Source organism: Actinomadura opuntiae (genome assembly GCF_030283205.1).
Taxonomy (GTDB): Bacteria; Actinomycetota; Actinomycetes; order Streptosporangiales; family Streptosporangiaceae; genus Spirillospora.
The window spans coordinates 281,319-337,919 of the sequence record NZ_JASNWF010000007.1 but is presented as its reverse complement, the minus strand read 5'-3'; the positions used below and the strand labels follow the sequence as shown (position 1 = coordinate 337,919).

General features: G+C 73.7%; 50 protein-coding genes and 1 pseudogene (2 of these 51 running past the window's edge). 21 read left to right on the top strand and 30 right to left on the bottom strand.

Translation table 11 applies throughout. The annotated features are described in order from the left end of the window. Positions 1-112, top strand: the 3' end of a protein-coding gene (locus QP089_RS17625; RefSeq protein WP_285912705.1) for a hypothetical protein. Its footprint begins 179 nt before the window's first position; only the last 112 of its 291 coding nucleotides appear in the window; its start codon lies off the left edge, out of view; its stop codon occupies positions 110-112. On the opposite strand, the gene QP089_RS17620 is transcribed toward QP089_RS17625, so the two are convergent. Further along, the gene (locus QP089_RS17620; protein WP_285912704.1) at positions 46-1,323 is read right to left on the bottom strand and encodes an MFS transporter; all 1,278 of its coding nucleotides are present in this window, start codon (positions 1,321-1,323) and stop codon (positions 46-48) included. The two genes, QP089_RS17625 and QP089_RS17620, sit on opposite strands and share 67 nt — an antisense overlap. Before the next feature lie 106 nt (positions 1,324-1,429). Here QP089_RS17620 and QP089_RS17615 point away from each other — a divergent pair, with 106 nt between their 5' ends. Then, positions 1,430-1,921 (top strand): Lrp/AsnC family transcriptional regulator, encoded by a 492-nt coding sequence (locus tag QP089_RS17615; protein WP_285912703.1) that lies wholly within the window; start codon positions 1,430-1,432, stop codon positions 1,919-1,921. Positions 1,922-1,936: 15 nt separating this feature from the next. Here the strand turns inward: QP089_RS17615 and QP089_RS17610 are convergent, their stop codons facing one another. Beyond that, a complete protein-coding gene (locus QP089_RS17610) occupies positions 1,937-2,770 on the bottom strand; it encodes an MBL fold metallo-hydrolase (RefSeq protein WP_285912702.1) in 834 nt (277 codons plus the stop codon). Between the two features lie 232 nt (positions 2,771-3,002). On the opposite strand from QP089_RS17610, the gene QP089_RS17605 reads away from it, so the two are divergent. The 3 genes from QP089_RS17605 to QP089_RS17595 all read left to right on the top strand — a co-directional run bounded on the left by QP089_RS17605 (position 3,003) and on the right by QP089_RS17595 (position 5,907). Then, positions 3,003-4,628: an AMP-binding protein gene (locus QP089_RS17605; RefSeq protein ID WP_285912701.1), complete on the top strand. Its 1,626-nt coding sequence runs from the start codon at positions 3,003-3,005 to the stop codon at positions 4,626-4,628. A 30-nt stretch (positions 4,629-4,658) separates the two neighbouring features. Beyond that, a complete protein-coding gene (locus QP089_RS17600) occupies positions 4,659-5,585 on the top strand; it encodes a phosphotransferase family protein (RefSeq protein WP_285912700.1) in 927 nt (308 codons plus the stop codon). Positions 5,586-5,652: 67 nt separating this feature from the next. Next, positions 5,653-5,907 (top strand): TFIIB-type zinc ribbon-containing protein, encoded by a 255-nt coding sequence (locus tag QP089_RS17595; protein ID WP_446474046.1) that lies wholly within the window; start codon positions 5,653-5,655, stop codon positions 5,905-5,907. A gap of 68 nt (positions 5,908-5,975) precedes the next feature. Here the strand turns inward: QP089_RS17595 and QP089_RS17590 are convergent, their stop codons facing one another. Genes QP089_RS17590 through QP089_RS17580 form a run of 3 tightly spaced genes read right to left on the bottom strand, consistent with a single transcriptional unit; the run spans position 5,976 to position 10,860 of the window. Then, complete coding sequence (locus tag QP089_RS17590) at positions 5,976-8,531, bottom strand: polynucleotide kinase-phosphatase (protein WP_285912698.1); 2,556 nt, start codon at positions 8,529-8,531, stop codon at positions 5,976-5,978. Further along, positions 8,528-9,955, bottom strand: coding sequence for a 3' terminal RNA ribose 2'-O-methyltransferase Hen1 (locus QP089_RS17585; RefSeq protein WP_285912697.1), 1,428 nt, complete (start codon positions 9,953-9,955; stop codon positions 8,528-8,530). Before QP089_RS17585 ends, QP089_RS17590 begins: the two co-directional genes overlap by 4 nt. 38 nt (positions 9,956-9,993) lie before the next feature. Then, positions 9,994-10,860 (bottom strand): DUF3152 domain-containing protein, encoded by an 867-nt coding sequence (locus QP089_RS17580; protein ID WP_285912696.1) that lies wholly within the window; start codon positions 10,858-10,860, stop codon positions 9,994-9,996. Between the two features lie 272 nt (positions 10,861-11,132). Between QP089_RS17580 and QP089_RS17575 the strand changes: the two genes are divergently transcribed. Further along, positions 11,133-11,981 (top strand): TIGR02452 family protein, encoded by an 849-nt coding sequence (locus tag QP089_RS17575; RefSeq protein ID WP_285912695.1) that lies wholly within the window; start codon positions 11,133-11,135, stop codon positions 11,979-11,981. A 26-nt stretch (positions 11,982-12,007) separates the two neighbouring features. Here the strand turns inward: QP089_RS17575 and QP089_RS17570 are convergent, their stop codons facing one another. Next, complete coding sequence (locus QP089_RS17570) at positions 12,008-12,748, bottom strand: TetR/AcrR family transcriptional regulator C-terminal domain-containing protein (RefSeq protein ID WP_285912694.1); 741 nt, start codon at positions 12,746-12,748, stop codon at positions 12,008-12,010. A gap of 169 nt (positions 12,749-12,917) precedes the next feature. Between QP089_RS17570 and QP089_RS17565 the strand changes: the two genes are divergently transcribed. Further along, positions 12,918-14,645, top strand: coding sequence for an MFS transporter (locus QP089_RS17565; protein ID WP_285912693.1), 1,728 nt, complete (start codon positions 12,918-12,920; stop codon positions 14,643-14,645). 209 nt (positions 14,646-14,854) lie between these two features. Here the strand turns inward: QP089_RS17565 and QP089_RS17560 are convergent, their stop codons facing one another. Then, positions 14,855-15,781 carry an LLM class F420-dependent oxidoreductase gene (locus tag QP089_RS17560; protein WP_285912692.1) on the bottom strand — a complete coding sequence of 309 codons (927 nt, stop codon included), beginning with the start codon at positions 15,779-15,781 and terminating at the stop codon, positions 14,855-14,857. A gap of 71 nt (positions 15,782-15,852) precedes the next feature. Next, entirely contained in the window at positions 15,853-16,923 is a 1,071-nt protein-coding gene (locus tag QP089_RS17555) for a hypothetical protein (protein WP_285912691.1), read from the bottom strand. Positions 16,924-17,149: 226 nt separating this feature from the next. Between QP089_RS17555 and QP089_RS17550 the strand changes: the two genes are divergently transcribed. Further along, positions 17,150-18,181: a glycoside hydrolase domain-containing protein gene (locus tag QP089_RS17550; RefSeq protein ID WP_285912690.1), complete on the top strand. Its 1,032-nt coding sequence runs from the start codon at positions 17,150-17,152 to the stop codon at positions 18,179-18,181. A gap of 46 nt (positions 18,182-18,227) precedes the next feature. Here the strand turns inward: QP089_RS17550 and QP089_RS17545 are convergent, their stop codons facing one another. The 4 genes from QP089_RS17545 to QP089_RS17530 all read right to left on the bottom strand — a co-directional run bounded on the left by QP089_RS17545 (position 18,228) and on the right by QP089_RS17530 (position 23,525). Next, positions 18,228-18,725: a DUF6221 family protein gene (locus tag QP089_RS17545; RefSeq protein WP_285912689.1), complete on the bottom strand. Its 498-nt coding sequence runs from the start codon at positions 18,723-18,725 to the stop codon at positions 18,228-18,230. A gap of 79 nt (positions 18,726-18,804) precedes the next feature. Then, positions 18,805-19,992, bottom strand: coding sequence for a GNAT family N-acetyltransferase (locus tag QP089_RS17540; RefSeq protein ID WP_285912688.1), 1,188 nt, complete (start codon positions 19,990-19,992; stop codon positions 18,805-18,807). 58 nt (positions 19,993-20,050) lie between these two features. Beyond that, a complete protein-coding gene (locus QP089_RS17535; RefSeq protein WP_285912821.1) occupies positions 20,051-21,382 on the bottom strand; it encodes a class I SAM-dependent RNA methyltransferase in 1,332 nt (443 codons plus the stop codon). A gap of 109 nt (positions 21,383-21,491) precedes the next feature. After that, positions 21,492-23,525, bottom strand: coding sequence for an APC family permease (locus QP089_RS17530; RefSeq protein WP_285912687.1), 2,034 nt, complete (start codon positions 23,523-23,525; stop codon positions 21,492-21,494). Between the two features lie 225 nt (positions 23,526-23,750). Between QP089_RS17530 and QP089_RS17525 the strand changes: the two genes are divergently transcribed. Together QP089_RS17525 and QP089_RS17520 are read left to right on the top strand one after the other, a co-directional pair. Next, positions 23,751-24,416 (top strand): potassium channel family protein, encoded by a 666-nt coding sequence (locus tag QP089_RS17525; protein WP_285912686.1) that lies wholly within the window; start codon positions 23,751-23,753, stop codon positions 24,414-24,416. Continuing rightward, a complete protein-coding gene (locus QP089_RS17520; RefSeq protein WP_285912685.1) occupies positions 24,416-25,075 on the top strand; it encodes a potassium channel family protein in 660 nt (219 codons plus the stop codon). Before QP089_RS17525 ends, QP089_RS17520 begins: the two co-directional genes overlap by 1 nt. Positions 25,076-25,158: 83 nt before the next feature. On the opposite strand, the gene QP089_RS17515 is transcribed toward QP089_RS17520, so the two are convergent. The 6 genes from QP089_RS17515 to QP089_RS17490 form a co-directional block, all read right to left on the bottom strand. Continuing rightward, complete coding sequence (locus tag QP089_RS17515) at positions 25,159-25,893, bottom strand: DUF3159 domain-containing protein (protein ID WP_446474045.1); 735 nt, start codon at positions 25,891-25,893, stop codon at positions 25,159-25,161. A gap of 61 nt (positions 25,894-25,954) precedes the next feature. Then, entirely contained in the window at positions 25,955-26,377 is a 423-nt protein-coding gene (locus QP089_RS17510; protein WP_446474044.1) for an OB-fold nucleic acid binding domain-containing protein, read from the bottom strand. Positions 26,378-26,443: 66 nt separating this feature from the next. Beyond that, entirely contained in the window at positions 26,444-27,250 is an 807-nt protein-coding gene (locus tag QP089_RS17505) for a hypothetical protein (RefSeq protein WP_285912684.1), read from the bottom strand. Positions 27,251-27,390: 140 nt separating this feature from the next. Further along, entirely contained in the window at positions 27,391-28,746 is a 1,356-nt protein-coding gene (locus tag QP089_RS17500) for an FtsX-like permease family protein (protein WP_285912683.1), read from the bottom strand. A gap of 1 nt (position 28,747) precedes the next feature. Next, a complete protein-coding gene (locus QP089_RS17495) occupies positions 28,748-29,560 on the bottom strand; it encodes an ABC transporter ATP-binding protein (RefSeq protein WP_285912682.1) in 813 nt (270 codons plus the stop codon). A 180-nt stretch (positions 29,561-29,740) separates the two neighbouring features. Continuing rightward, entirely contained in the window at positions 29,741-33,811 is a 4,071-nt protein-coding gene (locus tag QP089_RS17490; RefSeq protein WP_285912681.1) for a HEAT repeat domain-containing protein, read from the bottom strand. 55 nt (positions 33,812-33,866) lie between these two features. Between QP089_RS17490 and QP089_RS17485 the strand changes: the two genes are divergently transcribed. Continuing rightward, positions 33,867-34,568, top strand: coding sequence for a PIG-L deacetylase family protein (locus QP089_RS17485; protein ID WP_285912680.1), 702 nt, complete (start codon positions 33,867-33,869; stop codon positions 34,566-34,568). A gap of 274 nt (positions 34,569-34,842) precedes the next feature. On the opposite strand, the gene QP089_RS17480 is transcribed toward QP089_RS17485, so the two are convergent. Both QP089_RS17480 and dut read right to left on the bottom strand, forming a co-directional pair. Further along, a complete protein-coding gene (locus tag QP089_RS17480; RefSeq protein ID WP_285912679.1) occupies positions 34,843-35,676 on the bottom strand; it encodes a DUF3710 domain-containing protein in 834 nt (277 codons plus the stop codon). A 3-nt stretch (positions 35,677-35,679) separates the two neighbouring features. Next, positions 35,680-36,153 carry a dUTP diphosphatase gene (gene dut / locus QP089_RS17475; protein WP_285912678.1) on the bottom strand — a complete coding sequence of 158 codons (474 nt, stop codon included), beginning with the start codon at positions 36,151-36,153 and terminating at the stop codon, positions 35,680-35,682. Positions 36,154-36,338: 185 nt separating this feature from the next. Here dut and QP089_RS17470 point away from each other — a divergent pair, with 185 nt between their 5' ends. The 4 genes and pseudogenes from QP089_RS17470 (at position 36,339) to QP089_RS17455 (ending at position 38,778) form a co-directional block, all read left to right on the top strand. Further along, the gene (locus tag QP089_RS17470) at positions 36,339-36,638 is read left to right on the top strand and encodes a DUF6412 domain-containing protein (RefSeq protein ID WP_285912677.1); all 300 of its coding nucleotides are present in this window, start codon (positions 36,339-36,341) and stop codon (positions 36,636-36,638) included. 45 nt (positions 36,639-36,683) lie between these two features. Next, a pseudogene (locus QP089_RS17465) lies at positions 36,684-37,139 on the top strand (YidC/Oxa1 family membrane protein insertase); the annotation flags it as partial. A gap of 56 nt (positions 37,140-37,195) precedes the next feature. Next, positions 37,196-37,396, top strand: coding sequence for a hypothetical protein (locus QP089_RS17460; protein ID WP_285912676.1), 201 nt, complete (start codon positions 37,196-37,198; stop codon positions 37,394-37,396). A gap of 95 nt (positions 37,397-37,491) precedes the next feature. Then, on the top strand, positions 37,492-38,778 hold the full coding sequence (locus QP089_RS17455) for a cytochrome P450 (RefSeq protein ID WP_285912675.1): 1,287 nt from the start codon (positions 37,492-37,494) through the stop codon (positions 38,776-38,778). A gap of 76 nt (positions 38,779-38,854) precedes the next feature. Here QP089_RS17455 and QP089_RS17450 read toward each other — a convergent pair whose 3' ends face one another. Further along, a complete protein-coding gene (locus QP089_RS17450; protein ID WP_285912674.1) occupies positions 38,855-39,751 on the bottom strand; it encodes a metal-dependent hydrolase in 897 nt (298 codons plus the stop codon). 4 nt (positions 39,752-39,755) lie between these two features. After that, entirely contained in the window at positions 39,756-40,745 is a 990-nt protein-coding gene (locus QP089_RS17445) for an alpha/beta fold hydrolase (RefSeq protein WP_285912817.1), read from the bottom strand. A 70-nt stretch (positions 40,746-40,815) separates the two neighbouring features. Here QP089_RS17445 and QP089_RS17440 point away from each other — a divergent pair, with 70 nt between their 5' ends. After that, positions 40,816-41,460: a TetR/AcrR family transcriptional regulator gene (locus QP089_RS17440; RefSeq protein WP_285912673.1), complete on the top strand. Its 645-nt coding sequence runs from the start codon at positions 40,816-40,818 to the stop codon at positions 41,458-41,460. A gap of 22 nt (positions 41,461-41,482) precedes the next feature. Here QP089_RS17440 and valS read toward each other — a convergent pair whose 3' ends face one another. Beyond that, positions 41,483-44,008 carry a valine--tRNA ligase gene (valS, locus tag QP089_RS17435; protein ID WP_285912672.1) on the bottom strand — a complete coding sequence of 842 codons (2,526 nt, stop codon included), beginning with the start codon at positions 44,006-44,008 and terminating at the stop codon, positions 41,483-41,485. A gap of 125 nt (positions 44,009-44,133) precedes the next feature. On the opposite strand from valS, the gene QP089_RS17430 reads away from it, so the two are divergent. After that, positions 44,134-44,421: a DUF4235 domain-containing protein gene (locus tag QP089_RS17430; RefSeq protein ID WP_285912816.1), complete on the top strand. Its 288-nt coding sequence runs from the start codon at positions 44,134-44,136 to the stop codon at positions 44,419-44,421. Between the two features lie 170 nt (positions 44,422-44,591). On the opposite strand, the gene QP089_RS17425 is transcribed toward QP089_RS17430, so the two are convergent. Beyond that, complete coding sequence (locus QP089_RS17425; protein ID WP_285912671.1) at positions 44,592-45,398, bottom strand: hypothetical protein; 807 nt, start codon at positions 45,396-45,398, stop codon at positions 44,592-44,594. Between the two features lie 105 nt (positions 45,399-45,503). Then, on the bottom strand, positions 45,504-45,800 hold the full coding sequence (locus QP089_RS17420) for a DUF4193 domain-containing protein (RefSeq protein ID WP_117404125.1): 297 nt from the start codon (positions 45,798-45,800) through the stop codon (positions 45,504-45,506). Between the two features lie 520 nt (positions 45,801-46,320). Between QP089_RS17420 and QP089_RS17415 the strand changes: the two genes are divergently transcribed. Both QP089_RS17415 and QP089_RS17410 read left to right on the top strand, forming a co-directional pair. Beyond that, complete coding sequence (locus QP089_RS17415) at positions 46,321-48,069, top strand: serine/threonine-protein kinase (RefSeq protein WP_285912670.1); 1,749 nt, start codon at positions 46,321-46,323, stop codon at positions 48,067-48,069. A gap of 43 nt (positions 48,070-48,112) precedes the next feature. Continuing rightward, positions 48,113-50,911, top strand: a complete 2,799-nt coding sequence (locus QP089_RS17410; RefSeq protein WP_285912669.1) for an ABC transporter substrate-binding protein — start codon at positions 48,113-48,115, stop codon at positions 50,909-50,911. Between the two features lie 11 nt (positions 50,912-50,922). Here the strand turns inward: QP089_RS17410 and QP089_RS17405 are convergent, their stop codons facing one another. Together QP089_RS17405 and QP089_RS17400 are read right to left on the bottom strand one after the other, a co-directional pair. Beyond that, positions 50,923-52,203, bottom strand: coding sequence for a sensor histidine kinase (locus QP089_RS17405; protein ID WP_285912668.1), 1,281 nt, complete (start codon positions 52,201-52,203; stop codon positions 50,923-50,925). Beyond that, entirely contained in the window at positions 52,200-52,853 is a 654-nt protein-coding gene (locus QP089_RS17400) for a response regulator transcription factor (RefSeq protein ID WP_285912667.1), read from the bottom strand. Before QP089_RS17400 ends, QP089_RS17405 begins: the two co-directional genes overlap by 4 nt. Positions 52,854-53,061: 208 nt before the next feature. On the opposite strand from QP089_RS17400, the gene QP089_RS17395 reads away from it, so the two are divergent. Next, complete coding sequence (locus tag QP089_RS17395; RefSeq protein WP_173095336.1) at positions 53,062-53,238, top strand: hypothetical protein; 177 nt, start codon at positions 53,062-53,064, stop codon at positions 53,236-53,238. A gap of 69 nt (positions 53,239-53,307) precedes the next feature. Here the strand turns inward: QP089_RS17395 and QP089_RS17390 are convergent, their stop codons facing one another. The 3 genes from QP089_RS17390 to QP089_RS17380 form a co-directional block, all read right to left on the bottom strand. Beyond that, complete coding sequence (locus QP089_RS17390; RefSeq protein ID WP_285912666.1) at positions 53,308-54,129, bottom strand: inositol monophosphatase family protein; 822 nt, start codon at positions 54,127-54,129, stop codon at positions 53,308-53,310. Further along, on the bottom strand, positions 54,126-55,034 hold the full coding sequence (locus QP089_RS17385) for a ferrochelatase (RefSeq protein WP_285912665.1): 909 nt from the start codon (positions 55,032-55,034) through the stop codon (positions 54,126-54,128). Before QP089_RS17385 ends, QP089_RS17390 begins: the two co-directional genes overlap by 4 nt. Before the next feature lie 66 nt (positions 55,035-55,100). Continuing rightward, positions 55,101-56,378: a lytic transglycosylase domain-containing protein gene (locus QP089_RS17380; RefSeq protein WP_285912664.1), complete on the bottom strand. Its 1,278-nt coding sequence runs from the start codon at positions 56,376-56,378 to the stop codon at positions 55,101-55,103. Between the two features lie 137 nt (positions 56,379-56,515). On the opposite strand from QP089_RS17380, the gene QP089_RS17375 reads away from it, so the two are divergent. Beyond that, a protein-coding gene (locus tag QP089_RS17375; protein WP_285912663.1) for an MFS transporter crosses the window boundary here: on the top strand, positions 56,516-56,601 show its 5' end (the start). 1,129 nt of this gene lie beyond the right edge of the window; 86 of the gene's 1,215 nt are visible here — the first part of the coding sequence; its start codon is at positions 56,516-56,518; its stop codon lies beyond the right edge, outside the window.

Sequence of the window (56,601 nt, the reverse complement as noted above, 5' to 3'; positions counted from 1 at the left end):
CTTCCAGATCCTCTGCGTCAGCGGGACCGGCCGCCTCCCCATCAGCTACTTCCATCCGCGGCTGGTCCGGGGCCGCATCGAGGGCGCGCGGGACGCGGTCCCGAACCCCTGACCGGCCGCGCGCGCCGCCCGCGACGCCCGCGCCGGGCGGCGGAGAGCGGCGCCCGCCGCCACGGCCAGGCAGCAGAACGTCCCGGCGAGGACCCCGTACCCGGCCGCCGACATCAGCACGGTGGACAGCAGCCCGGCCGCTGCCGCGATCGTCCACACGGCCGCGTCGACCGTGCCCTCGATGTCGGTCCGCTCCGACTCGGGCAGCTCGCTGGCCAGCTGGCCGCTGCCGCCGACGAAGCACAGGTTCCAGGCGTAGCCGAGCAGGAACAGCGCCGAGGTGCGGATCCAGGCGCCGCCTCCGGCCGCCGCGAGTCCCGCCGAGACGGCCAGCGCCGCCACCCCGGCGACCATCACCGGCCGCGCCCCGCACCGGTCGACGAGCCGGCCCGTCACCGGGGACAGCGCGAACATGCCCAGCGTGTGCGCCGACAGCGTCATCCCCACCATGCCGAGCCCGTCGCCGTCCATCCGCATCGCCAGCGGCGCCGCCGTCATCACCGCGACCATGACGACCTGCGCCGTGACCATCACGACCAGCGCCGGCCGCGTCACCGGTCCCCGGAGCAGGCTCCGCACCGAGACGCGCGGCCCGTCCCGCGGCGGGTCGGTGACCGGCGGCGCGCCCGCGGTGGCGGTGGCCGCGACCGCGGCGGCGGCCGTGGCCAGGAACGCCAGCAGGAAGGGCCCGGCCAGGGGCGGGAGCGACAGGTCGCGGGCCGGTCCGCCGGACGCGTCGAGCAGCAGCGGCCCGCCGACGGCGCCGATGGCGGCGGCCCACACCACCAGGCCGATCGCCGAGCCCCGCCGGCCGGGCGGATACAGGTCGGCGGCGGCGTAGCGGGACAGCTGCGCGCCCGCATTGCCGAGGCCGAGCATCAGCATGCCGGCGCAGAGGGCGACCAGGTCGCCGCGCGCGATACCGGCGGCGGCGAGGCAGGCGCCGGCCGCGGCGGCGAGGTACCCGCCGGCCAGCACCCGGCGCCGGCCCAGGCGGCGCGCCGCGCGGGTCAGCGCGAGCGCACCGGCTCCCGTCCCGACGATCCCGGCGGTGGCCGGGACACCGCCCCAGCCGGCGCCCAGCCGGTCGGCCGCGGCGAGCGTGCCCGCCACGCTCGCCATCGCCATCGCCGCGTTCATCAGGGCGGTTCCCGTGCACAGCGCCGCCATCGGACGCGCCCGCACGGCACGCCCGTTCAGGGTCTGGTTCATGCCCTTGACGCTAGAAAGGTCCGGCTCCGCGATGAATGGACGATCGATGGCGTTCCCGGGGTATCGCTTCTAGGTTGGAAGCACCTTCCGGGAAGGGACCTTGCGAATGGATCGGGAGCTCGATCGGACGGACTGGCGCATCCTCACCGAACTCCAGCGGGACGGCCGGCTGTCGTTCAACCGGCTCGCGGCGCGCGTCAACCTGTCGCCGCCCGCGGTGGCCGAGCGGGTGCGGCGGCTGGAGGAGGCCGGGGTGATCACCGGCTACCAGGCGCGGATCGACCCGGCCCGGGTCGGGCGGCCGCTCACCGCGTTCGTGCAGATGCGCTGCGCCCTCGGCCGCTGCCTGCTGAAGACGACCGCCGCCGAGGACCTGCCGGAGGTCACCGAGGTGCACAAGCTCAGCGGGAGCTGGTGCTCGATGCTCAAGGTGCGGGTGGCGTCCATGCCGCATCTGGAGGGGCTCCTCGAACGGCTCGGCGAGCACGGCGAGATGAACTCCCACATCGTCCTGTCCACGGCGTACGAGGCCCGCGCCGTCGAGCCGCCGGCCCCCGAGACCCGCACGGTGACCGTCTCCGAGGGCTGGACCCGCTGACCAGCCCCGAGCACCTCACCGGTGGGGCGCCGGCGTCCGGTGCTCCGCGCGGCCGAGGGTGATGGTGCCGCCGCGCTCGACGTGGCGCAGCCGGGCGCCCATCCCGCGCCGGCCCACCTCCTTGTCGAAGTCCGAGAGCGGCGACTTCATCACCGTGTAGTCGTCGTAGTGGACCGGGACGGCGGTGGCGCAGCCGGTGGTCTCCAGCCATTGCGCGCCCTGCCGGCCGTCCATGGTGACGGTGAGCAGGCCGAGCAGCCGGGTGCCGCCGAGGTGAACGACGCCCGCGTCGATGTCGGGGTAGCGGTGGCGGATCTCGGCGATCTCGTCGTACATGAGCGTGTCGCCGCTGATGTACAGCCGGAAATGCGGTTCGCCCCGCGGCGGGCCGAACTCCAGCAGCGACCCCATGACGGGCGGCAGGACGTGGCGGAGCAGGCCGGGGGCGTGCCGGCCCGGCATCGCGGTGATCCGGATCCGGTGGTCGCCCTTGGTGATCTCCTCGGTCTGCCAGATGCGCAGCCCTTCGGCCTCGCGGAATCCGCGGTTGCGCAGCGCGCGGGCGGCGGCGCCGGTGGTGAGGATCGGCAGCCCGCGGTCCAGGTGCCGCTCCGCCACCGGGTCCCAGTGGTCGCCGTGCAGGTGGGACAGGACCACGCCGTCGAGCTCGGGGAGTTCGCCGACGCCGATCGCCGGGTCCTTCACCCGTTTGCTGGTGAGGCCGTAGCCGAGGTCGGCGCGCTCGCCGCGGCGCAGGAAGTTCGGGTCGGTCAGCAGCGTGACGCCGCCGTACCGGATGATCGTCGTCGCGTTCCCGACGAAGGTCAGGGCGGCCGTGTCCGCAGGCATCGTTCCCCCTCTCCGCTCCCGGTCGAGAGCCCCTACCCCCCGCCCGCCGGGCCATGCGGCGGGCGGGCGGCCGCGGCGGCGGAGGCGGCCGGGGCGCGGGACCGTCCCGGCGAGTTCCGGGATCGCGGTGGACATGGTTGAATTCTCGAATATGTGGCCCTCGTCACAAAGATCCCTCCCGTGGCGGCGGAGCTATCAGCCGGGGGTCCCCGGCGAGGTCGAGATCCCGGACGTGCCCGTCACCCGGCTGCTCGACGACGCCGCGGAACGGCACCCGCGGCGGACCGCGCTGGTCTTCTTCGGGCGGCGGACCGACTACCGGGAGCTGCGGGACGCGGCGGACCGGTTCGCCGACGGCCTGCACCGGCTCGGCGTGCAGCCCGGCGACCGGGTGGCGCTGATCCTGCCGAACTGCCCGCAGCTGGTGATCGCCTTCTACGGCGTGCTGCGCCGGGGCGCGATCGCCGTCCAGCACAACCCGCTGTACACCGAGGAGGAGATGCTGCACCAGCTAGCGGACTGCGACGCCCGCGTCGCGGTCGTCCTGGATCGTTCCTACGCGACGGTGCGGGCGGTGCGGAGCGGGCTGCGGCTGGAGCACATTGTCGTGACGTCGCTGGCCGACTACCTGCCGCCGTTCCGGCGCGCCCTGCTGCGGCTCCCGCTGGTGCAGGCGCAGCGGCAGCGCGCGGCCATGACCGCGGACGTGCCGGACGACCCCGGGATCGTCCCGTTCCGGGAGCTGCAGAAGCCTCCGCGGCGGCAGGTGCGGCAGCTTCCGGTCGACCCCTCGCGGGACCTCGCGGCGATCCAGTACACGGGCGGGACGGAGGGCCGGCCCAAGGGCGCGATGCTGACGCACCGCAACCTCATCGCCAACGCCTGCCAGCAGCACGCCTGGGACCTGGGCGGACGGGAGGGCCAGGACGTGACGCTCGGCGTCCTCCCGCTGTTCCATTCGTTCGGCCTGATGAGCTGCCTCATCGCGCCGGCGATGAAGGCGGGCGCGGTGGTGCTCCTGCCCCGCTTCGACCGCGACAGGGTGCTGCGGGCGATCCGCAAGTACCGTCCGACGGTCTTCCCTGGCGTGCCGACACTGTACGAGCAGGTGCTGGACAGCCCGCGGTTCCGCGCGTCGGACCTGCGCTCGCTGCGCGTGTACATCTGCGGCGCGATGGCGCTCGGGCGGCGGACCCTCGACCGCTTCGCCGAGTTGGGGGCGCACGGGCTGATCCAGTGCTACGGGCTCACCGAGGCGTCCCCGGCCGTCACGGCCAACCCGCTGGGCGGCGGCGCCCGGAACGCGACGGTCGGCCTGCCGCTGCCGATGACCGACGCCGTCATCGTGGACGTGGAGGAGCCGACGCGGGACCTGCCGCCCGGCGAGCCCGGCGAGCTGGTCGTGCGCGGCCCGCAGGTGTTCGCGGGCTACTGGAACGCGCCGCTCGCCACCGCGCAGACCCTGTCGAAGGGCTGGCTGCGCACCGGTGACATCGCGGTGATGGACGAGGACGGTTTCATCACCATCCTGGAACGCCAGCGGGACATGATCAAGGTGAGCGGTTTCAGCGTCTTCCCGTCGGAGGTGGAGAAGGTGCTGCGGCGCCACCCCGCCGTCTACGACTGCGCCGTGGTCGGCGGGCCCGACGAGCGGCGCGGCGAACGCGTCATCGCGCACGTGGTGGAGCATCCCGCCTACCCGTTCTCGGCGGACGAGCTGCGGCGGCACTGCGAGCGCTATCTGTCGCACTACAAGGTGCCGGCCGAATTCCGGCCGCGCACGGACCTGCCCCGCAACGTCCTGGGAAAGGTCATCCGCCGCAAGCTGCGCGACGAGTCGGTGAACTCTCCGGCGTAGGGGGCGCGCGCCGGGTGGTTGACTGTTCCCGTGGAGACCGAGACCGCCCCGTCGGAGCTCTTCGCCCGGCTCGTCGAGATCGGGCGCGACTCGTCCCGTGTCGCCGCGCGCGCTGCGGACGCGCCGCCGGAACCCGAGACGCTGTATGACCGTCACGACGTCCTGGTGGTGCGGGTGGGCGACGTCGTGGTGAAGGCGCACCAACCCGGCCGCGAGTACGGGGAGCCGTTCCTCGACCGCATCAAGGTGGCGGCGTCTCTACCGGACCTCCTGCTGGGGCCGCTCGGTCCGCCGTCGAACGTGGACGGCCGTACGGTGACGCTCTCCCTCTACGGGGATCCGGTGGATCCGCATAAGGAGCTTCCCTGGGAGGACGCCGCGCGGCTTCTGGCCGCGCTCCACTCCACGCCCATGCCGGCGGACGCACCGTCCTGGGGGCGCCCCACGCGAGTGGCCACGCAGGTGGCGCGTTTGGGTGACGGCCCGGCCGAAGACGTGGTGCGGCGCGCGTTCGCCACCCTGCCCGACTGGATCCGCGGTGAGGGGACGGGGAACGCCCGCCCGGAGCGCGCGGAGTGCCTCATCCACGGCGACTGGCATCTCGGCCAGATGGTGCGCGCGCGGGACGGACGCTGGCGGCTGATCGACATCGAGGACCTCGGCAAGGGCGACCCCGCGTGGGACCTGGCCCGCCCCGCCGCGCTGTACCTGTCGGGCGTCCTGCATCCCGGCGAATGGACGCGGTTCCTCGACGCCTACGTCGCGGCCGGCGGTCCCGCGGTGCCCGATGGCGACGCTCCCTGGACGACCTTGGACATTCCGGCGCGAAGTCTGGCGATCCAGATCGCGGCCACGTGCGTCATATCGGCGAGGGAAGGCGATCGGCCATTGGACGGACCGGAGCAGGCGATGGTGGACGCCTGCGGCAGAATCTCCGCGGCGGGGGACGCGGCATGACGTGGCGCGGAACCTGCCCTACATTTAGCCTCTACCTGGGGATCCATAGCGGAAGGATGACAAGGCGATGCACTGCCCTAAGTGTCATGGATTGATGCGGACCTACAACCGCAGCGGCGTCCACATCGAACAGTGCGACAACTGCCGGGGCATCTTCCTCGACTACGGCGAGCTCGAGGCCCTCAGCCAGATGGAGTCCCGCTACCGCGCCGCGCCGCCCCCGCCCGGCTGGGGCGCCCCGGCGGCCTCCGTGCACCACCATCACCACGGCCACCACGCGCCGCACCACGGCAGCGTTTTCCACATGCTCTTCTCGACCTGACGGCCCGCGGCCCGCCCCATCGGAGGCGGGCCGCAGTCACTTCCGGCCGACAGTGCTTCCGGCCGTCGTCACAGGCGCGGGTCGACCGGTTCCGACTCCAGCGCCAGCACGGCGAAGACGGCCTGGTGCACGCGCCACAGCGGCTCCCCGGCGGCGAGCCGGTCGAGGGCCTCGATCCCCAGGGCGTGCTCGCGCATCGCCAGGGAGCGCTTGCGGCCGAGCGACCTGGCGCGGAGCCGGTCGAGGTTCTCCGGTTCGGTGTAGTCCGGCCCGTAGATGATCCGCAGGTATTCGCGTCCCCGGCATTTCACGCCGGGCTGGACCTTCGCGTTCTCCGGGAGCGGGCCGAGCGGTTTGACGACCATCCCCTCCCCGCCCGACGCGGTGAGCTTCTCCCACCATTCGGCCACGGCGGCCTCGGACTCCGGTGCGGCCAGGTCCACGGTCACCGACTCCGTCCGCTGGAGCAGGCCGGTGGGGTCGGCCTCCGCGAGCGCGGCGGCCACGCCCATGTGCCAGTCGTGGTCGCGCGCGACGGCGAGCGAGCGGCCTTCCGCGGCGAGCACCTGGAACGGCGCCAGCCGCACGCCCTTGAGCCCGTCGACGGGCCAGCAGTAGCGCGCGTAGGCGTCGCGGAAGAGCGCGGCGTTGGCGGCGCGCCGGTCGATGTGCTCGCGGAGCCCGCCGACGTCGAGGCCGCGCTCGTGTGCGCGCGCGAGGACGTCCGACGCCATCGGCAGTGCGGCGCGGGCCGCCGCGCCGGTCGCGGCGTACTGGGTGCGGATGAGGTCCATGGCCTTGGCCGACCAGGGCAGCAGCTCGCAGTCCAGCACGAGCCAGCCGGTGTCCAGCTCGTCCCACAGGCCGGCGGCGCCGATCGCGGAACGGACGCGGTCGAGCACCTCCTCGGTCGCGGACGCGTCGCGGAAGAAGGACCGCCCGGTGCGGGTGTAGAGCGCGCCGGTCGTCCCGTCGTCCACGCCGAACCGGGCCTGCGCCACGGACGCGTCGCGGCAGACGACCGCGACGGCGCGCGAGCCCATGTGCTTCTCCTCGCAGATCGCCCGCGCCAGGCCCTTGTCGCGGTAGGCGGCGAGCGCCTGGGCGGGGTGCTCCAGGTGGCCGGGCAGCGGCGAGGTGGCCGCGGGCGCCATCGTGGGCGGCAGGTAGACGAGCCAGCGCGGGTCGACCGCGAACCGGCTCATCACCTCCAGTGCGGCCAGCGCGTTCTCCTCGCGGACGGTGACGCGTCCCATCAGCCGGGTCTCGACGCCCTGGTTGCCGAGGACGTCGTCGATCTTCAGGACGTCGCTCTCGCGGTGCCCGCCGGGCGCCGCTGCCGGCGCCGTCCCCAGCGGGCGCGCCGGCTCGTACCAGACCTGGTGCGCGGGGACGGAGACCAGCTCGCGCTCCGGGTAGCGCAGCGCGGTCAGCTTGCCGCCGAACACCGCGCCGGTGTCCAGGCAGATGGTGTTGTTGATCCATTCGGCGTCCGGGACGGGCGTGTGCCCGTACACGACCATCGCCTTGCCGCGGTAGTCGCGCGCCCACGGGTACCGGACGGGCAGCCCGTACTCGTCGGTCTCCCCGGTGGTGTCGCCGTACAGTGCGAACGAGCGGACGCGGCCCGACGCGCGCCCGTGGTAGTCCTCCTTGAGCCCGGCGTGGGCCACGACGAGGCGGCCGCCGTCGAGGACGTAGTGGCTGATGAGGCCGTCCATGAAGCGGAGCGCGCCGTCGCGGAACTCCTCGGGCTCGGCGCCGAACTGCTCCATCGACTCGGCGAGGCCGTGCGAGAGGCGGATCTTGCGGCCCCTCAGCGCCCGGACCAGCTTCGCCTCGTGGTTCCCGGACACGCACAGCGCGTTCCCGGCCTCGACCATGCCCTTGACGAGCCGGACCACGCCCGGCGAGTCCGGGCCGCGGTCGACCAGGTCCCCGACGAAGACGGCGGTGCGCCCGCCCGGGTGGTTGGCGTCGACGGCGAGGCCCTGCGCGTCCCGGACGGTCTCGTAGCCGAGGTCGCCGAGCAGCTCCTCCAGTTCGGCGCGGCATCCGTGCACGTCGCCGACGATGTCGAAGGGCCCGGTCAGCTCCCGCTTGTCGTTCCAGGCCTTCTCGTACACGATCGTCGCCGCGTCGATCTCCTCGGGCCCGGACAGCACGTAGGAGCGCCGGAACTCGCGGCTCAGCGTCCGCAGCCCGCGGCTCAGCTCGCGCCGCTGGCGCGGGATGACGTGCGGGGGCATGTCCCGGTCGGGGCGGACGGCGTTGCGCTCGGCAGCGAGGCGTTCAGGGACGTCCAGGACTATCGCCACCGACAGCACGTCGTGCTCCTTGGCGAGGCGCAGCAGCGCCTGGCGCGCCTTGCTCTGCACGTTGGTCGCGTCCACCACGGTGAGCAGCCCGCGGCGCAGCCGCTTGGCCACGATGTAGTGCAGCAGGTCGAACGCGTCGCCGGTCGCGGACTGGTCGTTCTCGTCGTCGGACACCATCGCGCGGCAGTGGTCGGACGACACCACCTGCGTCGGCTTGAAGTGCCTGCGCGCGAAGTGCGACTTGCCGGACCCGGTCACGCCGACCAGCACGACGAGCCCCATCTCCGGCACCCGGATCTCGGTCATCGGGTGAACACTCCCATCTGCGTCGGCGCGCCGACCTCGGGGTCGTCGTCTCCGACGGGCACGTGGCGGACGCGGTAGCCGTACGCGGCGGCGACGCGGTCCGTCCAGGCGCGGAACTCCGCGCGGGTCCATTCGAAGCGGTGGTCGGGGTGGCGCATGGCGCCGGGCGCCAGTCCCGCGTAGCGGACGTTGTGCTCGGCGTTGGGCGTCGTCACGACGACGACGCGGGGCGCCGCATGGCCGAACACGACCTGTTCCATAGCGGCGAGCCGCGGCGGGTCGATGTGCTCGACGACCTCCATCAGCACGGCCGCCTCATAGCCGCGGAAGCGTTCGTCGGTGTAGGTGAGGGCGCTCTGGAAGACGTCCTGCACGCGCTTGTTCGGGCGGTGCTGCGGCTTGTCCAGCCTTAGGCGGCGTACCGCTCCTTCCAGCGCGCGGTAGGAGACATCCGTACCGGAGATCTCGCTGAAGAAGTCGTCGCGGACGAGCCGCGCCAGCAGCTTGCCCGACCCGCAGCCGAGGTCGATGACGCGGCGCGCGTCCTCCTCGTGCAGCGCCTGCACGACCGCCTGTATCCGCCGCTCGGACAGGGAGACCGGCGCGTCCTCGTCCGCCGGTGCGCCGTCGTCCGCGCGCGCGGGCTCCTCCTCCACCTCTGCCGGGTCGAGGGCGTCCTCGGGCGCGTCCTCGGCGTCGGCCAGGCGTCCCAGCGCGGCGCGCACCAGCGCGCGCCGGTTGGCGAGGTAACGGCGGGTGATGGCGGCCCGGTCGGGATGCGTTGCGAGCCATCCCTCTCCGGCGCGGATGAGTTTGTCGACTTCGTCCGGCGCCATCCAGTAGTGCTTGGCGTCGTCCAGCACCGGCAGCAGCACGTAGAGCTGGTTGAGGGCGTCGGCGAGGCGCATCCGGCCGGTGAGCGCGAGCGTCACGTACCGGGAGTCGCCCCATTCGGGGAACTCCGAGTCCAGCGGCACGGGCTCTGCCGTCACGTCCCAGCCCAGCGGCGCGAAGAATCGCTCGGCCTGGCCCGGGCCGCCCCGGCACGGCAGCGCCGGAAGCACGATCTCCAGCGGAATCGCGGTCTCCGCAAGCTCGGGCCGCAGATCGCACCTGCCGCGCATGGCGGTGCGGAAGACGTTCGCCATCGCGGACGCCAGCAGGGAGGACGCCGCGTACGGACGGTCGTTGACGTACTGGCCGAGCGAGAAGTCGGGCGTGCCCCTGCCTCGCGTGCGCACGAGCTTGACGGGGTCGACGTCCAGCAGCAGCGCCGCCGTGCAACGCGTCTCGTCCGCGTCGGGATAGAAGACGTGCGCGGTGCCGAAGGACTGCCCGAAGCTCTGCGCGCGCCCGGGGTGCTTGTGCAGGAGGAAGCCCAGATCGGTCGCCTGGTCCAGGGTCGTACTGATGGTCAGAAGCACGTCTCGAGTCTGGCGGAACCGGGTGAGACGGCCCTAATTCATTTTCCGCGGACGGCCGGGCCGGTCAGGAAGCGGCCGTGCGCGTCGAAGGGCCACGGGTTGATCTTGCAGCCCTTGAGGCCGTAGATCTGCTGCATCATCACCGGCGCCGGACGGCCGCGCCCGGGGCAGGTCATGTGGCCGAAGCCCAGCCGGTGGCCGACCTCGTGGTTGATGGTCAGCGCGTGGTACTGGTCGGCCCTGCCCTGGTAGTACTTCGTCAGCAGCAGCCACCGCTTCAGGTTCACGACGACCTGCTTGCCGCCGCTGCAGTTGACCGTGCCGTTCGTGGTCATGCCGTAGGAGCCGCAGATCCTGTCGACGGTCTTCGGCGAGGCGAGCTGCACAACGAAGTCGTACTGGCCGGAGTTGACGCGCTGGAACGCCCATTTCCCACTGGCCGTCCATCCGCGCGGATCGGCGAGGATCCTGTCGACGCTGCGCGCGAACGTCGTGGGGCTCTGCCGCAGGCCGCCCTCCACCTGGACCATGTAGCGCATGATCTTCCCGTGCCCGAACACGCGGCTGCCGGAGGCGGGCAGGAGGAACTTCCCGGTCCCCTTCGTCGGGATGAAGAGCGAGTACCGGGGCTTGACGACGGGCTCGTCGGACGGTTCCGCCTCGACCCGGGCGCTGCTCTCCCCCGTTCCGGGCTCCCGCGTCGGCGCGGGTCCGGTCGCGGGCTTGGACCCGCCGCCGAAGCTCAGGTAGGCCATCGCGCCGAGGCCGGCCACGGTGATCAGCACCAGCGCGGTGACGCCGACGATGACGCCGCGCAGCCGGGACCGCCGGGCGCCCTCGAACTCGCGCTCCAGGTCGTCGCCGAGCCAGTCGCGCGGCTGGGCGCGGTGCGTCGGCGGAGGCATGGGCGGGGTCGGGGGCGCGCCCCGGCGGTGGGACGACGCCCGGCGCCGGCCCTGTCGTGCTCGCGGAGGCCGCGCCGGAGGCTGCGTTGGAGGCTGCATTGGGCAGCCAGCATGCCAGAAGGCGGTCAGAATATGATCATTTTCCACAAATCCCCAGGTAGCGGAACTATCGCTATATCTCTGGCATCTCCCCGACAACCACGAAGCGTGGCGGCGCGGCGGCGAAAAGGGTTTGCGGCGCGCCGCGCGCGACCACCACAATCCGGAGCGACATGAGCAGACACCCCCGCCGGATGGTCGCGCAGGAGACCGTGGCCATCCTCGAACGCGGCGACTACCGCGCCCCGTCGGGGCACACCGTCTCCATCGCCGACAGCCTGGCGCGCTGCGTGCGCGGCACCGTCCTGTACCGCCCGGACGAGCTGGACGACCTCCTCCGCCGGCTCCCCGCGCCCGCGCCCGGCGCCGGCCCGGAGGACGGCGGGAAGACCCGCATCGAGGTGACCGACGAGACCACCCTGGCGGCGGCGGAGCGCCTGCGCGCGCCCGGCAAGGTCCCGATGGCGCTCAACTTCGCCTCGGCCAAGAACCCCGGCGGCGGGTTCCTGAACGGCGCGCACGCGCAGGAGGAGGGCCTGGCGCGCTCGTCCGGCCTGTACCCGTCGCTGCGCGCCGCACCCGAGTACTACGAGTTCCACCGCGCGCAGGGCGACCTGCTCTACAGCGACCACATGATCTACTCCCCCGGCGTGCCGGTGATCCGCACCGACGCGGGGCGGCTGCTGGACGAGCCGTACGAGATCGCGTTCCTGACCTCGCCCGCGCCCAACCGGGGCGCGATCCGCGATCCGGCCACGGCGGAGCGCATCCCCGGGGTGCTGGGCGTGCGCGCGCGCAAGGTCCTCGCGGTGGCGCTGGCCCGCGGGCACGGCCGGCTGGTCCTGGGCGCCTGGGGCTGCGGCGTGTTCCGCAACGACCCCGCCGAGGTCGCCGAGGCGTTCGCCGGGCCGCTCGGGCCGGGCGGCGAGTTCGAGAACCGGTTCGAGCACGTCGTCTTCGCCGTCTGGGAGTCGGCCAAGGACACCCCGAGGCGCAACGCGTTCCAGCGCGTCTTCGGCTAGCCACCGCTACCGGGCGGGCGCGCGGGCTACTTCCCGCCGCCGTCCTCGATGTAGGACGCGATTCCGCGCAGCAGGACGTCGAGGCCGAACTCGAAGCGCTCGGCGCCGCCCTGCTCGGTGAGGTCGTCCACCAGCGAGACGATGTGGGGGTACCGGTCGACCGGCAGGGCCTTGAAGTACTCGCGCAGCTCGGCCACGTACTTGCGGAAGTGCTCCCACGGGTCCTCGTCGCCCTTGAGCGTCGCGGTGTAGAAGGTGTCCTCGATGGCGTCGGCGTCGATGTACATGCCCAGCGTGTCGACGGCGAGCCCGGCGACCTTCGGCGGGACGCCGCCCGCGAGCATGAGGCCGAGCTGCGCCTCGGCGACGGCGAGCAGGTTCGGGCCCGTCGGGATCAGCCCCATGGAGACCTTCGCGATGTCGCGGTGCGAGGTGTAGACGCGGCGGATCTCCATCGCGACCTCCTTCAGCTGCTCGCGCCACCGGGCCGGGTCGGGCTCGGCGGGCAGCGCGATCTCGGCGGCGACGCGGTCGAGCATCAGCTCGCGCAGCTCCTGCTTGTCCGAGACGTGCGCGTACAGGGACGCCGGGCCGGTGCCGAGCTCCTGCGCGACGCGGCGCATGGTGACGGCCTCCAGCCCCTCGGCGTCCAGGACGCCGATCGCCGCCTCCACGACGAGGTCCCGCGTGAGCGGCTGCCGGGACGGGGCGGCCCTGCGGGGCCGCCGGCCCGGTGGCGTCGGCATGTCCGGGCGTGCGCTGGCCACCTCGGGACCTCCCAATTTCGCGATACATCTTGACTATCCGGAAACGCGATATATCTTCTCTACTTGAGAGACAAACCCACGTTACGAACATCGTACTTGACACGAACGCCGTTCCCACCGTAGAACGTTGTTCGTAGTTACGAACGGTGTTCCCCCGATGGAGACGACGATGACCGAGACACTGCAGACCCCCGCGGGGGCCACCGGCACGGCCGGCTACCGCTGGCGCTGGGCCGCCCTCTTCGTGATCCTGGCCGGCGAGGTCATGGACATGCTGGACTCCCTGATCACCAACATCGCCGCCCCCACCATCCGCGCCGAGCTGGGCGGCTCCGCCGCCACCATCCAGTGGCTCGCGGCCGGCTACACCCTCGCCATGGCGGTCGGCGTCATCACCGGCGGCAGGCTCGGCGACCTGTACGGCCGCAAGCAGATGTTCATCGTCGGCGCGGCCGGCTTCACCGCCGGCTCGCTGCTGTGCGGCGTGGCCGTCTCTCCCGGCATGCTGGTCGGCGCCCGGGTGATGCAGGGCCTGTTCGGCGCGCTGATGCTGCCGCAGGGCATCGGCATGATCAAGCAGATGTTCAGCGAGACGGAGATGGGCGCCGCGTTCGGCGCGTTCGGCCCGGTCATGGGACTGTCGTCGGTCGGCGGCCCGGTGCTGGCCGGCTGGCTGATCGACGCCGACCTGTGGGGCACCGGCTGGCGGATGATCTTCCTGATCAACCTGCCGCTCGGCCTGGCCGCCGTGCTCGCCGGCCTGCGCTTCCTGCCCTCCGGCCGGTCCCCGCACGCCTCCCGGCTCGACCTCGCCGGCGCGGCGCTGGCCTCCCTCGGCGCCGGCCTCATGATCTACCCGCTGGTGCAGGGCCGCGAGCTGGACTGGCCCGCCTGGACGTTCGCGATGATCGCGGCGTCCCTGCTCGTCTGGGCGGCCTTCGCCTGGTACGAGGTGCGCAAGCAGCGCGCCGGCGGCGACCCGCTGATCATCCCGAGCCTGTTCCGCAAGCGCGGCTTCACCGGCGGGCTCGTCGTCGGCGTCGTGTTCTTCACCGCCATGGCCGGCACCGGGCTGGTGCTCGCGCTGTTCTTCCAGCTCGGCCTCGGCTTCTCCCCGCTCAAGGCCGGCCTGGCGCAGATCCCGTGGTCGGCCGGCGTCGTCCTCGGCTTCGGCGCGGCCCAGGCCGTCCAGCGGTTCGGCCGCGCGGTCATCCAGGCGGGCGCCCTGGTGATGGCGGCCGGCCTCGCCGGGGTGTTCGTCACGCTGCAGCTGGCGGGCACCGGCGTCACCCCGTGGCAGCTCGTCCCGTCCCTGCTCGTGACCGGGCTCGGCATGGGGACGCTGATGGCGCCGTTCTTCGACATCGCCCTGGCGGGCGTCGAGCCCACGGAGGCCGGTTCCGCCGGCGGCACCCTCACCGCGATCCAGCAGCTCGGCAGCTCGCTCGGCGCCGCCGTCCTCGGCACGGTCTTCTTCGGGCTGCTCGGCGGCCACGTCGCCACCGCCGCCGACGACGGGGCGGCCGGGCTGCGCAGGCAGCTCGCCGCCGTGTCGGTCCCGGCCGCGCAGCAGGAGCGCATCGTGACGGGCCTGCGCGCGTGCGGCCACGACCGGGCCACCGCCAAGGACTCCGCGGTCGTCCCGCCCTCCTGCACGCGGATGCAGGACGACGTCAAGGCCGCGATCGCGGCGGCGCCCGCCGCGGCGCCCGCGATCCAGAAGGCGGTCGCGGCGGACGCGGCGCACTCGGCCAAGGCCGGCTTCACCGGGGCCATGAAGGTCACGCTGTGGATCGTGGTCGGCTTGCTCGGCCTGACGTTCCTGGCCGTGTTCCTGCTGCCGAGGCACGCCCGCCCGCAGGGCGTCGCAGGCGCGCAGCCCGTGGTGGCCGCCTGACGCCCGGCCTCTCGGCTCCGGCGGCTCCCGGCCCGGCATCCCGCGGCCCGACGGCCCGAGGTCACGCGATCCCGGCCCGGCAACCCCGGAGAACGGCCCGCGGCGAGGACGAGCGCTCCAGCACGGAGCGCCCGCCCCGCCGCGGGCCGTTCGCCGTCTCCGCCGGGGACGCCGGGGACGGTGGGGACGCCGCCGTCCGCCGGAGCGGGTCAGAGCTTGGCGAGCACCTCCGACGCCAGCAGCTCCAGGTGGTCCAGGTCGCTCAGGTCGAGGACCTGCAGGTAGATCCGCTCGGCGCCCAGCTCGCCGAACCGGCCGATCTTCTCCACGACCTCGGCCGGGGTGCCCGCCAGGCCGTTCTCCCGCAGCTCGTCGACCTCGCGCCCGATGGCCTCGGCGCGGCGGGCGAGCTCCGCCTCGTCCCGCCCGCAGCACACGACCTGGGCGGCCGAGTAGACGATCGGCTTCGTCCGGCCGGCCTCCTCGCACGCGGCCCGGACCCGGTCGAACGCGCCGCCGGTGTCCTGGACCTGGTGGAACGGCACGTTGTACTCGTCGGCGTAGGCGGCGGCCAGGCGCGGCGTCCGCTTCGGCCCGAAGCCGCCGAGGATCACCGGCGGGCCGCCCGCCTGCGCCGGCTTCGGCAGCGCCGGCGAGTCGGTCAGCGTGTAGTGCTTCCCGGCGAAGGAGAACGTCTCCCCGTTCGGCGTGCCCCACAGGCCGGTGACGATCCGGATCTGCTCCTCGAGCCGCTCGAACCGCTCGTTCAGGCTGGGGAACGGGATGCCGTAGTGGGCGTGCTCCTCCTCGAACCAGCCCGTCCCGATGCCGAAGTCGACGCGGCCGCCGCTCATCTGGTCGACCTGCGCGACCGAGATCGCCAAGGGTCCCGGGTAGCGGAACGTGCCGGCCGTGACCAGCGTGCCGAGCCGGATCCGGCTCGTCTCGCGGGCCAGCGCGCCCAGCGTGACCCAGGAGTCGGTCGGGCCCGGCTCACCGGACACGTCGCCCATCTTGGTGTAGTGGTCCGAGCGGAAGAAGGCGTCGAACCCGAGGTCCTCCGTCGCCTTGGCGACCGACAGCAGTGTTTCGTAGCTGGCCCCCTGCTGGGGCTCGGTGAAGATCCGTAGACGCATGGGTCCATCCTCGTACCCCGGCGTCCGTGCCCGCGCCACCGGACCCCGCCCGCTCCGCCGACCCGCCTCGCCTACGCCTTCTTCGACGGGTGCTTCGGCGCGTGCTTCTTGCTCCCCGCCTTCTTCTGCTTCGACGGGCTCGCCTTCGACGGGCTCTTCTTCGACGGAGCCTTCTTGGACGGGGCCTTCTTCGACGGAGCCTTCTCGGCCGTGAGCCGGGTGCGCACCGACGCGGTGTTGTTGCGGGGGTTGAGGTCCATGGTCGACGAGGTGACCCGCGACCGGTACCTCAGCACCTTCCCGGCCCGGACGTTGCCGGCCGGCATCACCTTGAACCGCAGTGTCCGCGTCTCGCCGGGCCGCAGCGACCCGACCCCGCAGACGAACCCGGTGTCCTCGGGGATGCACGCGACGTTCCCGGCGAGCAGCCGCACCGGTCCGCTCGCGTGGACGAACACGTTCTCGGCGGTGGCCGGGCCCCGGTTGCGGACCTTCATCGCGTACGGGATCGGCGAGCCGGCCCGCGCGGTCGCCGGGGCGGTCTTGGACACGACGAGGTCGGCGGTCCGGGCAACGCGCGCCACGGGGAAGTCGGCGGCGGCGCGCTTGCTGCGCCAGGTGACCGCCGCCGGGATCCGGAGCACCTCGTCCGGCTTGGCGCTCCTGGAGACCTTCGCCCGGATCATCCCGGCGACCGTCTCCCCCGGGCTGACCGCGCCGAGATCGCACTCGACCGTCCATCCGCCGGCCGCGCAGTCGCGCCGTCCGGAGACGAACTCCAGCGACTTCGGCAGCGTCGCGCGGAACACCGCCGGGCCCGCCTTGCCCGGCCCCTTCGCCGTCACGGCGAACGGCCAGTCGTAGGTGCGCCCTGGGATCAGGGTCTTTCCGGGGCCGCTGGTGTGCAGCCGCACCGACCGGGACGGCTTCCTGTGCTTGACGGGCCGCTTGTGCGGCTTGGCGTGCCCCTCGCCCTTGGCGTGCCCCTCGGCCTTGGCGTGGTGGCCGTCCTTGTGGCCGTGCTGCCCCTTGCCGCCCGACGGCCCGGGGCCGTCGGCGTGCGCGGCCGGCAGCTGTGCCGCCCCCAGCAGCGGCGCGGCGGCCAGCACCGCGAGCCCCCGGGCGCCGACGCGCCCCGTCATCTTCCGGATCACCGTGGAACCCCCCTGTGGCCTGCGCCTTCTTGCGGACAGGTCCGTTGTAGCGAGCGCGCGGGGATTCCGCTAGCGCCACGTCGGCGTGTCGTCACCGACAGTCACATCGGGCGGAACGGCCTCTTCTGGGCGATCAACCTCGCGAATCTCCTGCGACGAAAAGGGCACAAGCTGTTGAATCGGCGATGACCTGGATCCGAACCATGGAGTTGACATGGCTGTCTTCGGCGTCGACTACGCGTGGGGACGCCCCGGCGCGGCCGCGCTGGAACGCGCCGGCGTGAAGTTCGCGTGCCGGTACCTCTCGCACGACACCACCGGCAAGAACCTCACCCGCGCGGAGGCCGACGAGCTGTCGGAGGCCGGTCTGTGGCTGGTGGTGGTGTGGGAGACCACCGCGAACCGGGCGCTGGACGGCAGGGCCGCCGGGAAGGCGGACGCGCAGGACGCCGCGAGCCAGGCCGCGTCCTGCGGCATGCCGGGCGACCGGCCCATCTACTTCGCCGTCGACTGGGACGCCTCCGCCTCGCAGCAGGACGAGATCAACGCCTACCTGGACGGCGCCGCGTCCGTCCTCGGCCGCGACCGCGTCGGCCTGTACGCCGGGTACGGCCCGATCAACCGGGCGTTCGACGCCGGGAAGATCACCTACGGGTGGCAGACCTACGCCTGGTCGGGCGGCCGCTGGGACGGGCGCGCCCAGCTCCAGCAGTACTCCAACGACCACACCATCAACGGCGTCGGCCTCGACTACGACCGCGCCGTCAAGGACGACTATGGGCAGTGGCGCGTCGGCGTCTCGCCCGAGGAGGACGACGAAATGCCGAGCTACGTGTCCGTCGGCACGACCAAGGAGCAGCAGCTGCCCGCCGGCCAGTGGACCAACGTCAGCTGGCAGCACGACTACGCCGACTCCGAGCACCAGCACAGCGACGCGGGCGGCCCCAGCATCCTGTGGGGCTCGGCCTACTACTCGCTGACCGCCGCGGTGACCGTCACCGGCGTGCCGGCGGGCACGCTGATCCAGGCCCGCGCGGTCGAGGTCGACGCCGAGGACGAGAGCAAGCTCACCGGCGGGCCCGTCCAGGACTACGTGTCCGCCGGCGACCAGACCCACATCGTGTACTCGCTCGGCGCCGACACCGTGGGTGACGGCTACCGGGTGCGCTTCCAGATCCTGCAGCACGGCGGCGCCGCGGCCAAGGTCGCCACCGGCGGCAGCGCCAAGGTCTTCTTCTGGCGGTAACCGCAGGCGGGGACGCCGCCGGGGGCGCGGTCCCGGCGGCCGGGGTTCAGATCGACCAGGCGCGCCGGTAGGCGGGATGGTCCGCGTACGGCACCGCGAGCAGCCGCACCGTCGTGCACCCTCCCGCCGCGTCCGGCTCGCCGCACCCCGCGCAGGCGCCGCGGCCGTCCGGCCGGTGCAGGTCGAGCAGCAGCCGCTTGGCGCGGACCTCCGCCACCACCCGGGCCGGCGAATGCCGGGCGATGTGCAGTGCGGTGCCCTCCTTGACGAACGGCAGGTCCAGCACGTGGTGCGGCCCGAATCCGGGACGGCTCTGCCACGGGTAGGTGTTGACGCTCCGCATCGAGACGGGCCGCTGGACGTGGTCCATCGGCCGCCGGCCCAGCCTGAGCCGCGCCCCGCTGCCCGGGTCCACCCACTGCCAGCGCTCGTCCCCCGACAGGTCGGGGCCGCCGTTCGGCCGGCTCCGGTAGTCGGCCGCCCAGCGCGCCGTGCTCTCGTCCTCGGCGAGCCGTGCCCGTACGAACTCCACCAGATCGCTCAACGCCGTCCCCATCACCCGGAACCCCACGGACCCGGCACGATCCTGCCACGATCGGGATCCGGGCCGCCGCCGGGACGGATCAGAAGTCGTCGTTGGTGTAGGGGGCCAGCGGGACGGCGAGCGCGGCGTCCAGGCGCTCGGCGGCGCCGGGCGTGCGCTCGGTGACGGCGCCGATGCGGACGAGGGTCGACAGCCGGTTCCCGCCCAGGTAGACCGCGCCGAGATCGGCCGCGCTCAGGGACAGGTCCGGGTCGTCGGCGGTGGGCTCGCAGGCGGGCGCGGCGCCGGTCGTCAGCCGCCACCAGCCGTGGTTGGCGGGGATCCGCGCGTCCGCCACGTCCAGCACGAACGTGCCGGACGACGCCCACGACCTGGCCCGCAGCGCGGCCGGGACCTCGACCAGCCGCAGCCACATGGCGCCGTACGCGCCGGTCACCTTCACCTGGTCGGGGTCGGCGGCCATGTGCGGCAGCAGGTCGTCCACCGGGCGGCTCGGCGCCTTGATCCGCGAGGTCAGGTCGATGCCGGCGAGGTACTGCCACAGCGCGGCCTCGACCCGCGCGTCCGTGGCGACCAGGTCCTCCAGCCGGACGGTCGCGCGACCCGTCCGGTAGATCGCGTAGCCCTCGGGGTGCACCACGACGCGCGGCGCGGTGAGCTGGTCGTCGCTCCGTTCCTCGTCCGGCAGGACGTTGCGGATCCACCATTCCTCGTCGCGCACCAGGCCGCCCGGACGGCGCGCCAGCGCGGCCTCGTGCAGCGGGCCGAGGACGGCGGGCGCGTCGGCGGGGTCGACGAGCCGCAGCGGACGGGGATCGGGCTCGGTGCGCAGCGCCAGCGGGCGGGAGGTGTCGATCTCCAGCTCGACGGCCCGGTCGGCGAGCCCGAAGCCGTAGCGGCCGTAGATCGCGCCCTCGGACGCCCACAGCGCCGCGACCGGACGGCCGGCGGCGGCCGCGTCGGCGTGCATCCGGTCGATCATGGCGGTCAGCACGCCGCGGCGGCGGTGCGTCGGCAGCACGCCGACCGCGGTGACCGCCGAGCAGTCGAGGAGGCCGCCCGGGACGGCCAGCCGCATCGGCAGCGCGGCGAGCTGGCCCGCCCGCACGTCGCCGACGCGGGCGCCGATCCGCTCGGCGCGCCGCATCATCCAGCGCCAGCGCTCGTAGTCGCGCTCCCGGATGGGCTGGTGGAACACCAGGCCGGAGAAGTCGATCATTTGGTCCAGGTCGGTCTCCGGGACGTCCCTGATCTCCAGATCGGTCATTCACCCAGCGTAAGCAGCCCCGCAACCGGTTTTCCGGGCGCGCCCGGGCCGCCCGCGCTCAGCCCCTGACGAGGGTGGCCAGGCACTCCACGTGCTGGGTCATCGGGAAGGCGTCGAAGGCGCGCAGGGTCTCCAGCGTCCAGCCGAGCTCGCTGAAGTAGCCGAGGTCGCGGGCGAGCGTGGCGGGGTCGCAGGACACGTAGGCGATCTTGCGGCCGGCGAGCCGGGTGATGTGCCCGACCACGTCGCGGCCGGCGCCGGCGCGCGGCGGGTCGAGGACGACCACGTCGGCGCGGCGGACGCGCGCCCCGCCCTGGTGCTGGCCGCCGCCGCGCTTGTTCTGCGTCTTGTCCCCGCCGCGGGAGCCGCCGGACGCGCGCCCGAACTCCAGGTCGGCGACGACCTCCTCGACGGCGCCCCGCTCGATCGAGACGTTGCGCAGGTCCCGCAGGTTGAACCGGGCGTCGCGGACGGCCTGCCCGTCGGACTCGATGCCGACGACGAGCCCGTCCGGGCCGATCCGGTCGGCGAGCACACCGGTGAACAGGCCGACGCCGCAGTACAGGTCAAGGGCGATGTCGCCGGGCTTGGGCTCCAGCGCGTCGAGCACGGCGTCGGCGAGCAGCTGCGCCGCGCCCGGGTGGACCTGCCAGAACCCGCTGCCGCTGACCTGGAACATCCGCCCCGACACGCTCTCGCGGACGTACGGCAGGTTCGCGCCGGGCTCGGGCTTGCCGCGCACCAGCCGGACCGGGACGTCCAGCCGGGGCACCCGGATCTTGCGGCGGTCCCGGCCGCGCAGCACGACGAGGCGGTCGCCGGTGGCGGCCGACACGATGCCCTCGACGCCGGACGCGCCGGGCCAGCGCTTGCGCTCGATGCCCATCAGCTCGACGCCGGGGTGCGCGATCAGGCACTCGTCGATCGGCTCGATGTCGTGCGAGCGGTGCCGGCGCAGGCCGACCGCGCCGCCGTCCACGGCGAACTGGACGCGGGTCCGCCAGCCGAGGCCCGGCGGCGGCGTCACCTCGCCGTCCACCGGGTAGGGGACCTCCTCGACGACGACCGTGCGGGTGATCCCGGCGAGCCGGCTCAGCTGCTCCTCGACGACGGCGGCCTTGAGGGCGCGCTGCGCGGGCAGCGAGGCGTGCTGCCAGTCGCAGCCGCCGCAGCGGCCGGGACCGGCGAACGGGCAGGGCGGCTCGACCCGGTCCGGGGACGCCTCGATGATCTCCACGGCGTCGGCGCGCAGGAAGTTCTTCGTGCGGTCGGTGACCCGGGCCCGCACCCGCTCGCCGGGCAGCGCGTGCCGGACGAACACCACGCGCCCCTCGTACCGGGCGACGCAGAACCCCCCGTTGGCGACGTTGCCGACCTCAAGCTCGAGCATCTCGGGCACGTCGTCAAGATCGGTACCGCCCCCCGGGGCGACTTCGTCGCGTTCAGCACTGTTCGAGGGGGGACGACCCCCCACGCCCCCCGGGGCGACTTCGTCGCGTTCAGTCACGGTCGGCAACACTACCGCCGGACGGGCGCGCTTCGACCCGCGGCGGCCGCCGGGACGAGCCCGGGCCGGGCGGCTCCACCCGGCCCTTCAGCCGGTCGGAGGAGTGCAGCTGCCAGGCGACGCTGGTGACCATGACGCCGGGCTGGAACAGCAGCCGGCCCTTCAGCCGCAGCGCGCTCTGGTTGTGCAGGAGCTGCTCCCACCAGTGGCCGACGACGTACTCGGGGATGAAGACGGTGACGACGTCGCGGGGGCTGCGCCGCCGGACGCTCTTGACGTAGGCCAGCACGGGCCGGGTGATCTCCCGGTACGGGGAGTCGAGGATCTTCAGCGGGACCGGCATGTCCAGGGCGTCCCACTCCTGCTGGAGCCGCTGCGACTCCTCGGCGTCCACCGCGACCGTGACGGCCTCCAGCGAGGACGGGCGGGTCGCGCGGGCGTAGGCCAGCGCCCGCAGCGTCGGCTTGTGGATCTTGGAGACGAGGACGATCGCGTGGTTGCGGGCGGGCAGCGCCACGTCCTCCCCGGAGGGGACCAGCTCCTCGGCGACCCGGTCGTAGTGCCGCCGGATCGCCCTCATCAGCAGGAACAGCACCGGCATCGCGATGCACACGATGTAGGCGCCGAGCAGGAACTTGGTGAGCAGCACGACGACGAGGACGATGCCGGTGAGCGTCGCGCCGAAGGCGTTGATGGCGCGGGAGGTGCGCATCCGCCGCCGCTGCGCCGCGTCGGTCTCGGTGGTCAGCAGCCGGTTCCAGTGCCGGACCATGCCGACCTGGCTGACGGTGAAGGAGACGAACACCCCGACGGTGTACAGCGGGATCAGCCGGCTGACGGACGCGTCGTAGGCGTAGATCAGCAGCCCGGCCATGGTGGCCAGGATGATGATGCCGTTGCTGAAGGCCAGCCGGTCGCCGCGGGTGTGCAGCTGGCGCGGCAGGTAGCGGTTCTGCGCGAGCACGGACGCCAGCACCGGGAACCCGTTGAACGCGGTGTTGGCGGCGAGGAACAGGATCAGCGCGGTCATCACGGTGACCAGCCCGAACCCGACCTCGAAGTTGCTGAACACCGAGTGCGCGACCTGGGCGATCACCGGGTCGGCGTCGGTGACCTCCTTGCCGGTGGCCGGGTTGATCAGATGGCTGCCCTGGTCGGGCGCGGCGAACTTGGCGTGCGTGATGTAGGCGAACGCGGTCACCCCGCCGAACATCGTCATCGCGACGACGCCGAGCGCCAGCAGGGTCTTGGCGGCGTTCTCGCCCTTGGGCTTGCGGAACGCGGGCACGCCGTTGCTGATCGCCTCGACGCCGGTGAGCGCCGCACAGCCGGAGGAGAACGCTCTCAGGAGCAGGAACACCAGGGCGAACCCGGCGACGCCCGTCTCGTCCCCGTGGATCTCGTAGTGCGCGGTCTCCGCGTCCAGGTTCGTGCCCAGCACCAGCCGGGCGAGGCCCCACAGCAGCATGGCGACGATCGAGAACATGAACAGGTAGGTCGGGATCGCGAAGGCGACGCCGGCCTCCTTGAGGCCGCGCAGGTTGCCGATGGTGAGCAGCACGACGATGCCGATCGCGACGGCCACCTCGTGCGGCTGCATGAACTTCAGCAGCGCGCCGAGGTTCTCCACCCCGGACGACACCGAGACCGCGACGGTCATGACGTAGTCGACCAGCAGCGCGCTGGCGACGACCACGCCCCAGTTCCCGCCGAGGTTGGTGGTGGCGACCTCGAAGTCGCCGCCGCCGCTCTGATAGGCCCGGACGTTCTGCCGGTAGGAGGCGACCACGGTGAGCAGGATCACCACGACCGCCGCGGCGACCCAGGGGGTGTAGTGGTAGGTCGCGAGACCCGCCGCGGCGAGCGCGAGCAGGATCTCCTGGGGGGCGTACGCCACCGACGACAGGGCGTCGCTGGCGAAGATCGGCAGCGCGACCCTCTTCTTGAGCAGCTGCTCGTGCTGCTGGGCGCTGCTCAGGGCGCGGCCGAGGATCAGCCGCTTCGCAAGGTCCGGAACCTTTGACACGGAAGGAGAGCCTAGCCCGTCCGCCCGGTATGCTCCCCCGCCCCCGGCCACTGGCAGGGCGGGTAGTGCTCGCCTGGGCGGATGTGTAGTTTTGCAGCCCGGCAGGGATCAATCTGGAAAGCGATCCTCGGGTGCAGCACGGCGCCGGCGGACCGGCGGCGGATGCCGTGCACGGCGCGGGGGGTACAGGGGGGACGTCCCCCCTGGACGGAAGAGGGAACGGCCGTGCATATCGTGATCATGGGGTGCGGGCGGGTCGGGTCGACGCTCGCCCACATCCTCGAGGACAAGGGCCATACGGTGGCCATCATCGACCAGAGCCCGGAGGCGTTCCGCCGGCTGCGCAGCGGCTTCAAGGGCCGCCGCATCACCGGGTTCGGCTTCGACCGCGATGTGATCGTCGAGGCGGGGATCGAGAACGCGGACGCGTTCGTCGCCGTCAGCAGCGGCGACAACTCCAACATCATCTCGGCCCGGGTGGCCCGCGAGACGTTCGGCGTCGACAACGTGGTGGCCCGGATCTACGACCCCCGGCGCGCCGAGGTGTACCAGCGGCTCGGCATCCCGACGGTGGCGACGGTCCGCTGGACGGCCGACCAGATCCTGCGCCGGCTGCTGCCCGAGGGCGCCGAGCCGCTGTGGCGCGACCCGACCGGCGCGGTGCTGCTCGCCGAGCTGGACTCGGGGCACCTGTGGGTCGGCGAGAAGGTCGGCGCGCTGGAGGAGCACGCGAACTGCCGGGTGGCGTTCCTGTCCCGGATGGGCGAGGCGCTCGTGCCCGAGCGCAACACGGTGGTCCAGGACGGCGACATCGTGCACATCATCGCGCGCGCGGACGAGGTCGAGCGGATCAACGCCGCGGTCGCGGCGCGGAACGAGGAGGGCGCCTGATGCGGGTCGCGATCGCCGGGGCCGGCGCCGTGGGGCGCTCCATCGCCCAGGAGCTGCTGGAGAACGGCCACGAGGTGCTCCTGATCGACAAGAGCCCGAAGGCCATCAAGGTCGAGATGGTGCCGCGCGCGGAGTGGCTGCTGGCCGACGCGTGCGAGATCTCCGCGCTGGACGACGCGGCGCTGGAGCGCTGCCAGGTGGTGGTCGCCTCGTCCGGCGACGACAAGGTCAACCTGGTGGTGTCGCTGCTGGCCAAGACCGAGTACGGGGTGCCGCGGGTGGTGGCGCGGATCAACCACCCGAACAACGAGTGGCTGTTCAACGAGTCGTGGGGGGTGGACGTCGCGGTGTCCACGCCGCGGCTGCTGTCGGCGCTGGTGGAGGAGGCCGTCAGCGTCGGCGACCTGGTCCGGCTGATGACGTTCCGGCAGGGCGAGGCGAACCTGGTGGAGCTGACGCTGCCCGAGAACGCGCCGCTGGGCGGCGAGCGGGTCGGCTCGGTGAGCTGGCCGCGCGACACGGCGCTGGTCGCGATCCTGCGGGAGGGGCGGGTGCTGGTGCCGACGCCCGACGACACCCTGGAGCCGGGCGACGAGCTGATGTTCGTGGCCAGCCAGGACGTGGAGGACGAGCTGGCGGGGCTGCTCGGCGGCCGATGACGGCCCGGGCGGGATGACGTGCGGAGGGGGACGGGCCGGGCCCGTCCCCCTCCGGCGTGCTCGCGGCCCCGCGGCCGGGCGGTTCAGCCGGTCCGGGGCCCGCCGCGCTCGGCGTCGCCGGCGGGCAGCGGGGTGCGGCCGCGGGCGAGCAGCCACGCCATCGAGGCCAGCGCGGCGACCTGCAGCGGCCAGCCCATCACGATCTTCGCGGGGCCGAGCAGCCCGCTCTGGTCGCCGGCGGCCAGGTAGATCGGGTACTGCACGGCGACCCGCAGCGCGCACGGCAGCACCAGCAGCCAGGTCAGCCGGGAGCACAGCCGCACGATGCCGGGGTCGGCCCGCCAGGCGGTCGGGTCGCCGGTGACCGAGCCGATGATGAACCCGACGATCGGCCAGCGCACCGCGATCGAGAAGATCATCGCGGCGGCGTAGCCGGCGTTCAGCATGATGCCGGGCAGGAACGCGTCCTCGGCCTTGCCGGAGCGCAGCGCGAAGAACGCCGCGATCGCGATGCCGACGAGGCTGTTGAGGACGAACTGCACGCTGGTGCGCTGCACGACGCGGACGACCAGCAGGACCAGCGCCGCGCCGATCCCGACGCCGACGGCGAGCTTGATGTCCTCGGCGGCGACGTAGGTCGCTGTGAAGCCGATGGTGGGCACGGCCGCCTCGACCATGCCGCGGACGCCGCCGAGCGCCTTGGTGAGCTGGGCGCGCACCGCCGCCTCGACGGTGTCGTGCGCGCTGCCGCCGGGCGCGGCCGCGGGGCCGGACGCGTCGGCGCCGGCCGCCGTCTCTGTCGCTTCCCGTTCGCTCACATCGCACTCCAGGCCGTGGCGCTGCGCGGGACGTCCCCCGGGACCGCGGGGTGCGGCCGGGTCAGGAGCCGCCGCGCAGCTCGTATCGCGGATTGAACATGACCTTGCGCCCGTCCTGCACGCTGACCAGCCCCTCGGCGCGCAGCCGGCGGCCCGGGTCGATGCCGGCGATCCGCCGCCGGCCGAGCCAGACCAGGTTGATCACGTCGGTGCCGTCGTAGAGCTCGGCCTCCAGCGCGGGGGCGCCGCCCCGGGGCCGGAGGGTCACCGTACGCAGCGTACCCGCCACGCAGTGCCGCTTGCGCGCCGAACATGCGGTGATGGGGGTCGCGCCCTCGTCACCGGTCGTCTTCTGCAGTTCCTCGGCTTCGAGCTCGGCCTTGCTCGCCCCCATGCGCCGCAGGAAGCGCCGCAGTCCGCCCTTGCCCCGTTCCGGCGGGGCCGGGTCGGTCTCCGGCGGGGTGCCGGCCGAAACGTCGTCCATAAGTGGAAGCGTATGGCATCCCGGTGTGAATCGGACCGCCGGACCTTCCGGGTTCGGCGGCCCGTCTCAGCCGGTGGCGAAACGCACGGCGGACACGGCGATGACGGCGGCGGCCACGACGGCGTAGGCGGAGGTCGCGAGCGCGACGGTCCGGACGCGGCGGGCCTCGCCGAGGCGCGTGAAGGTGAGCAGCCAGGCCAGCGCCGGCAGCACCAGGACGGCGTGCATCGTCACGAAGTGGGCGGGCTTGAGCGCGACGGCGACCTGGTAGGCGGCCTGCTGGTGGCCGCTCTGCGCCTCGGCCACTCCCCTGGCGATCATCGCGGCGCCGGACGCCAGCGCGAGCATGAGCGCGGCGAACCCGGCGCGCAGCGCGAGCCGCATGCTCGGCGCGGTGCCGGGGTTCGCGCGGAACGCGGCGACGGTCAGCGTGACGAGCGTGATCACCAGGATCGCGCCGCCCGCCGCGAGCATGCGCGTGACGAGCGTGTCGAAGGAGGTCTCCATGTTGAAGTGGGACGGGACCTTCCGCCACGCCTGCACGGTGATCAGCGCGACCTCGGCGACGCAGTCGGCCGCGAACACCCCGAGCAGGATTCGCCGGGCGCGCTCGCCGAGCGCGACGAACGAGCCCGCCCAGGCGATGGTGATCAGCGTCAGCCCGAACGACAGGCCGAACGTGACGGGCTTGCGCCAGGACACGGGTCCCGTCCAGGGGCCGCCGTCCACGGCGAACACCAGCAGGTGGAACAGCCCGCCGAGCATCAGCAGCGCGCCGACGGCGTAGCAGGCGCGCTCGATGGGGCGCCCGGCCGTCCAGAAGCCCGGGACCGCGCGCGGCGTCCGCCAGGGGAAGCCCGCCGCGGACCGCACCGGCCGTTCCGTCCATGTCCCCTCCAGAAATGAGTGAGTACTCACCCAGTATGCGCGACGGCGCCCGGAAGCACAAACGCCCGCGGTGCGCCGTGCTCGCGAGGGCGAGCGCGGCGCACCGCGGGCGAGGCGGGGTCCGGTCAGGCCGTGACGGCCTCCACCGCGGGGGTGCGGAGGGTGCGGCGGGCGGAGCCGAGCGCCGTGACCCCGGTCAGGAGCGCCGCGAGGGCGACGACCCCGACGTAGATCCAGACGCTGCCGTCCGGGACGGCCGAGCCCCGGCGGGCCACACCGAAGGGGACGATCGTGAAGACCGAGGCGACCGTCCCGCACACCACGCCGATGAGCGTCAGCGCCGCCGACTCCAGCGCCACCGTGCCGAGCACCTGCCCCGGGGTCGCGCCCGCCAGCCGGGCCTGGCCGAACTCGCGGCGCCGGTGCGCGGTCGCCGCGACCAGCGTGTTCACCAGCATGATCGCGGCGAACAGCACCACCATCCCGATGACCACCAGGTTCAGCGTCTCGACGCCCTTCTGGTCGGCGGTCTTGGCCAGGCCCGAGTCGTCCATCGCGGCGTTCTCGGTGGCCTGCAGGAACAGCGTCCCGACCGCGATGCCGGTGAACAGCACGACCGGGGTCACCGCGGACGCCATCGCGCCCGTCCGGCGCCGCAGGTTGGTCACCGCGAGGTCGCCGGCGACGCCGAAGGCCCGCAGCGGCCGGGCCAGCAGCGCCGTCGCCCGCCGGACGATCACCGGGGCGAGCAGTGCCAGCCCGATCGCGGCGAGGATGTCGGCCTGGCCGGACGTCGCCATCACGTCGCTGCCCTTGCCGCGCATCATCGTCATCGTCACGACGGCCTCGTTCACCGCCAGGAACAGGAACAGCCCGGCGAACACGGCGCGCTTCCTGCTCAGCCGCCCGGTGTCGGTGGCGGCCGCCATCAGCGACTCGGTGACCCGGACGCGGGCGGCGCGGCGCGCGGTGATCAGCGCGGCGATCGTGGCGGAGGCGAAGGTGACGCCGGCGCCGGTGCCGAGCGCGACCGCCCCGAAGGAGTAGGACACCTCGCCCGGCACCTGGCCGGTGCCGTGCAGCAGCGCGAGCAGGCCGCGCCCGGCCAGCGCGCCGGGGACAACGGCGAGCAGCGCCGCCGCCACCGCCAGGCCCGCCGCCTCGCCGACGATCATCCGGGTGAGCTGCGCCGGGGTCGCGCCGACGCTCTTCAGCAGCGCCGTCTCCGCCGCCCGCTGCCGCACCGCCAGGGTCAGCGTGGAGGTGACCGCGAAGACCACCAGCAGCAGCCCCCAGCCGCCGACCACCGCCGCCATCGTGGTGAGGGTGGACCGGGTCTGCCCGGTCGCCCCGCTCGCCTCCGCCGTGTCGAACATCGAGGCGAACGCCATGATGATCGCCGAGCCGAGGAACATGGACAGGAAACTCGCCGTGAACGCGCCCGCGCGCTTGCGCAGGGACCGCAGTGCCAGTCCGAACATGTCACACCCCCGCCTTCGCGCGGCCCGGGGCCCGCTGCAGCTCGACCTCGTCGGCCAGGTGCGTCATCCGCTCGGCGACCGTCTCGGCGGTCGGCGCGAGCTGGTGGCCGACGATCCGCCCGTCCGCCAGGTACAGCACCGCGTCGGCGTGCGCGGCGGCGACCGGGTCGTGGGTCACCATCACCACCGTCCGCCCGTACACCCGGACGGCCTCCTGCAGCAGCCCGAGGACCTCGCGGGCGCTGCGGGTGTCGAGCGCGCCGGTCGGCTCGTCCCCGAACAGGATCCGCGGCTCGGTCACCAGCGCCCGCGCGATCGCGACCCGCTGCTGCTGCCCGCCCGACAGCTCGGCCGGCAGGTGCCCGAGCCGGTCGCCGAGCCCGACCCGCCCGAGGATCTCGCGCGCCCTGGCCCGGTCGACGCGGCGGCCCGCGAGCTTCAGCGGCAGCGTCACGTTCTGCATGACGGTCAGGGTCGGCATCAGGTTGAACTGCTGGAACACGAACCCGATCCGCTCCCGCCGGAACTTCGTCAGCGCCGCCTCGCCGTCGCCGGACAGCTCGGCGCCGTCCACCACGACCCGGCCGGCGCTCGGCCGGTCCAGCCCCGCCGCGCACTGCAGCAGCGTGCTCTTGCCCGACCCGGACGGGCCCATCACCGCGGTGAACGACCCGGACGGCAGCGACAGCGACACCCCGTCCAGCGCCACCACGCGGTTGCCCTCCGAGCCGTAGACCTTCCGCACGTCCTCCAGCCGAAGCGCCTCACCCGGGGACGGGGCCGTCCCCCCTTGGTGCGCCTTGCGTCCGAACATCGCCTTCACCTCTCCGCCCGGCACCCCCTCGTGGAGCGCCTTCGAAGACGAAACTACGGACGGCGAAGGCCCCGGAGGATGGGCCCAGCACGCCGATCAAGGTAGGCAAAACCCCACCCCCGACCGGCGCCGCCTCCGCCGCAGCGCGGCGTGCCCGGCGGCTGCGGCCTTCCGCGGCGATCATGCTTCCGACGCGTTGATCTGCGCCAACGGGGCGGTATAGCGGGATCTGAGGTCGGGCCTGGCGCGTCCGGCGGCGTGCCGCAGCGCGGGGACGGCTGCCGGACCAAAGCGGACGAGCCCGTCCTCGGCGGCCCGCCGGACGTGCGTGCTCGGATGCAGGAGCAGGCCGACCAGCCCGGGGATCGCGGGCTCCCACGCCGCGTGGCTCAGCGTCCGGATCGCCGAACGGACGACCTCGGGCTCGGGATCGTCCAGCAGCCGGACGGTCTGGTCCAGGTACGCGGCGCGGCTCAGCACCCGACGCGACACCCGGTGCGCGTGCAGCCGGACCTTCGTCTCGCGGTGGCCGATCAGTTCGGCGAGCAGCTCATCCAGGCCGTCCTCGCGGCGCTCGGCGAGGCGCGCGAGCGCGCGGCGCACCTCCTTCGCGCCACCGCCCCTCGCCTGCCGGAACAGCAGCGCCGGCGACGGCTCCCGCGTCGGGACCGGTTCGTGGCGGCGCATCGCCGCCAGCGTGGTCGCGTCCTCGCCGGCGGCGCCGGGGGGCCGGAGCGGGCCGTCCACCAGGTTGAGCCGGTCCGCGAGGTCGTCGCGTCCTTCGTCGCGGAGCCGCCGAACGGCCCGGTCGAGTGGCGGCGTGCGGGTCACCTTCCGTCCCGCGATGAGTTCGAGGAGACCCCATGCGCCGTCTGCGAGCCGCTCGGCGATCGCTGCGGCGATGGTGTCGGCGGACGCCTGCCACAGGACGTCGCGGGCCTTTGCGTCTCCCTGTTCCCAGCGCGCCAGCAGTGCCGGGACGAACCGGTCGAGATCCGCTCCATAGAGGTGGGCCGCCAGGCGGACGAAGCGCTCACCGTCCGGAATGTCGGGCTCGTCCCGCAGGACGTGCGCCAGCTCCCGGGAGGCGGGCACGCCGGCCTTTCCGTCGAGGAACGCCCGGAGGACGGCGCGGCCGCCCTCGGGCCCGGGCCAGTCGAGCAGCGCGCGGGCCGCCCGCGTCCGCTGATCCGGTGGTCCGTCGTCCAGCATCGCCGTCAGGCGCCGCCATTGCGCCTCGGACGGCGGCTGGTCGAGATCGTCAGGCCGGGGCGTCCTGGCGCCGGGCTCTTCGCGGGTCTCCCCGAGCGTCCAGGGCGGGGCGCCGAGCGGCTGGAGCGCCTCCATCCAGTCGAGCAGCAGCGGTCGCGCGTCATCGGGAGCGTCCGGGAAGGCGTCGATCAGCGCGTCGAGGAGGGTCCGGGCGGGTTCGTCCGCGCTGTCGCGGAGCCGTCGCAGCTCTTCGGGATCGCGGGCCGCCCGCTTGATCGCGTCGCGTACGGCCTCCGTCCCGTCCAGTGCGTCCTGCCCGAACGCGGTGTGCAGGACGGCTTTCTCCTCCGCCGCCGGGTCGTCGCGGCGCCGCGCCGCCGCGAGCGCCCGCTCCAGGTCGTCTCGCATCACCACCGCGCCGCACAGCTTCAGCAGGGTGATCGACTTCGTGCTCGGCGGCAGCGCCCGCACCCGCTGGACGACCCGGTACCTCTCCCCCGCCCCGAGCCGCGACGCCACCTCCGTCACCAACTCCAGAAGCTCGGGTCGCCCGCCGGCGACCAGGGCTTCGACGAGGAGCGTGGCGGAGCGCGCGAAGATCTCCAGTTCCGTCGCCGTCCTCGGCGGGGTGCAGATCTCAACGGCGAGGTGGAGCGCACGCGGGTCCGACGAGGCGAGGTCGAGCCACCGCGGCAGCAGCGGGCGCAAGTCGGTGGAAAACACCTTGATGTTCGTCCGGGCGTCGAGGACGCGGCGGGCGAGCCCGGCGTCCCAGCCATGCTCCACGAGGCCGCGGACGTCAGCGGCGGCCTGCCCCTCCTGCGCAGCGCCGGGGGCGAGGGCGGCGCGGAGGAGGGTGCGGGTGCGGTCGTCGGTGGCCGCGTCCGCCGCCGCGTGGACGACGGCGGCGGACGCGTCGCCGAGGACGGCGCGCAGCGCGTCCGTGAGGTGTTCGCGCAGGCCGGGGTTGTCGTGGCGGCCGAGCCAGAACAGCGTCTTCGGGACGGCCGCCGGGCCTCCCGCCACCGCGAGCGCCTCGGCCGCGGTCTTCTTGACGCTCATGTCGGGATGGTCGAGGCAACCGGCGATCGCGGCGGCGGCCCAGGTCGCGCGGGCCTCGGCCAAGGCGCGGAGCGCCTGCCGGACGGTCGGCGCGTCGTCCGACGACGTGAGCGGGATCAGGGTCGCCGACAGCACCCGGGCGCCCGCGGCGTCGGTGGTGAAGAGCGCGATGGCGTGGCCGCGGACGTGCCCGTCGCGGTGCCGGAGCAGCGGATGGACGCGCGCCCTGGTCCGCCGGTACGGGGCGCCGCGAAGGACGCCGAGCAGGATCGCCTGTTCGGCGGGCAGGAGGCCGGGCCGGTCGAGCAGGTCGAGGACCGTGCTCGCGAGCAGGGCGTTCCCGGCGGCGGACGGGTCGTCGGCGTCCAGCAGGCAGCGCGGCCGGATCGCGCCGCGCCGGAAGAGCCGTTCGCCGAGGCCGCGGACGGCGGTCACGACGTCGTCCGGCACGGCGGGCTCGGGGCCGGGGTCGCCCGGCGTCCACGACGCGGCCAGGCCGGACACGACGCGCAGCAGCAGGTCGGCGACGGCGGGCAGGGTGGTGGCGTCGCCGTTGCGGGCGAGCCGGCGCAGCGCCCCGGCGGGGTCGTCGGGATCGGGGGCGGCGCGGAGCACGGCGAGTTCGCGGGGGTCGGGCCCGCCGAGGTCGTCGGCGATGCGGCGCGGCAGATCGCGGGGATCGAGCCGGTCCAGCAGGGCGCTGCGCCGATCGGGATCGCGGTTCAGGTGCCACAGCAGTTCCAGGGCGCGGTGCCGGAACGGGGACAGGTGCGGGGCGACGTCGCCTCCGTCGAGGCCGAGCCCGGTCCAGAGGGCGTCGGCCGTCCGGGGGCCGCCGACGGCTTCGAGGGCGTCGAGCGCCTCGCGGGACGCGGCGGGCAGCAGCGCGAGGACGGTCTCCTCCGCCGCCGGGTCCCGCAGTTCGCGCAGCGCCCGCAGGAACGGGCGGGGGTCGGAGGCGTCCCGGGCCAGCCGCGCGACGGCGTCCGCCACGCCGAGGCCCGGCGTGCCCTGCGCGTCGAGCGCGACGAGGAGTTCGAGCCGGCGGCGCCGGTGTCCGGCGTCCGCCGCGGTGAGTTCGCGCAGCGCGTCGTGGCGGACGGGGAACAGGATCGCGGCGACGTCGTCGTCGGGGACGCGCCGGTCGGCGAGAGCGAGGCCGATGATCGCGGGGACGTGGCGTCCGGCGGGGAAGTGGCCGCGCCGGTGCAGGCCCTGCAGGCAGGTGACGGCGGGCCCGGCGAGCAGCGGCGGGTCCTGGACGGCGGTCGCGAGCAGGTCGTCGATGTCGTCGCGACCCGCGAGGTCGCCGAGCAGTTCGAGCGCCCTGCGCCGCCGCATCGGGGCCTGGGCGGGGTCGGCGGCCGTGTCGCGCAGCAGGTCCCGGTGCCCGTGCCGGGCCGCGACCTCGATCGCGGCGTCCGCCGGTCCGGTGCCGAGGTAGCGGCGGACCCGCTCGTGCGGCAGCGGGTCGAGCGCCGCCCAGGGTTCGGCCAGCTCGCGCAGCGCGTCCGGGACGTCACCGGCGAGCCCCGCCAGGACCTCGCGGACGGTGCGGGGCGGCAGCAGGGCCGCGTGCAGGGCGTCCCGGGCGATCCGGACGGCCTCGGCGCGCAGGACGGCGTCGGGCCGCGCGGCGAGGTCCCGGACGAGCGCCTCGGGGTCGTCCGCGTCGGCCGCGCGAATCGCGCGCACCGCCTGGTAAAGCGGCTCGCCCGCCGGTTCGTCGCGGACGTTCGCGCGTCCCGCGGCGAGCTCGGCGCTCAGCCAAGCGGTCTGGACCGCGACGGGCAGTCCGGCGGACCGCCAGTCCGGCCAGGACCGGGCGAGGCCCCGCAAGTGCAGGCGCGCCAGGGCCAGCGCGGCCTCGGGCGGCCCGTCCAGCGCGGTCGGCGCGGGCGGTGCGGCGCCGGGGCCCGCCGCGATCCCGGCGTCGGCGAGGCCGGCGAGGCGGACGGATTCCGGCACGGTGGTCATGCCGGCGATCCTAGGAGGCCACCGGGGAGGCCGCCGATCCGCCAGGATGGAGCCCATGGAACCGGTACCCGAGGACTGGGGCACGGCGCTGGCGATCGTCGCGCACCCCGACGACCTGGAGTACGGCGGCTCGACGGCGGTCGCGAAGTGGACGTCGCAGGGCAAGACCGTGACGGAGGTGCTGGCGACCCGCGGTGAGGCGGGCATCGACGGCATGGACCCGGACGAGGTGCGCCGCGTCCGCACGCTGGAGCAGATCGAGGCGGCCCGCCGGGTCGGCGTCGGGAACGTCGAGTTCCTCGATCTGGAGGACGGCGTGCTGGAGTACGGGCTGCCACTGCGGCGCGTCCTCGCGGCGGCGATCCGGCGGCACCGGCCCGAGGTGGTGCTGTCGGTGAACTTCCGCGAGACCTTTCCCGGCGGCGGGTTCAACATGGCCGACCACCGGGTGCTCGGCCTCGCGGTCGCGGACGCGATCCGGGACGCGGCGAACCGCTGGGTGTTCCGCGACCTCGGCCTGGAGCCGTGGCAGGGCGTGCGGTTCGCGCTGTTCGGCGGGTCGCCGCAGGCCGCGCACTACGTGGACGTGACCGGCCATCTGCAGGACGGCGTCGACTCGCTGCTGGCGCACGAGGTGTACTTCGGCAACCTCGGCGCGGAGTTCGACGCGGCCGCGTTCCTCACCGGCATCGTCGAGCCGACCGGGCGCGCGGTCGGCGTCCGGCACGCCATGCCCTTCGAGATGATCGAGACCTGACCGGTGATGATCGAAACCTGACCAGTGGTGATCGAAACCTGACCGGGGCGGCGGGCCGGCGCTCAGTGCCGGGCGTTGGGGCGCTTGCCCTTGTTGTGCTTGCCGCGCTTGCGGGCGCGGCGCTTCCGCGTTCTCTTCGACATGTCCCGATTGACCACCCGATGGGCGCCGGACGCAAGCGAACCGGCGCCCGTCGGAACGCGGAAACCCGCCGGGCGTGCGCCCGAAATGCGGCGCACGGCCCGGCGGGTGCCCTCGCCCGAGGGGCAGCGGGTCAGCGGACCTCGGTGATCTCGGGGCCGCGCTCGAACGGGTTGAAGTTCTGCTCGCCGCCCTCGCCCTGCTCCTCGCCGTTCTCCCCGGCCTCGCTGAACTCCTTGGGGATCTGCAGCTCCAGCAGATCGCGGGGCGGCATCGGCGCGTCGCCGCGGACGACGACGACGCCGCGCAGCACGTCCTCCAGGACCTGCCACTGCTCCTCGTCCTCGATCGCGGCGCCCTGCACCACGGCCTGCAGGAACCAGCGGGGGCCGTCCACGCCGAGGAACCGGATGATCTGCGGCGCCCAGCCCTGGTCGACGAACTCCTGCGGGATCTGCTCGCGGACCTCCTGCGGCATCTCCGCGAGGACCTCCTCGGTCAGCGCGGCGGGGATCATCGCCAGCAGTTCGGGGCCGAACGGGCCCTCGCCCTCCTGGGTCTGCCCCTGCGCCTCCTCCTGGATGTCCTTGGCGGTCTCGCGCCGCACGTCGTCCCAGATGCCGCTGCGCTTGGGCGCGGCGAACACCTGGAGCTGCATGGCGCTCTCCTCGTACTGCACCAGCACCGCGACGGGCCGGCCGTCGAGGGGGTTGCCCTCCTCATCGACCTGGGTGGCCTCGAAGTTCACCTGGAATCCGAGCCCGGGCGCGATGGGCACGCGCATGGAGCCGAAGTCCAGGCGCTGCATCTCGGGGAAGGAGTCCTCGGAGTCCCACGGCCCGCCCTCGGACTTGCCCGCCGCGGCGGGAGCCTCCTCGGCGGCCTCGTCGACGGCCTCCGCCGACTCCTCGCTCACCTCGGGCCCCTTCTCGGGCTCCTCGGCCTGCCGGCGACGTCCAAAAGCCACGACTCACGCTCCTTCTCGACTGTGCTCATTATCGACGAACCCGCCCGTGGAGCCGAATCCGCCGGTTCCGCGTGCCGATCCGGGAAGTTCGGCGACCTCGTGGAACACAGCCTGCTCCACCCGCTGCACGACCATCTGCGCGATGCGGTCGCCGCGCCGCAACCGCACCGCGGTGCGGGGGTCGGTGTTCAGCAGGGTCACCTTGATCTCACCCCGATAGCCGGCGTCGACCGTACCGGGTGCGTTGACTATGGTCACCCCCAACCTAGCGCCCAAACCGGACCGGGGGTGAATGAAAGCGGCGTAGCCGTCGGGCAGCGCGATCGCCATGCCCGTGGGCACCACGGCGCGCTCCCCCGGAGCCAGCTCGACGTCCTCGGCGGCGACCAGGTCGGCGCCCGCGTCGCCCGCGTGCGCGTACTGCGGCAGGGGCAGCTCCGGATCGAGCCGCTTGATCAGTACGTCGACCTTGCCCAACGGTCCCACCTCGCCTTCGGGAGCATTCCGGCGGTCCCGCCGAGAAGCCACCCGACAATACCGGGACGGCCGCGCCGGGCCGTCCCTGAAACGCCGCCGCCCCCGGCTTCTTCGCCGCCGCCCGCGCCGGACAATGCGGACAGGTGGGAGACTGGAGGCGTTCGTGTCCCCAGAAAGGGCGTTCCGTGTTCTGGTCGCTGGTGATCGCCGCGCTGTTGCGGGTGCTCGCCGTGGCCGAATGGTCGGTGACGGCGCCGGGGCCGCCGGCGTTGCTGACGCTGGCCACCTTCACCGTGGCGGGGCTCCTGGTGCTGACGGCGCTGCGCGTCCACGCGGCGCGCCGCGGGCATCGGGCGACGCCGGCGCAGGTGCGGACGACCCTGCGGGAGCGGACGTTGCGGACGGCCTTCCTGCCGCAGCGCGATCCGGACGCGGCGGGACGGCCCCGTCCGAGAGCACCGGGAGCGGAGATCGCGGCCGCCTGAGCGCGACCGGCACGCCATCGATCTCCTCTCATCCGGAAGGCTCTGATGTTCCTGTTCGATGCTCCCGTTCCGTACGCGTACGCCCTCGTCACGGGCGTGGCCGATGCCCTTCACCCCGTCGCCGGGCCGATGGCCGCGGCCCTCGCCATCGTCGTGTTCACGCTGCTGGTGCGGCTGGCGATGCTGCCGCTCGCCGTCTCGGCCGCCAAGGGCGAGCGGGCACGGGCGCGCCTGCTGCCCAAGATCCAGGATTTGCAGAAGCGGCACGGGAAGGACCGCCGGCGGCTCCAGCGCGAGACGGCCGCGCTCTACGAGGCCGAGGGGGCGACGCCGCTGACGGGGTGCCTGCCCATGTTCGCCCAGGTGCCGTTCTTCATGGTGATGTACCGGCTGTTCCGTTCGGCGACGGTGGCGGGGCACCGGAACGCGCTGCTCGCGCACACGTTCCTCGGGGCGCCGCTGGGGCAGAACTGGATCGGCCTGGCCGGCGGCGGGCTGTTCGCGCCGCCGTCGCTGGTGTTCTTCGGGCTGCTCGCGCTGCTGGCGGCGCTGGCGGTGTGGTCGTCGCGGCGGCGGCGCGGACGGCTCCGGCGGGCGCGGGCGCGGCGGGCGTCCTGGCGCGGGTGGCGCCGTTCGGGACGGTGGTGTTCGCGGTGTTCATGCCGCTGGCCGCCGGGCTGTACCTGCTGGCGTCCGGCACCTGGACGGCCGTCGAGCGGGCCGTGCTGCACCGGCGGATCGTCGCGCCGGCGGCCTGAAATCGCCCGGTCCGCCTTGACGGCGGCCCGGCAACGTCGCTTCGATGGAAACCGAACCACATTCTGGAGCCAGCGCCGAAGGCGGGTGAGCGGGCGTGACGACCGCGGCACGGGACACGATCGACGGCAACCTGTCCACGCTGGAGTTCTGGGCGGAGCCGCCGGAGCGGCGGCTGGCGGCCTTCGCCCGGCTGCGCGAGCGGGACCATCCGGCGTTCTTCCAGGAGCTGAAGCTGCCGTTCGTCAAGGCGGGCCCCGGCTTCTACGCCCTCACCCGGCACGCCGACGTGGTCGAGGCCAGCCGGTCGCCGCAGATCTTCAGCAGCGAGCCGTGCTCCAACAGCATCGCCGACCTGCCGCGCTTCCTGGCCCGCTACTTCGGCTCGATGATCAACATGGACGACCCGCGGCACGCCAAGATCCGCCGGATCGTGTCGCGGGCGTTCACCCCGCGCATCCTGGAGAAGATGGAGGCCGACCTCCAGAAGACCGCGACCCGGATCGTCGACGACCTGGTCGCCAAGGGCTCGGCCGACTTCGTCACCGACGTCGCGGCGCGCCTGCCGCTCCAGGTCATCTGCGACATGATGGGCATCCCCGAGCACGTCCGCCCGATGGTGTACGACCGGACGAACCTCATCCTGGGCCTCGGCGACCCCGAGTACTCCGGCGGCAAGGACTTCACCCGCGACGGCATCACCCGGATGGGCGCGCTGTACGGGCTGCTCAAGGTGCTGGCGGCCGGGTACGAGCTGAACCACCTGGCGATGAAGCTGGCCCGGCTGCGCCGCAGGCGGCCCGGCGACGACCTGGTGTCGGCCCTGGTCTCGGCGAACGTGGACGGCGAGTCGCTGACCGACCAGGAGATCGGCTCGTTCTTCATCCTGCTGGTCGTGGCCGGCAACGAGACGACCCGCAACGCCATGTCGCACGGGCTGAAGCTGCTCACCGACAACCCCGAGCAGCGCGCCCTGCTGCTGGAGGACTTCGACCGGCACATCCCCGGCGCGATCGAGGAGATCCTCCGGATGTCGACGCCGGTCATCCAGTTCCGCCGGACGCTGACCCGCGACCACGTGATGAACGGCCACGAGTACAAGGCGGGCGACAAGGTCCTGCTCTTCTACAACTCCGCCAACCGGGACGGGACGGTCTTCGAGAACCCCGACGCGTTCGACATCACCCGCTCGCCCAACCCGCACGTCGGGTTCGGCGGGCCCGGTCCGCACTTCTGCCTCGGCGCGAACCTGGCCCGGCGCGAGATCACGGTGATGTACCGGGAGCTGTTCACCCGGGTGCCGCAGATCCGCGCGGCCGGCGAGCCGGACCGGCTGTTCTCCAGCTTCATCAACGGGATCAAGCACCTGCCCTGCACGTTCTGACGCCCGTACGGGATGGAAGGGTGCGGCGGGCCCGGCCGGCGTGGCGCGGATTTACGGCGTCCGGGCCCGCCGCGGCTCACGTCCCCGGCCGTCCCGCGTGGCCGGCGGCGCGTGCCGCCGGGGAGGCCGCCAGGTAGTCGAGGGCGCGCTCGGTGGAGCATTCGGCGGACGGGTGGTAGTCGCGGCGCAGGTAGGCGCGCGCGGCGGCGACCATGAACCGGTTGCTGGGGAACAGCCCGCGCCGCACCGCGCGCCGGTAGTCGCGGATCCGCGGCCGGACGCCCTTCAGCGCCGGGTCGGCGCGGCACAGGTACGCGGCGCCGACGTACACCATCATTGGCATCGCCAGCACGCCGATGAAGAACGCGATGAACCGCAGCCAGTACCGTCCGGCGACGTGCTCGTAGACGTCGAACGCCACCGAGCGGTGCTCGACCTCCTCGGCGCCGTGCCAGCGCAGCAGGTCCATCATCGTGGGGTCGGCGCCGGCGTCGTCCAGCGCGCGGGCGTCCAGGATCCACTGGCCGAGCGCGGCCGTGTAGTGCTCGATCGCGGCGATGATCCCGATCCGGAAGACCAGCCACCGGCGGCGCGGGACCAGCGGCACCGGGCAGCGGTCGCCGAGGATCCGCTTGAACATCCACTCGATCCGGTCGGTCAGCGGGCGCGGGTCGAGGCCCTGCGCGAGCATCTGCCGGTCGAGGACGCCCTGGTGGGAGTAGGCGTGCACGGCCTCCTGCCCCATGAAGCCCTTGACCTCGCGGTACAGGCGCTCGTCGTCCTCCACCAGGGGCAGCGTCTGCTTGTAGACGTGCACGAACCACCGCTCGCCGGCGGGCAGCAGCAGGTGCAGCACGTTGATGAAGTGGGTGGCGACCGGTTCGCCGGGGATCCAGTGCAGCGGCGTGTCCGTCCAGTCGAACTTCACCCGGCGCGGGGTGATGGCGGGGTGTCGCTCGTCGATCTCGCTCATGCCGTCACTCCCCCGCCGCCACGATCTCGCCCTGGACGGGCACCTGCGCACGCCGCAGCCCGTTCGTCTCGGCGCCGCCCTCGATGTGCCGGGCGAACTCGGCGATCCACGCGGCGACCGTCGCGGGGTCCTTGCGGACGGCGCCCCAGTGGCCGGCCGGGATCTCCCGCCGCCAGAGCCGGTCGACGTAGCGGCCGACGTCCTTGGACTGGTGCGGCGAGACGAACGCGTCCCGCGTCGGCGCGATGACCTGTACCGGAACCCGCGTCGTCGCCATCGAGCCGGGGCGCAGGAAGCGGACTGCGTTGGCGCGGTAGAGCTTCATCCCGTCCAGCGCGTCCTTCTGGAAGGTGTCGGCGTGCCAGCCCTCGATGCCCTCCATCCGCTCGATCGCGATCGGGAACAGGCGCGCCCCGCCCAGCCGCCAGACCAGTTGCGGGACGCCCGGGACCGCGCCGAACACCAGGTACCAGGAGCGGGCGAACTGCCCGGCCAGCTCCAGGACGTGCCGGGGCGTCGGGCGGCGCAGCCGGTCGCGCACCCACTGCCCGAAGTGCTCGATGCACGGTCCGGAGATCGAGGTGAACGAGGCGACGCGCCCTTCGACGAGGTCACCGGTGACCGCGCCCCAGCCCTGCACCGAGCCCCAGTCGTGGCCGGCCAGGTGGACGGGGCGGCCGGGCGACACCGCGTCGACCACCGCGCGCAGGTCGGCGGCGAGGTTCTCCATGGCGTAGGCCCTGGTGCGGCGCGGGCGGGACGAGCCGCCGGCGCCGCGCACGTCGTAGCTCACGACGTGGAAGTCCTCGGCGAGCAGGTCGGCGATCGGCTCCCACACCGCCGCGGTGTCGGGGTAGCCGTGCACCAGCACGACCGTGGGAGCCGTCCGCGGCCCCCGTTCGCGGACGGCGAGCTTCACCCCGCCCGCCTTCACGCGCCTCTGCTTCACGTCCACGGCCTTCACGGCGGCCGCGCCGCGCGGCATCACGTCCATCCCCACCACCCAATTAGACTCGGGATCTAATATGATGAGGGAGTTGAACCGAAGTCAAGAGGGGGGCGCGATGACCGCCGGAACCCGCCCGGACGGCCCGGACACCGTCCCCGCCCGCGCCGCGCGGGAGGGCGGCGCGCGCCGGCGGGCGATCCTGGACGCCGCGTCCCGGCTGTTCGCCGACCGCCCGTACGACGCGCTGTCCATCGACGACATCGCGGCCGAGGCCGGGGTCGCCAAGGGCCTGATCTACTACTACTTCGGCAGCAAGCGCGGGCTGTTCCTGGCCGTGATCGGGGCGGCCGCGCAGGCGCTGAACGCGCTGGCCGAGGAGTTCGGCGGGCACTCCCCCGCCGACCGGCTGGTCCGCACCCTCGACGGCTTCCTGTGGTGGGCCGGCGCGCACCGCTCCGCCTTCCAGACGATCACCAGCGGCGGCGTCGGCGTGGACGCCGAGGTGCTGGAGCTGCACCGCGCCTCGCGCAAGCGGCTGCTGGCCGCGATGTCCACCGGCCTCATCGGCTCCCCCACGCCGCGGCCCGCGCTGCGGGTGGCGCTGGAGGGCTGGCTGTCGTTCGTCGAGGGTGCGACCGCGTCCTGGCTGGAGGGCGGCGACCTGAGCCGCGAGGACGTCCGCGACCTCGCCGTCCGCGTGCTCGGCGGGGTGCTGAAGGCCGCCGGGCACACCGACCCCGGCTGCGACCGTCCCGGCTGACCCGCCGGGACGGCCGCGGGACTCAGCCGGCGGGCGCCAGCGTCACGTCCACCGTCAGCCCGGCGGGCGCGCTCTCCAGCGTCAGCTCGGCGATCCGGCCGGCGGCGGCCAGATCCGGCCGCGCGATCCGCCCGGCCTCCGCGCCGCGCACCACGGCCCGCGCCACGTCCGCGCGCATCGACGCCTTCGCCTCCGACTTGGCCTTGCGGACCTGCCGCAGCGCCTCGCCCGTCGCGGCGAGCACCGCAGGGTCGCCGCCCGCGGGCAGCTCGGCCGGCAGCGGCCAGGACGCGGCGTGCACCGAGCCCTTCCGCCACCACGACCAGACCTCCTCGGTCACGAACGGCAGCACCGGCGCGAACAGCCGCAGCAGCACCGACAGCGCCGCCCGCAGCGCCGCGCGCGCCGACTGCGCCTGCGGCCCGTCCCCGTACGCGCGGGCCTTGACCAGCTCCAGGTAGTCGTCGCAGAACTCCCAGAAGAACCGCTCCGTGCGCTCCAGCGCCCGCGTGTAGTCGTAGCCCTCGAACGCCTGCGTGGCGTCCTCGACGACCGTGGACAGCGACGCCAGCATCGCCCGGTCCAGCGGCTCGGTCACCGCCGCGTCCGCCTCGACCTCGCCCAGCCCCAGCACGAACTTCGACGCGTTGAGGATCTTGATGGCGAGCCGCCGGCCGACCTTGATCTGCCCGGTGTCGAACGCGGTGTCGGTGCCCGGACGGCCGCTCGCCGCCCAGTACCGCACGGCGTCCGAGCCGTACTCGCGCAGCAGGTCGATCGGGGTGACCACGTTGCCCTTGGACTTCGACATCTTCTTGCGGTCCGGGTCGAGGATCCAGCCCGACAGCGCGGTGTCGGTCCACGGCAGCGACCCGTGCTCCAGATGCGACCGGACGACCGTGGAGAACAGCCACGTCCGGATGATGTCGTGCGCCTGCGGCCGCAGGTCGTAGGGGAACACCCGCGCGAACAGGTCGGCGTCGCGCTCCCAGCCGCCCGCGATCTGCGGGGTCAGCGACGACGTGGCCCAGGTGTCCATGACGTCCGGGTCGCCGATGAACCCGTCCGGCTTGCCGCGCTGGTCCTCGGTGTAGCCGGGCGGGACGTCCGAGGACGGGTCGACGGGCAGCGCGTCCTCCGCCGGGACGATCGGCTCGTCGTAGCGCGGCTCGCCGGAGCCGTCCAGCGGATACCAGACGGGGATCGGCACGCCGAAGAACCGCTGCCGGGAGATCAGCCAGTCGCCGTTCAGCCCCTCGACCCAGTTCTCGTAGCGGGCCTTCATGTAGGGCGGGTGCCAGCGCAGCTCGGCGCCGCGGCCGAGCAGCTCGGCGCGGGTCGCGGCGTCGCGGCCGCCGTTGCGGATGTACCACTGCCGGGTCGTGACGATCTCGAGCGGCTTGCTGCCCTTCTCGTAGAACTTCACCGGCCGGCTGATCCTGCGGGGCTCGCCGTCGAGGTCGCCGGACTCGCGCAGCAGCTCGACGACGCGCTCCTTGGCGGAGAACACCGTCTTGCCGGCCAGCTCCGCGTACGGCCCCGCCGGGACGCCGGCGGGCGGCTCGGCGGCCAGCCGGCCGTCCCAGCCGATGACCGCGCGGGTCGGCAGGTCCAGCTCGCGCCACCAGGTGACGTCCGTGACGTCGCCGAACGTGCAGATCATCGCGATGCCCGACCCCTTGTCGGGCTCGGCGAGCCGGTGCGCGAGCACCGGCACCTCGACGCCGAACAGCGGCGTCCGGACCGTCGTGCCGAACAGCTCCCGGTACCGCTCGTCGTCGGGGTGCGCGACCAGCGCGACGCACGCGGGCAGCAGTTCGGGACGCGTCGTCTCGATGTAGACGGGCCGGTCGTCGCCGTGGAACCGGATCCGGTAGAACGCGCCCGGCTGCTCGCGGTCCTCCAGCTCGGCCTGCGCGACGGCCGTGCGGAACGTCACGTCCCACAGCGTCGGCGCCTCCGACACGTACGCCTCGCCGCGCGCGAGGTTGCGCAGGAACGCGCGCTGCGACGCCGTCCGGGACACGTCGCCGATCGTGGTGTAGAGGTGGCTCCAGTCGACCGACAGGCCGACGGTCCGCCACATCTCCTCGAACGCCTTCTCGTCGACCTCGGTGAGCCGCTCGCACAGCTCGATGAAGTTGCGCCGCGACACCGGGACCTGCCGCTTCGGGTCCGGCTTGGCCGGCGGCTCGAAGCCGGGGTCGTAGGGCAGCGACGGCTCGCACCGCACCCCGAAGTGGTTCTGCACCCGACGCTCGGTGGGCAGGCCGTTATCGTCCCAGCCCATCGGGTAGAAGACCGCGCGACCGCGCATGCGGTGGAAACGGGCGACGGTGTCGGTGTGGGTGTAGGAGAAGACGTGGCCGACGTGGAGGGACCCGCTCACGGTGGGCGGCGGGGTGTCGATCGAGTAGACCTCGCGGCGCGGCCGGGTGCGGTCGAAGCGGTAGACGCCCGCGTCCTCCCAGGCGCGTACCCACTTGCCCTCCAGGCCGTCCAGGGAGGGCTTGGCGGGAACGCTCGGGAGACGCGGCTGCTCTGTCATGGACCAATCGTATTGACCTCGCGCCCGCCCGCACGCCGACAGCCCGCGCCGACGCGGCGGCCTTACCCGCCCGGAGCGGGGCGTTCCGGTAGCGTCGGGGACGACAGGACGACTGGAGGACGATGATGGCGGACAAAGGCGACATCGGCTATCGGGTGATGGCCGGCGCCGCGGCCTTCGCGAGCGGCTTCGTCACGAAGAAGGCGATCACGCTCGTGTGGAAGAAGACCACCGGCAAGGAGCCGCCGACCAACCCCGAGTCACCGGACGTGGCGCTGGCGGAGGCGATCGGCTGGGCCGTGGTGGTGGGCGTCGGCGTGGAGGTCGCGCGGCTGGTGGCCACCCGGGTCGCGGTCCACCAGTGGGCCAAGGGCACCGGCGAGCTGCCGTCCCACCTGAAGGTGGACGTCTGAGCTCGGCGGCCTGAGCACGCGGCCCGATCGAGGGCCCGAACGCGTCGTGGCCGGTCCCGGACGTCCGGGACCGGCCACGACGCTTTTCCGGCTGCGGGATGGAGTGGTCGCAGCGGGCGAGGCCCGTCCGGGGGCGAGCGCGCTCGCCCCCGGACCGTGATCGCGGTGGTTCAGTCGGAGGTGCCTCCCGGCAGTGGCGGTGGGGAGTCGGCGGTGCCGCGCAGGTCCTGGCGGACCTTGGCCGCCAGCGACCGGGTCGCGGCCCGGTTCAGCGCGGCGCCCGCGGCGGCGCCGGTCAGCAGCGGCCCCATCGTCGTCATGTGGCGGCCGAACGTGCGCATCATCCGCTTGCGCAGCGTCGCCTTGGCCGCCGAGCCGAGCGCGCTGGTGAACGTGCCGCCCTCCAGCGGGTTGATGCCGCGCTGGCGGGCCCACGCGGTGACGAACGCCGCGCCGCGCGCGGTGCCGGAGCCCTGGACGCTGACCCCGTACACCTCGTGCAGCTCCGCGATCATCTTCACCTCGAGCGCCGCGACCACGAGGGTCTCGGCGGCGATCTGCGCGGGGGCGGTGAGCAGCAGCGGCGGAGCGGCGAACTCCACCGCGGCCAGCGCGCCGCCGGCCGCGCCGACGGCGGTGGTGGCGTTGCCCGCCACCCGGATCACGTTGTCGGCGAGGTCCTCGCCGGTCAGCCCGTGATGGTGGCGGCTCAGCGTCTCCAGATCGCGGATCGGGATGTGCGGGGCCGCCTCGAGCAGCAGCTCGGCCAGCCAGCGGCCGCTCGCGATCCCCGCGGCGCCGGCCCGGCGGGCTCCCTGGCCGAGCAGCCGGGTCAGCCGGCCGAGCAGCCGCCTACGGGTCTCACGGTCCATCTCGTCGTCACCCGCGAGCCGGCCGATCAGCTCGCCGAGCTCCGTGGAGCCGCCGCCGGGCGCCGGCTCCACGTCGTCACGACGTCGTTCGAGATCTCCCGCCATGCAGCCATACCTCTCCGCGGGGGACGGACCCTCGGGCCCCGGCAGGGGCGGCCCGATCGTCCCCCTCCACTTCGCCGGCGCTCCGGTCCGGGCGCCGTCCGGGCGTCAGGCGGCGCACTCGCGGCAGACCGGCTGGCCGTTCTTCTCGGTGGCCAGCTGGCTGCGGTGGTGCACCAGGAAGCAGCGCGTGCAGGTGAACTCGTCGGCCTGCCGGGGGACCACCCGGAAGGTCAGTTCCTCGTTGGACAGGTCGGCGCCGGGCAGCTCGGCGACCTCACCGGCGTCCAGGTCCTCGTCGATGATGCTGGCGGCCTTGTCGGCACGCCGTGCCTGGAGCTCCTGGAGGCTGTCCTCGCTCAGGTCGTCGTCTGTCTTGCGTGGGCTGTCGTAGTCGGTCGCCATCTTCTGTCTCCATCCCCCTCAGTGCTTTATGCGCCCCGTCGCGCGGAACTAACGCTCGGGGGACCGTTCTTGTGCCCGATCCGGGCGGGAAATTCTGTCACGTTTGGTGAGCTGTGACACACGAGGCGCGACCGTTCCCACGGGTGACACCGATCACCCGTCTCCCACCCCCGCGATGTGTCGTCCCTCACACGCCCGCCCGGCGCTCCGGCATGCTCCCGAAGGGCCGGTGCGCCCGCCGGGGTTGCCGCGGCGGCGGGGATCATATCGGTCCCGGGAGCGTTGCGCGCGCCGACCGGGCCGCGGCGCGCGGGACGGCCCGAACCGGCTGGTGGGCCGCTGAACCAGAAGCTTCGGTGAAACGTCTGAACTAACGCGATATCGTGCCCGCCTGAGGTCGGGGGGACGGGCCCGCGCGGGTCCGCCGGCGCGAGCCGGGCCCCGCGGGGGAACCGCGGCCTCGCCACGGGCCCGGGCGCATCATGTCGCGGGACATCACTGCGGGTCACTGGAGGATCAGATGCCGGATGCCGCTCCGCTGGAGCCGGGCGATCCCAGGGCACTGGGTCAGTTCGAGGTCGTCGGCCGGCTCGGCGCCGGAGGGCAGGGCGCGGTCTTCCTCGGCCGGGCGCCGGGCGGCGAGTACGTCGCCATCAAGCTGCTGCACGCGCAGATGGCCAACGACCCGGCCGCCCGCGCCCGGTTCACCCGCGAGGTGAGCGCGGCGCAGAAGGTCGAGCCCTTCTGCACGGCGCGGGTGCTGGAGGCCGACGTGCACGGCGACCAGCCGTACGTCGTCAGCGAGTTCATCGACGGCCCGTCGCTGCACGACGTGGTCGCGCACAACGGCCCGCTCGGCGCCGCCGAGCTGGAGCGGCTGGCGATCGGCACCGTGACGGCCCTCGCGGCCATCCACGAGGCCGGGATCGTGCACCGCGACTTCAAGCCCAACAACGTGATGCTGGCCTCCGACGGCCCGCGCGTGGTCGACTTCGGCATCGCCCGGACGGTCAACTCGCAGGAGAGCGCCGTCACCGCGACCGGCATGGTGGTCGGCACGCCCGGCTACCTGGCGCCCGAGCAGCTGACCGGCGCGCCGCTGACGCCCGCGGTCGACATCTTCGCCTGGGGCGCCACGATGGTGTTCGCGGCCACCGGGCAGTCGCCGTTCGAGGCCGACACGCTGCCGGTCATCATCAACCGCATCCTCAACGAGGACCCGGACCTGTCGGCGCTGCCGCCGGGGCCGGTGCGCGACCTGGTCGCCCGCTGCCTGTCCAAGGACGCGGGGCTGCGGCCGCCGGCGCCGCAGCTGCTGCTGAACCTGCTCGGCGCCGTCGGCGCCGCGCCGGCCAACCCGGGCGCCGACCAGGAGGACCTGCTCAACCAGGGCACCCGGATCGCCGCGCAGATGCCGGCGCCGCCGCGGGTGCCGCCCGCGCCCCGTCCGCAGCCGCCGCAGCAGTCGATCACCCCGCCGCCGATGCCGCTGCACCAGGGCGGCATGCAGGGCGGGATGCAAGGTGGGATGCAGGGCGGCATGCAGGGCATGCAGGGCGGGATGCAGGGCGGCATGGGCGGGCCGGCGACGCCGCCGCCGCAGCCGATCACGCCGCCGCCCATGCCGATGTACCAGGGCGGCATGCAGCCCCCGCCGCCGAACATGCCGATCGGGCAGCGGCCCCCCATGCAGCAGCCCCCGATGCAGCCGCCCCCGCCGATGTACGGGCCGCCGTCCGGCAAGTCGAGCTCGCCGGGCCCGGCGATCGCGATCGGCTGCGGCGTGCTGGCGCTGATCGTGATCATCGGGATCGTGGTGTTCGTCGTCATCGCGGCCAACAGCGACGACCCCGACCCGACCCCGACGACGACCTCGATCTACACGCCGCCGTCCGAGGGCGGCACGCCGACCTCCACGGCCAGGGGCGGGCTGGTCGGCGTCTGGGAGGGCAACGGCTACCAGCCGAACGCCCCGGCCGGCCACAACTCCTTCACGGCGGAGTTCGCGCTGGTGTACACGCACGGCACCGCCAAGTACGACTACAACGGCGCCCAGCCCACGTGCTACACCAACCTCGCGCTGCTGTCGGGCGACGAGAACAGCAGCATGGTGGAGTACCAGGAGACGCCCATGTCGGGGCAGCAGAGGGAGAACTGCGCGCCGGGGTACGTGCGCTTCATCAGCCCGGGCGGCACCACCATGCGGTGGGAGTGGCGCGAGAACCGCAGCGACCCGACCGCCGCGGCGTACGGGACCGTGCACAGCTGACCACCGGGCCGACCCGACCGCCCCCTCCCCCCGAAGGATCCCGATGGCCGACATCCGCCCGCTCCGGCCGGGCGATCCGGACCGGCTCGGCGCCTACCGGCTGACGGGCCTGCTCGGGGAGGGCGGGCAGGGCGCGGTCTACCTCGCCGAGGACGAGCCGGGCCACCGGGTCGCGGTGAAGCTGCTGCACGCGCGCTTCAGCGCCGACCCGAAGGCCCGGTCGCGGTTCGCCGCCGAGGTGGCGGTGGCGCAGCGGGTCGAGGCGTTCTGCACGGCCCGCATCCTGGACTCCGACGTCGAGGGCGACCGGCCCTACATCGTCAGCGAGTACATCGACGGCCCGCCGCTGTCGGCGGCGCTGGCGCAGGGCGGTCCGCGGCGCGGCGCGGACCTGGACCGGCTGGCGATCGGCACGATGACCGCGCTGGCCGCCATCCACCAGGCCGGGGTCGTGCACCGCGACTTCAAGCCGGCGAACGTGCTGCTCGCCGAGGACGGCCCGCGGGTGATCGACTTCGGCATCGCGCGGGCGCTGGACGCGACGGGCACGCTGTCCAGCACGGCCGTCGGGACCCCCGCCTACATGGCGCCCGAGCAGATCTCCGGGGCGCCGGTCGGGCCCGCCGCCGACGTGTTCGCCTGGGGCGCGACGATGGCGTACGCCGCGACGGGGCGTCCCGCGTTCGGGCAGGACTCCATCCCCGCGGTGATGCACCGCATCCTCAACATGGCGCCGGACCTCGGCATGATGCCCGAGCCGCTGCGCGGCGTCGTGGCGCACTGCCTGAGCAAGGACCCGGCGCTGCGGCCCGCCTCGCAGCAGGTGCTGGCGACGCTGCTGACGCTGGCGGGCAGCCCGCCGAAGCCCGGCGGCGCGGCCGCCGACGAGGCCGACGAGATGCTCAGCCGCGGCGCCGAGACGGCCGCGGCCGACTCGGCTCGGTTGCAGGGGGCGCTGTCGCCGCTGAGCGTCCGGCAGCCGCTGATGCCGCAGCAGTTCGACTCGCGTCCGCAGTTCGCACCGCCCCCGCCCCCTCAGGTGCCCCCGCCGCAGGGCGTTGCGGTGCCGGGCCCGCAGGCCGCCCACGGCGGGCCGTGGGCCGGGCCGTCCGCCTACGCCGCGCCGTCGACCTGGCCGTCCGGGCCTCCGGCCCCGCCCGGGGTCGACGTCACGAAGCCGCCCCGCACCGGCTCGCGCAAGCGGATCGGCATCCTCGCCGGCGCGGGCGGCGCCGCGTTCGTCGCGCTCGCGGTCGCCGCCACCCTGATCGTCGTCATGAACCGGGACGACGATCCCGGGCCGAAGCCGCCGGCGGGGCGGACCGGCGGGACGCTGCGGGCGGCCGCCGCGAGCCTCGGCTCCACGAACGGGGAGATCGACCCGTCGCACTCCTACGGCGGCACCGAGCGGTTCCTCGACAAGCTGCTGTTCACCGGCCTCACCGAGACCGGGCCGGACGGCACCGCCCGCAACCGGCTGGCCACCGAGATCAAGTCCGACGGGACGTGCTCGAAGTGGACGATCGGCATCAGGGAGGGGACGACCTTCAGCGACGGCTCGCCGGTGGACGCGGCGGCGTTCGAGCGCGGCTGGACGCGGGCGGCGCGGACCCCGACCGGCGCCGGGCCGGTCCTGATGTCCGACATCGTCGGGTATCCCGACGCCTCGACCGGCCAGGCGGGCACGCTGTCGGGGGTGCACCCGTCGGGCAGCGTGATCGACGTGGATCTCACCTCGCCGAACTGCGACTTCCCGAAGCGGCTCGGCGACCCGGCGTTCGCGCCGCTGCCGAAGTCCGCCGGTGCGTCGGACAACGCGTCCTACAACCAGAACCCGGTCGGCAACGGGCCGTTCAAGCTGCAGACCTCCGACAAGGGCAAGAGCTACACGCTGGTCCGCAACGACCGGTGGGCGTTCGGCAGGACGAAGCTCGACACCGTCCAGGTCAGCGTGCTGACCGACACGGTGCAGGGGCGCGTGACGTTCGCCGCGGGCGGCACCGACTGGGCGCCGCTGTCCAGTGGCACCGCGGCCGCGACCCCGTCGGCGGGCACCCCGTCCGGCGGGACGACGCTCACGAGGACGCTGCCCTTCACCCGGATGCTCGTCCCGGTGACGGCGCGCGGCCCGATGAAGTCGAAGGAGGCCAGGCTCGCGGTGTCGTACGCGCTGGACCGCAAGGCGCTGGCCGCGCTGTACGGCACCGGGTACGCGCCCGCGCACGGGATCGTCCCGCCGTCGCTGCCCGGCTTCGGCAAGGCGGGCGTCTGCGCGTCGTGCGACGCGTCCGACCCGGAGAAGGCGAAGCAGTTCGCCGTGCAGGCCGGGCTGGGGTCGGGCACCAAGGTTCAGCTGTACCTGCAGCAGTCGAGCACCAGCACGACGGCGGCGCAGGCCGTCCAGGCGCGGTTGCAGCAGGTGCTCGGCTGGACCGTGGAGCTGAAGACGACACCGGTGTCGGACTGGAGCAAGTTCCGGCAGACGGTGACCGCCGGCGACGCGTCCGGGCTGGCCCTGTTCGCGTGGGGTCCGGACTACCCGTCGCCGTACACGATGCTGTGGTCGCTGCTGGGCGGCACGCTGGTCGGCAAGAGCGACGCCTACAACCTGGCCGGCTGGAAGAACTCGACGTTCGACGGGCTGATCTCCAGTGCGGTGCGCACCCCGTCCGACGGCCAGCGCACGAAGCTCTACCAGCAGGCCGAGAGGACCGCGCTGGACGACATGGCCCTGATCCCGCTCGTCCACACCGGGACGGGCGCGCTGGCGAGCAACCGGTTCGTGAACCTGCGGATGGACTACGACGGCGACCCGACGGTGGCGGCCGCCGCGGTGAAGTAGCGGCCGGGGTCTCAGCCCGGCTGGAGCCGGACGGTGACGATCAGGCCGCCGCCCGGGCGCGGCACCGCGTACACCGCGCCCCGGTGCGCCAGCACCACCGAGCGGACGATCGACAGCCCGAGGCCCGCGCCCTTGGCCGACTCGACCCGGTCGGAGTTCAGCCGGCGGAACGGCTCGAACAGCCGCTCCACCTCGTAGGCGGGCACCACCGGGCCGGTGTTCTCGACCTGGACGGTGGCGTAGCCGTCGAGCATGCCGGTGCGGATCCACAGCTCGCCGCCGTCGGCCTCGTTGTGCTTGACCGCGTTGTCGACGAGGTTGGACACCAGGTGCTCCAGCAGCACGGGGTCGCCGAGCGCGGTCCCCGACGTCAGCTCCGGGTGCACGGCCACGTCGTTGTCGTGGTCGCGGCGCGCGGAGTGCTCCAGCACCGTCGCGGCGACCTCGGCGAGGTCGACGGGCGTGCGGTCGGTCAGCTCGCGCTCGCTGCGGGCGAGCAGCAGCAGGCCCTCGATGAGCCGCTCGTGCCGGGCGTTGGTGGCCAGCAGCGTCTTGCCGACGGTGCGCAGGTCGTCGGACGCCTCGGGGTCGCCGAGCGCCACCTCCAGCAGCGTCCGGTTGATCGCCAGCGGGGTGCGCAGCTCGTGCGAGGCGTTCGCGACGAACCGGCGCTGGGAGTCGAACGCCTGGCCGAGCCGCTCCAGCATCGCGTCGAAGGTGTCGGCCAGCTCCTTGATCTCGTCGTCGGGGCCCTCCAGCGCGATCCGCTCGTGCAGGGTGCTCTCCGACAGCCGGCGCGCGGTCGTGGTGACCCGCTGCAGCGGGCTGAGCGCCCGGTCGGCGACGAACCAGCCGAGCACCAGGGTGATCACCCCGACCCCGGCCAGCGCCATGAGGGACCGGCCGACGAGCTGCTTCATCGTCTGCTCGACGAACTGGTGCTGCAGCTCGGACGCCTCGGCGTCGGTGATGCCGAGGCCGATGACCTTGACGTTGCCGAGGATGTTGGCCATCAGCACCGACATCACGAACAGCAGCAGCGCCCCGGCCATGAAGAACAGCAGCCCGTACAGCAGGGTCAGCCGCAGCCGGACGCTCATCCGGCCGGGCACCTTCTTCAGGTCGCCGAACGACGCGCCGCCCTCGGCCCGCCACACGCCCCGCCCGCCCTGCTCGGGGCCGGGGACCTGCTGGGGGCCGGGCCGCCGCCACCGGCCGGGGCGCGCGGACCTGTCGTCCTGCCCGGCGGCCTGGTCGGCCTGCTGGCTCTGGGGTCCGGTCTCGGATGTCACAGGCGGTATCCCACTCCGGGCACGGTCTCGATGACCGGAGGGTCGCCGAGCTTCTTGCGCAGCGTCATCATGGTGACGCGGACGACGTTGGTGAACGGGTCGATGTGCTCGTCCCAGGCCTTCTCCAGCAGGTGCTCGGAGCTGACGACCGCGCCGTCGGCGCTGAGCAGCACCTCCAGCACCGCGAACTCCTTGCGGGTCAGCTCGACCGGCCGCCCGTCGCGGGTCACCTCGCGGCGGGCCGGGTCGAGCGCGATCCCGGCGCGCTCCAGCACCGGCGGCAGCGGCGCCGCGGCGCGCCGGCCGAGCGCCCGTACCCGGGCGATCAGCTCGGCGAACGCGAACGGCTTGGCCAGGTAGTCGTCGGCGCCGATGGACAGGCCCTCGACCCGGTCGTCCAGCTCGCCGGCGGCGGTCAGCATGATGATCCGCGCGGGGTAGCGCTGCGCCACGAGCTGCTTGCACACGTCGTCGCCGTGCACCCGCGGCAGGTCGCGGTCCAGGACGATCACGTCGTACTCGTTCACCCCGGCGCGCTCGAGGGCGCCGGCGCCGTCGTAGGCCACGTCCACGGCGAGCGCCTCGCGGCGCAGCCCGGTCGCGATCGCGTCGGCGAGCACCCGCTCGTCCTCGACGACTAGAACACGCACTCTGCGTCCCCCTCCGGTCGGGGCGCGGTCCGCCCCGTGGTCCAGATATGCCACGGAAGTCGTAAGACGCCCGTAAACACCTGTTCAAGATGGCGTCCGCCGCGCCGCGTTAACTGGCGGTGTAAGGATCCGCGAAAGTTGCACCGACGAACAGGTTTACCTTCAGCCTACGGCTGGGTAGGCATGGGCACGATCCGGGAGGAGGCCCATGGGCGAGTTGTCACGCACGATCAAGCAGCGGCTCGACGACGCGTACGCGTCGCTGCGCAGCGCCCACGCGGAAGGCGACACCTACCTGGCGGACATCCGCCAGGAGGAGATCAACGAACTGCGCCGGATCGCAGCGAACAACGACATCGGCGTCGAACCACCCCGCTGCGACTGAGACGCCCGACCGCGGAGCCCGGGACGCCCGTGTCCCGGGCTCTTCGTCTGCCCCTCCCGTGCCCCGGAATCAGCCCCTGAGCGGGTCGAGCGGCGCCAGGAGATCGTGCAGCGCCTCGAAGGTGCCCGGCCCGGCCGCGATGGTCAGCTCCGGCCCCGGCGCGGCGCCGTGCAGGCCCTCGACGCGCCCGCCCGCCTCCTGGACGATCAGCGCGCCGGCGGCGATGTCCCACGCCTGGACGCCGCGCTCGTAGTAGGCGTCCAGGCGCCCGGCGGCCAGCGAGCACAGGTCGACGCAGCACGAGCCGCCGCGCCGGATGTCCCGGACGGCCGGCAGCACCCCGGTGAGCACCCGCGCTTGCGCGGCGCGCCGTCCGGCGTCGTAGCCGAACCCCGTCGCGACCAGGGCCCGGCTCAGCGGCACCCGCTCGGTCACCCGCAGCTCGCGGGTGCCGGACGCGGTGTGCAGCAGCGCCCCGCCGCCCCGGAAGGCCGTGTACGACTCGCCGCGCCGCGGCATCTCCACCGCGCCCGCGACGGCGACGCCGTCCACCTCGGCGGCGATGCTGACCGCCCAGTCCGGCAGGTCGTAGAGGTAGTTGACGGTCCCGTCGATCGGGTCGATCACCCAGCGGACGCCGCTGCCGCCGCCGTGCTCCCCGCCCTGCTCGCCGCCCTCCTCGCCGAGGAAGGCGTCGTCCGGGCGGGCCGCCCGGATCCGCTCGATGATCAGCGCCTCGGCGGCCCGGTCCATCTGGGTGACGACGTCGGTGGGCGACGACTTGGTCTGCACCACGTCCGGGCCGCCGGCCGGGCGCTTGTCGACCAGCATCCGGCCCGCCTCCCGAGCGGTCGCGGCGGCCAGCTCCAGCAGGTCCTCGGGCAGGCTCAATTCCCCTCCTCCAACAGCAGGCGCGGCAGCGCGGCGAAACGCGGGTCGCTGCCGGGCGTCGCGGCGCGGGCGAACGCGACGCCCAGCTCGGCGGCCCGTCCGGCGGCCTCCACGTCGAGGTCGTACTTGACCTCCATGTGGTCGGAGACGAACCCGATCGGCACGGCCGCCGCCGCGCGGACGCCCTCGCCGGCGAGCTTCTCCAGGTGGTCGGTGATCTGCGGCTCCAGCCACGGCTGCGACGGCGGGCCGCTGCGGCTCTGGTAGACCAGGTCCCACGGCGTCCCGGGCGCGGCCCGGTCCGCGACCGTGCGGGCAGCCCGCTCCAGCTCGGCGACGTACAGCTCGCGGTTCGGCTGGGCCAGCGGGACGCTGTGCGCGGTGAACAGCAGCCGCGCGCCGTCCGGCAGCCGGCCGAGCGCGTCCCGCGTCGCGTCCACGAACGGGTCGAGGAAGCCGGGCCGGTCCCAGTAGACGGGCAGCTTGTCGATCTCTGGGGCGCCGGGGACCTCCTCGCGCGCCCGCGCGATGTCCTGCACGTACTGGTCGTTGGTGGAGTAGCCGCTGTAGGCGGACGTGACGAACGCCGCCGCGCGCCGGATCCCGTCGTCCTTCATCCGCCGTACGGTGTCGGCGAGGTACGGGGTCCAGTTCCGGTTGCCCCAGTACACCGGCAGGTCGACGCCGTGGGCGGCGAAGTCGGCCTCGATGGCGGCCTTCAGCTCCCGGCACAGCCGGTTGATCGGGCTGACCCCGCCGAACAGGTGGTAGTGCTCCCCCACCTTCTCCAGCCGCTCGCGCGGGATGTTGCGGCCGCGGGTGACGTTCTCCAGGAACGGGATCACGTCCTCGGGCCCCTCCGGCCCCCCGAAGGACAGCAGAAGCAACGCGTCGTAGGACGTCATGCACTCCATCCAACCAGCCCGCCCGCGGTGCCCCGCCCCGGGCGGGGCACCGGGGACGCGCGCGGGTCAGTTGTAGCGGGCCGCGTACGCGCGGGCGAGGTTCAGGACCTTCTGGACGTACCAGTCGGCGTGGTTGTAGTGCCAGACCGCCTGGTACAGCTGCTGCCCGCCCCGTCCGGCGCCGTTCGCGCACAGGTACTTCGCCGCGCCCGGGATGGCGTCGTAGGGGTTCATGATGTCGGCCTTGCCGTCCCGGTCGCCGTCCACCCCGTAGATCTTCCAGGTGGCCGGCATGAACTGCATCGGGCCGAGCGCGCCGGCGCTGGAGCGCCCGGCGTTGCGCCCGTGGTCGCTCTCCACCTGGCCGATCGCGGCGAGCACCGTCCACGACAGGCCCGGGCAGGTGGTGGCGGCCTGCTTGTACAGGTCGAGGTAGCCGGTCGCCTTGCCGCCGGTGCCGGACGACTGGTACTTGGCGTCGTGCAGGTTCACCACGTTGGCGTGCCCGCCGAGGATCTTGCGGACCGCCCTGACGACCTTGGCCGGGCTCACTCCGGGCGCGTTGACCAGCACCGCGACGTTCGGCACGAGGCCCATCTGCGTCCCGGACCTCTTGCTGACCAGCATGTTGATCCCGGGCAGGCCGAGCTGGCCGGAGCCGCCCATGGTCAGCTTCGGGATCGTCCGGCCGACCACCGGGTACTCGTAGCCGCGGGTCAGCTGCAGCTGCTCGGCGGCCTCCGGCGAGACGACGAACCGGTCGGCGGCGAGCGCCGCCCACAGGTCGGTCTTCTTCGCGGTGCCGGGCGGCGTCCAGGAGCGGAAGGAGGACGGGTCGACCGCGAACGCGTTGACCTGCCGGCCCTGGAGCTGGACGGCCCCGCCCGCGACCGCCACCACGTCGCGGACCTTCGAAAGCTTGGCGATCTTGGCGATCTTGGCGGCGGGGATGGACCCGGCCTCGGCGGCGAGCACGTCCGGCGGGACGACCCGGCGCAGCGGGGCGACCTGGCCGCCGTCGACGACCTTCACCGGGTCGCCCTGGCCCGCGCTCGGCGGCGTGTCGCCGTGCGGGGAGCCGCCGGCGGCGCGCTTGGGATCGTCGGTGGTCAGCGCCGCGTACACCCCGGCGGACGTGCTGGCGACGGCGAGCACGGCGATGGTCGCGATGAGCAGCGGCAGGCTCCGCCGCAGGCCGCCCGGCGCCGGCGCGCGCTCGGGCGGACGCGCCGCCCGGACGTCGCGCTTCTTCTTCTGCGGCCTCTGCCGGGGCGGGCGGCCGGCCGGCGCGGGGGCGGCCGGCGCCCCGTCCGCGGCCGCGCGCGGTGCTGATGGAGGAGCCACAACATTTCCCAACGAGTGTCGCTACGGGTGAGTTACACGTCTTGGCACTTCTTTCCCCCAGGTAACGTGATCATGGGGCTGAAGTCGAACGACGCGGGCCGGGGGCGGCCCTCTCCCGGTGGGGAGGGGAGGCGCGGATGTCCGGCGGTCCGTACCGGGAGCTGCTGTCGGTCCCCGGCGCCCGGCCGTTCGTCGCCGCCGGGTTCGTCGGCCGCATGTCGAT

Excerpts from the sequence above, each read along its gene's own strand:
- QP089_RS17620 (WP_285912704.1), bottom strand. The coding sequence starts at position 1,323 with ATGAACCAGACCCTGAACGGGCGTGCCGTGCGGGCGCGTCCGATGGCG.
- QP089_RS17615 (WP_285912703.1), top strand. The coding sequence starts at position 1,430 with ATGGATCGGGAGCTCGATCGGACGGACTGGCGCATCCTCACCGAACTC.
- QP089_RS17610 (WP_285912702.1), bottom strand. The coding sequence starts at position 2,770 with ATGCCTGCGGACACGGCCGCCCTGACCTTCGTCGGGAACGCGACGACG.
- QP089_RS17595 (WP_446474046.1), top strand. The coding sequence starts at position 5,653 with ATGCACTGCCCTAAGTGTCATGGATTGATGCGGACCTACAACCGCAGC.
- QP089_RS17590 (WP_285912698.1), bottom strand. The coding sequence starts at position 8,531 with ATGACCGAGATCCGGGTGCCGGAGATGGGGCTCGTCGTGCTGGTCGGC.
- QP089_RS17580 (WP_285912696.1), bottom strand. The coding sequence starts at position 10,860 with ATGCCTCCGCCGACGCACCGCGCCCAGCCGCGCGACTGGCTCGGCGAC.
- QP089_RS17575 (WP_285912695.1), top strand. The coding sequence starts at position 11,133 with ATGAGCAGACACCCCCGCCGGATGGTCGCGCAGGAGACCGTGGCCATC.
- QP089_RS17565 (WP_285912693.1), top strand. The coding sequence starts at position 12,918 with ATGACCGAGACACTGCAGACCCCCGCGGGGGCCACCGGCACGGCCGGC.
- QP089_RS17560 (WP_285912692.1), bottom strand. The coding sequence starts at position 15,781 with ATGCGTCTACGGATCTTCACCGAGCCCCAGCAGGGGGCCAGCTACGAA.
- QP089_RS17555 (WP_285912691.1), bottom strand. The coding sequence starts at position 16,923 with ATGACGGGGCGCGTCGGCGCCCGGGGGCTCGCGGTGCTGGCCGCCGCG.
- QP089_RS17550 (WP_285912690.1), top strand. The coding sequence starts at position 17,150 with ATGGCTGTCTTCGGCGTCGACTACGCGTGGGGACGCCCCGGCGCGGCC.
- QP089_RS17540 (WP_285912688.1), bottom strand. The coding sequence starts at position 19,992 with ATGACCGATCTGGAGATCAGGGACGTCCCGGAGACCGACCTGGACCAA.
- QP089_RS17535 (WP_285912821.1), bottom strand. The coding sequence starts at position 21,382 with ATGCTCGAGCTTGAGGTCGGCAACGTCGCCAACGGGGGGTTCTGCGTC.
- QP089_RS17520 (WP_285912685.1), top strand. The coding sequence starts at position 24,416 with ATGCGGGTCGCGATCGCCGGGGCCGGCGCCGTGGGGCGCTCCATCGCC.
- QP089_RS17510 (WP_446474044.1), bottom strand. The coding sequence starts at position 26,377 with ATGGACGACGTTTCGGCCGGCACCCCGCCGGAGACCGACCCGGCCCCG.
- QP089_RS17500 (WP_285912683.1), bottom strand. The coding sequence starts at position 28,746 with ATGTTCGGACTGGCACTGCGGTCCCTGCGCAAGCGCGCGGGCGCGTTC.
- QP089_RS17495 (WP_285912682.1), bottom strand. The coding sequence starts at position 29,560 with ATGTTCGGACGCAAGGCGCACCAAGGGGGGACGGCCCCGTCCCCGGGT.
- QP089_RS17490 (WP_285912681.1), bottom strand. The coding sequence starts at position 33,811 with ATGACCACCGTGCCGGAATCCGTCCGCCTCGCCGGCCTCGCCGACGCC.
- QP089_RS17485 (WP_285912680.1), top strand. The coding sequence starts at position 33,867 with ATGGAACCGGTACCCGAGGACTGGGGCACGGCGCTGGCGATCGTCGCG.
- QP089_RS17450 (WP_285912674.1), bottom strand. The coding sequence starts at position 39,751 with ATGAGCGAGATCGACGAGCGACACCCCGCCATCACCCCGCGCCGGGTG.
- QP089_RS17445 (WP_285912817.1), bottom strand. The coding sequence starts at position 40,745 with ATGGACGTGATGCCGCGCGGCGCGGCCGCCGTGAAGGCCGTGGACGTG.
- QP089_RS17440 (WP_285912673.1), top strand. The coding sequence starts at position 40,816 with ATGACCGCCGGAACCCGCCCGGACGGCCCGGACACCGTCCCCGCCCGC.
- valS (WP_285912672.1), bottom strand. The coding sequence starts at position 44,008 with ATGACAGAGCAGCCGCGTCTCCCGAGCGTTCCCGCCAAGCCCTCCCTG.
- QP089_RS17430 (WP_285912816.1), top strand. The coding sequence starts at position 44,134 with ATGGCGGACAAAGGCGACATCGGCTATCGGGTGATGGCCGGCGCCGCG.
- QP089_RS17425 (WP_285912671.1), bottom strand. The coding sequence starts at position 45,398 with ATGGCGGGAGATCTCGAACGACGTCGTGACGACGTGGAGCCGGCGCCC.
- QP089_RS17420 (WP_117404125.1), bottom strand. The coding sequence starts at position 45,800 with ATGGCGACCGACTACGACAGCCCACGCAAGACAGACGACGACCTGAGC.
- QP089_RS17415 (WP_285912670.1), top strand. The coding sequence starts at position 46,321 with ATGCCGGATGCCGCTCCGCTGGAGCCGGGCGATCCCAGGGCACTGGGT.
- QP089_RS17410 (WP_285912669.1), top strand. The coding sequence starts at position 48,113 with ATGGCCGACATCCGCCCGCTCCGGCCGGGCGATCCGGACCGGCTCGGC.
- QP089_RS17395 (WP_173095336.1), top strand. The coding sequence starts at position 53,062 with ATGGGCGAGTTGTCACGCACGATCAAGCAGCGGCTCGACGACGCGTAC.
- QP089_RS17385 (WP_285912665.1), bottom strand. The coding sequence starts at position 55,034 with ATGACGTCCTACGACGCGTTGCTTCTGCTGTCCTTCGGGGGGCCGGAG.